Below are 56,874 nucleotides of genomic sequence, written 5' to 3'. Positions count from 1 at the left end.
CCTTCTTCTCCTCGGGCAGCTCCGACGGGATGGACCCGTACACCAAGATGCTGCTGCTGGCCACCTCGATGATCCTCATCCCGTACTTCTGGTCCGCGGCCTACGCCCTGCTGCTGGCAGTCAAAGGCGAGACCTACGACAAGGACCCGGGTGACCGCACCAAAGACCTGATCATCGCCGGTATCTCGGTCATCTACGCCGTCTGGCTGATCTACGCCGGTGGCCTGAAATACCTGCTGCTGTCGGCGCTGCTGTATGCGCCCGGCGTCATCCTCTTCGCTAAAGCGAAACATGAAGTGGGCCAACCCATCTTCACCAATGTCGAGAAGCTGATCTTCGCGGGTGTCGTCATCGGCGCCCTGATCGCGGCCTACGGCCTCTACGACGGCTTCCTCACTCTGTAACTCTTGGAGACATCTCATGAGCACGGAAAAAACCAAACTTGGCGTTCATTCTGAAGCTGGCAAACTACGCAAAGTGATGGTCTGCTCGCCTGGACTCGCCCACCAACGCCTGACCCCGAGCAACTGCGACGAGTTGCTGTTCGACGACGTAATCTGGGTAAACCAGGCCAAGCGCGACCACTTCGACTTCGTCACCAAGATGCGTGAACGCGGAATCGACGTCCTGGAAATGCACAACCTGCTGACCGAGACCGTCCAGAACCCCGAGGCCCTGAAGTGGATCCTCGACCGCAAGATCACCAACGACAGCGTTGGCCTGGGCCTGACCCAGGAACTGCGCGGCTGGCTGGAAAGCCTGGAGCCACGCAAGCTGGCCGAGTTCCTCATCGGCGGCGTGGCCGCTGACGACATCCCCGACAGCGAAGGCGCCAAGGCGCTGAAGATGTACCGCGACTACCTGGGTCACTCCAGCTTCCTGCTGCCGCCGCTGCCCAACACCCAGTTCACCCGCGACACCACCTGCTGGATCTACGGCGGCGTGACCCTGAACCCGATGTACTGGCCGGCGCGCCGTCAGGAAACCCTGCTGACCACCGCCATCTACAAGTTCCACCCGGAATTCGTTAACGCCGAATTCGAAGTCTGGTACGGCGATCCGGACAAGGACCATGGCATGTCCACCCTGGAAGGCGGCGACGTGATGCCGATCGGCAACGGCGTGGTCCTGATCGGCATGGGTGAGCGCAGCTCCCGCCAGGCCATCGGCCAGGTTGCACAGGCGCTGTTCGCCAAGGGCGCTGCCGAGAAAGTCATCGTTGCCGGGCTGCCGAAGTCCCGCGCCGCGATGCACCTGGACACCGTCTTCACCTTCTGCGACCGCGACCTGGTCACCGTCTTCCCGGAAGTGGTGAAGGAGATCGTTCCCTTCGTCCTGCGTCCGGACGAGAAGAGCCCCTACGGCATCAACGTCCAGCGCGAAGACAAGGACTTCCTCACCGTCGTCGCCGAATCGCTGGGCCTGAAGAAACTGCGCGTCGTGGAAACCGGCGGCAACAGCTTCGCCGCCGAGCGCGAGCAGTGGGACGACGGCAACAACGTAGTCTGCCTGGAGCCGGGCGTGGTGGTCGGCTATGACCGCAACACCTACACCAACACCCTGCTGCGCAAGGCCGGTGTGGAAGTGGTCACCATCAGCGCCGGCGAACTGGGCCGGGGCCGTGGCGGCGGTCACTGCATGACCTGCCCGATCATCCGTGATCCGATCGATTACTGATTCCAACAGAGCACACAAACCCTGCCAGGCGGCCCGAACAGGGCCGCCCGCCTCGCCAGCCACGAACCCACTGACGGGGCCGAGAATTCCATCCAAGGAGAAAGATCATGGCTTTCAACATGCACAACCGTAACCTGCTCAGCCTGATGCACCACAGCACCCGCGAGCTGCGCTATCTCCTCGACCTGTCCCGCGACCTTAAGCGCGCCAAGTACACCGGCACCGAGCAGCAACACCTCAAAGGCAACAACATCGCGCTGATCTTCGAGAAGACCTCGACCCGCACCCGTTGCGCCTTCGAAGTGGCCGCCTATGACCAGGGCGCCAACGTCACCTACATCGACCCGAACTCCTCGCAGATCGGCCACAAGGAGTCCATGAAGGACACCGCCCGCGTTCTCGGCCGCATGTACGACGCCATCGAATACCGTGGCTTCAAGCAGGAGATCGTCGAAGAACTGGCCAAGTACGCCGGCGTACCGGTGTTCAACGGCCTGACCGACGAATACCACCCGACCCAGATGCTGGCCGACGTGCTGACCATGCGTGAGCACAGCGACAAGCCGCTGCACGACATCGCCTACGCCTACCTGGGCGACGCCCGCAACAACATGGGTAACTCCCTGCTGCTGATCGGCGCCAAGCTGGGCATGGACGTGCGCATCGCCGCACCGAAGGAACTCTGGCCGACCGAGGAACACGTCGCCGCCTGCAAGAAGTTCGCTGAAGAAAGCGGTGCCCGCATCACCATCACCGAAGACCCGAAAGTCGCGGTCAAGGGCGTGGACTTCATCCACACCGACGTGTGGGTCTCCATGGGTGAGCCGGTCGAAGCCTGGGGCGAGCGCATCAAGGAACTGCTGCCCTACCAGGTCAACATGGACATGATGAAGGCCGCCGGCAACCCGCGCGTGAAGTTCATGCACTGCCTGCCCGCCTTCCACAACAGCGAAACCAAGGTCGGCAAGCAGATCGCCGAGCAGTACCCGAACCTGAAGAACGGCATCGAAGTGACCGAAGACGTCTTCGAATCCCCGTACAACATTGCCTTCGAGCAAGCGGAAAACCGCATGCACACCATCAAGGCAATCCTCGTTTCGACCCTCGCCGACATGTAATGCCGGGCCGTCCCCGGACCGCGACGCCGTCGCCGGTCCGGGGGCGTTTCCACTCTTTCGGAGGTAATGAATATGCGTATCGTCGTCGCATTGGGCGGCAATGCCCTGCTGCGTCGTGGCGAGCCCATGACTGCCGACAACCAGCGCGCCAACGTGAAGATCGCCGCCGAGCAGATCGCCAAGGTCGCTCCGGGCAACGAACTGGTGATCGCCCACGGCAATGGCCCGCAAGTCGGCCTGCTGGCCCTTCAGGGCGCAGCCTATGAAAAGGTTTCCCCGTACCCGCTGGACGTCCTGGGTGCCGAGACCGAAGGCATGATCGGCTACATGATCGAACAGGAAATGGGCAACCTGCTGCCGTTCGAAGTACCGTTCGCCACCATCCTCACCCAGGTCGAAGTCGACTCCAAGGACCCGGCCTTCCAGAACCCCACCAAACCGATCGGCCCGGTCTATTCCAAGGAAGAGGCAGAAGCCCTCGCCAAGGAAAAAGGCTGGAGCATCGCGCCCGATGGCGACAAGTTCCGCCGCGTGGTCGCCAGCCCTCGTCCGAAGCGCATCTTCGAGATTCGCCCGGTCAAGTGGCTGCTGGAGAAAGGCACCATCGTCATCTGCGCAGGCGGTGGCGGCATTCCGACCATGTATGACGAAGCCGGCAAGAAACTCTCCGGCGTCGAAGCGGTGATCGACAAGGACCTCTGCTCCTCGCTGCTGGCCCAGGAGTTGTCCGCCGACGTCCTGATCATCGCCACCGACGTGGACGCGGCCTACATCGACTGGGGCAAACCGACCCAGAAGGCCATCGCCCAGGCCCACCCGGACGAACTGGAACGCCTCGGCTTCGCCGCCGGCTCCATGGGTCCGAAGGTCATGGCGGCCATCGAGTTCGCCCGCAACACCGGCAAGGATGCGGTGATCGGCTCGCTGGAAAACATCGTGGCCATCACCGAAGGCAAGTCCGGTACCCGCGTCAGCACCAAAAAGGCTGGCATCGAATACCGCTGAGTAATACCCGCAACCCCCGGGAGCCCCTCGCGGCTCCCGGCTCCCCCCTCCTTCCATCGTCCTCGCTCGATCTGCACGGAAATTCGTCGTCTTCTTCCGTCAAATCCTGGCGTTAGCGTGACTCGACGGTCATCATCCTCGTCAGCTAAAGCATTCGAATCACTCTAGCCACCGCTGGCTTTGTGCCACTGGGCTGCCCCGCCTTGGGCAATCACCGCCCGAACGCACAAGATGGACTTGCTGAAGGAGTTTCCGAGAGATGTCTCGACTACCGGTCATCGTTGGTTTTGGTGGGTATAACGCTGCGGGCCGCAGCTCGTTCCACCATGGGTTCCGCCGCACCGTCCTCGAATCCATGGAGAGCGCCGCTCGCCAGGAAACCCTCGCCGGCCTTGCGGTGATGATGAAGCTGGTGAAGTTCGATGCCGGTCACTACCGCGATGCCGAAGGCCAGGCACTGACCCTGGCCCAGATCGAACAGCGCTTCGGCGATCAGGTCCGCCAGTCCACCCTGATCCGCCGCATCGAACTGCAATACCTCGACGTCGATGCCGCCCACTGCCACAAGAGCATCACCCTCGGCGCCGCCGGCAGCCCGGTTACCTTCAGCACCCAGCGCAAGCAACTGCCCGAGCCGCTGCCGGCCAACTGGTCGGTGGAAGAACTCGAAGGCGGCGAAGTGCGCGTCACCCTGCATGACAGCTGCGAATTCAAGGTCGACAGCTACCGCGCGCTGCCGGTGAAGTCCGCCGGCCAGCTGCCCACCGGCTTCGAGCCGGGCGAGCTGTATAACTCGCGCTTCCACCCGCGCGGCCTGCAGATGTCCGTGGTTGCCGCCACCGACGCGGTGCGCTCGGTCGGCATCGACTGGCAGACCATCTGCGACCACGTACAGCCCGACGAAATCGCCGTGTTTTCCAGCAGCATCATGAGCCAGCTGGACGAGAACGGTTACGGCGGCCTGCTGCAATCGCGCCTGCGCGGCCACCGCGTATCGGCCAAGCAGCTGCCGCTGGGCTTCAACAGCATGCCCACCGACTTCATCAACGCCTACGTGCTGGGCAGCGTCGGCATGACCGGCAGCATCACCGGCGCCTGCGCCACCTTCCTCTATAACCTGCAGAAAGGCATCGACGTCATCACCACCGGCCAGGCCCGCGTGGCCATCGTCGGCAATGCCGAGGCGCCGATCACCTCCGAGATCATCGAGGGCTACGCCGCCATGAGCGCGCTGGCCACCGAGGAAGGCCTGCGCAACATCGATGGCCGCGACGATGTCGACTTCCGCCGCGCCAGCCGCCCGTTCGGCGAGAACTGCGGCTTCACCCTGGCCGAGTCCGCCCAGTACGTGGTGCTGATGGACGACGCCCTGGCCCTGGAGCTGGGCGCCGAAATCCACGGTTCGGTGCCGGACGTGTTCATCAACGCCGACGGCTTCAAGAAGTCCATCTCCGCGCCCGGCCCAGGCAACTACCTGACCATGGCCAAGGCCGTGGCCGCCGCCGCGCAGATCGTCGGCCCGGACAGCGTGCGCAAGCACAGCTTCGTCCATGCCCACGGCTCCAGCACCCCAGCCAACCGCGTCACCGAATCGGAAATCCTCGACCGCGTCGCCACTGCGTTCGGCATCAGCGAGTGGCCGGTCACCGCGGTGAAGGCCTTCGTCGGCCACTCCCTGGCCACCGCCAGCGCCGACCAGCTGATCTCCGCCCTGGGCACCTTCCGCTACGGCGTGATCCCGGGCATCAAGACCGTGGAAAAGTTCGCCGACGACGTGTTCAAGGACCACATCGCCCTGTCCAACACCGATGTGCGCCGTGATGACCTGGAAGTCTGCTTCATCAACTCCAAGGGCTTCGGCGGCAACAACGCCACCGGCGTACTGCTGTCCCCGGCCATCACCGAGAAGATGCTGCGCAAGCGCCACGGCGATGCCGCCTTCGACGCCTACCAGACCCGCCGCGAAGCCACCCGCGCCGCCGCCCGCCAGTACGACGAGGCCGTGACCCAGGGCCGCTTCGACATCATCTACAACTTCGGTAACGACATGATCGACGAGCAGGCCATCGAGATCAGCGAAAAGGGTGTCCAGGTGCCGGGCTTCAACCAGGCCATCACCTACAAGAAGGACGAACGCTTCAGCGACATGCTCGACTGATCGCCGCCGCTCCATGAAAAAGCCGGGCAGATGCCCGGCTTTTTCATGTCTGCGGAGAGGCTAGCCGTAGGAGCGCGCCATGCGCGCGATCGCGGCCAGGGCCCGCCCCTACGGGGAAAACTCAACGGCTGCATAGGAGCGGATTTATCCGCGATGGCCAACCGCCGCGTCGGGGTTCCAGGTCAATATGTCCCCTGCCCCACTCCAAGCTCGAGAATGCTCGCCTTGAGGTTCTCGAAGTCGTACTCCGACAGCCCCACGTAATCCAGCACCTTGGCGCGGATGCTGTCCCACTCGTGGTCTTCCGGCTGGTTGCCCAGTACACGGTGCGAGCCGCAGATGTGCTCGGCCATCTTGAGGATCGCCAGCAGGTTCTTCAGCTGCGTATCGCGGGCGCTGTCGTCGCTGAAGATCGACAGCGCATTGTGATGGTTGGCGATGGCCTCGCAGACGTGCTCCGGCAGGCGCCAGGAGCGCGCGGTGAAATAGCCGACCACCGCATGGTTGGTGTTCAGCACGCGGTTCTCGGTGTCCACCACCCGGCGCTCATCGCTGGCGCTGGCATAGGCCTCCTCCAGCACCGCCATGTAGTGCGGGAAGCGCTTGAGCATCAGCGGAATGCCGCAGTTGTGGAACAGCCCCAGCGCATAGGCCTCGTCCACCGACTCATAGCCGATGCGCTTGGCCAGGTTCAGGCAGCTCATGGCCACGTCCTGCGCGGTGTCCCAGAAGCGGTTGAGGGTGACGATGGTGTCGTCGCTCATCTCGCCCTTGATCGACTGCGCATTGATCAGGTTGATCACCGAGCGGCTGCCCAGCAGGTTCACCGCGCGCTGGATCGAGGTGATGCGGTTGGCCAGCCCGAAGAACGGCGAGTTCACCAGCTTCAGCAAGGCACCGGACAGCCCTGGGTCCTGGCTGATCAGCCTGGCGATCGCCTTCAGGTCCGGGTTGGGCATGAACTGCTCCATCTGCAGGTCAACCATGATCTGCGGCTGTGGCGGCACACTGATGCCCTGAAGGGCCTGGCGGATCTGTTCGGCGGAAAGTTCCTGGGACATGGGTAGCCGTGCTGAAGGTTGACGGGGCGCACAGTTTACCCAGAGCGCGAGCTTCTGGAACCGGCGTTTTAGACTGAACTTTCATCGGCGGCAGTGTCGGAACCTTTACACCCAAAAGGACGAAACGGGAGATTCGCCATGAGCCAGACCCTGAACGGCAAGACTGTCGCCATCCTGGTAACCGACGGCTTCGAGCAGGTGGAGCTGACCGGCCCGCGCAATGCCCTGGAACAGGCCGGGGCCAAGGTTCGCATTCTTTCCGACAACAAAGACGAGGTCCGTGGCTGGAACCATGACAAGCCCGGCGACAACTTCAAGGTCGATGGCACCTTCGAGACGGCGCACATCGACGAATACGACGCCGTGCTGCTGCCCGGCGGCGTGATCAATTCCGACCAGATCCGCAGCCTGCCCAAGGCCCAGGAACTGGTACGGCGCGCCGATGACGCCGGCAAGCCCATCGCGGTGATCTGCCATGGCGCCTGGCTGCTGGTCTCCGCCGGCCTGGTCAAGGGCCGCACCCTGACCAGCTGGAACTCCCTCAAGGACGACATCAGCAACGCCGGCGGCCATTGGGTGGACCGCCCGGTGGTGAAGGACGGCCTCCTCATCAGCAGCCGTAAGCCCGACGACATCCCCGTCTTCAGCAAGCAGCTGATCGAAACCCTCGCCGCCTGACACTCCCAGTCGACCAAAAGCGCACGCGCCCCGCTCCGGCGGCGCGTGCCGCTGCGGTATAATCGCGCTCTTTTGCCGGAGCCTTTCCCCATGACCCTGCCCAGCCTGCGTCTGAAAGCCAACGCCGAGCGCCGCCTGCGCGCCGGCCACCTGTGGGTCTACAGCAACGAGGTGGACGTCGCCGCCACCCCGCTGAACGGTTTCGGCGCCGGCGAACAGGCCATCCTCGAAATGGCCAACGGCAAGCCGCTGGGCATCGTCGCGATGAGCCCGAACAACCTCATCTGCGCGCGCCTGATTTCCCGCGATACCAAGCACGTTCTCGACAAATCCCTGCTGGTTCACCGCCTGAACGTCGCACTCAGCCTGCGCGACCGTCTGTTCGACAAGCCCTTCTACCGCCTGGTCTACGGCGACTCCGACCTGCTGCCGGGCCTGGTAGTGGACCGTTTCGGCGACGTGCTGGTGGTCCAGCTCGCCTCGGCGACCATGGAAAAGCACCGCGACGACGTCCTCGCCGCCCTGCTGCAAGTGCTCAAGCCCAGCGCCGTGCTGTGGAAGAACGATTCCAGCGCCCGTGATGCCGAAGGCCTGGAGCGCTATGTCGCCAACGCCTACGGCGAAGTCCCGGAATGGGTCGCCCTGGAAGAGAACGGCGTGAAGTTCGAGGCCCCGGTGCTGGCCGGCCAGAAGACCGGCTGGTTCTACGACCACCGCATGAACCGTGCCCGCCTGCAGCCCTACGTGCAGGGCAAGCGCGTACTCGACCTGTTCAGCTACATCGGCGGCTGGGGCATCCAGGCCGCGGCCTTCGGCGCCAGCGACGTCATGTGCGTCGATGCCTCCGGCTTCGCCCTGGACGGCGTGGAGCGCAACGCCGCGCTGAACGGCGTGGCCGACAAGGTCGCCTGCGTCGAAGGTGACGTGTTCGAAGCCCTGCGCGAGCTGAAAGCCGCCGACGAGCGCTTCGACGTGATCGTTGCCGACCCGCCCGCCTTCATCAAGCGCAAGAAGGACCTGAAGAACGGCGAAGCCGCCTACCGCCGCCTCAACGAACAGGCCATGCGCCTGCTGTCCAAGGACGGCATCCTGGTCAGCGCCTCCTGCTCCATGCACCTGCCCGAGGACGACCTGCAGGACATCCTGCTCGGCAGCGCCCGCCATCTGGACCGCAACATCCAGCTGCTCGAGCGCGGCGGCCAGGGCCCGGACCACCCGGTGCACCCGGCGATCCACGAGACCCGCTACATCAAGAGCCTGACCGTGCGCCTGCTGCCCAACGGCTAAGGCATCACGGCACGTCGGAAGACGGGGCGTTTCCGCGAGGGAACGTCCCGTTTTCATTTCATTGGCGTAGGGCGGATAAAGCGGAACGCTTTATCCGCCGTTTCGACCGACATGGCGGATAACGCTTGAGGCGTTATCCGCCCTACAGGCGGCGCAGCGTCACTTCATCGGCATCAGCGAATCCGACTCGCTGATCACTGCCTCCCCCTGGGAAAAGTCGACAGGCCAAGCTCAAAGCACGCCATCGAGGCAAAAGTGCAGGCCGCTGCCGACCGTCAGCCTTTCCCTGGCGGCAAGGGCCGGCGTAGAATCCGGGCATTCCTGCCATTTATCCCCCGGCGGGCCTGTGAGCCCCGGCCGAGCAGGCGGTGACCCCGCCACGCCCCGCGCCGACCTCGCCCATGCAAGGCCATCTGCTGTTTGCATCCGGTGCGTACCGCGCTCACGATACGAAATCAGAGTCCGCTCAAGGTCTCGCCGGCCAGCCCTACCCGCTGTACGCCGCCGCACGAAAGACCCGGAACGGCTCCCACCGTGACCTGATGCGCAGGAACCCGTCATGCCCGATTACCGTTCTAAAACCTCCACCCACGGCCGCAACATGGCCGGCGCCCGCGCCCTCTGGCGCGCCACCGGGATGAAGGACGAAGACTTCAAGAAGCCGATCATCGCCATCGCCAACTCCTTCACCCAGTTCGTGCCCGGCCACGTGCATCTGAAGGACCTGGGCCAGCTGGTCGCCCGCGAGATCGAAAAACACGGCGGCGTGGCCAAGGAATTCAACACCATCGCCGTGGACGACGGCATCGCCATGGGCCATGACGGCATGCTCTATTCCCTGCCGTCGCGCGAGATCATCGCCGACTCCGTGGAATACATGGTCAATGCCCACTGCGCCGACGCCATCGTCTGCATCTCCAACTGCGACAAGATCACCCCCGGCATGCTGATGGCCGCCCTGCGCCTGAACATCCCGGTGGTCTTCGTCTCCGGCGGCCCGATGGAAGCCGGCAAGACCAAGCTGGCCAACCACGGCCTGGACCTGGTGGACGCCATGGTCGCCGCCGCCGACGACTCCTGCTCCGACGAGAAAGTCGCCGAGTACGAGCGCAGTGCCTGCCCGACCTGCGGCTCCTGCTCCGGCATGTTCACCGCCAACTCGATGAACTGCCTGACCGAAGCCCTGGGCCTGTCCCTGCCGGGCAACGGTTCGACCCTGGCCACCCACTCCGACCGTGAGCAGCTGTTCCTGCGCGCCGGCCGCCTGGCCGTCGAGCTCTGCCAGCGCTACTACGGCGAAGGCGACGAGTCCGTGCTGCCGCGCAACGTCGCCAGCTTCAAGGCGTTCGAGAACGCCATGACCCTCGACATCGCCATGGGCGGTTCGACCAACACCATCCTGCACCTGCTGGCCGCCGCCCAGGAAGCCGAGATCGCCTTCGACCTGCGCGACATCGATCGCCTGTCGCGCAAGGTGCCGCAGCTGTGCAAGGTCGCGCCGAACATCCAGAAGTACCACATGGAAGACGTGCACCGCGCCGGTGGCATCTTCTCCATCCTCGGTGAGCTTGCCCGTGGCGGCCTGCTGCACACCGACGTGCCGACCGTGCACAGCCCGAGCATGGCCGACGCCATCGCCCAGTGGGACATCACCCAGACCCAGGACGAGAAGGTCCACACCTTCTTCAAGGCCGGCCCCGCCGGCATCCCGACCCAGGTTGCGTTCAGCCAGAGCACCCGCTGGCCGACCCTGGACGATGACCGCGCCGAAGGCTGCATCCGCAGCGTCGAGCACGCCTACTCCAAGGAAGGCGGCCTGGCCGTGCTGTACGGCAACATCGCCCTGGACGGCTGCGTGGTGAAGACCGCCGGCGTGGACGAATCCATCCACGTCTTCGAAGGCCGCGCGAAGATCTTCGAGAGCCAGGACGGTGCCGTGAAGGGCATCCTTGCCGACGAAGTGAAGCCGGGCGACATCGTGATCATCCGCTACGAAGGTCCGAAAGGCGGCCCGGGCATGCAGGAAATGCTGTACCCGACCAGCTACCTGAAGTCCAAGGGCCTGGGCAAGGCCTGCGCCCTGCTCACCGACGGCCGCTTCTCCGGCGGTACCTCGGGCCTGTCCATCGGCCACGCCTCGCCGGAAGCCGCCGCTGGCGGCGCCATCGGCCTGGTGCAGGACGGCGACAAGGTGCTGATCGACATCCCCAACCGCAGCATCAACCTGCTGGTGAGCGATGAAGAACTGGCCGCCCGCCGCGTCGAGCAGGACAAGAAGGGCTGGAAGCCGGCCCAGCCGCGCGCTCGTAAAGTGAGCACCGCGCTGAAAGCCTACGCCCTGCTGGCCACCAGCGCCGACAAGGGTGCGGTGCGCGACAAGTCTCTGCTGGAAGGCTGAGCCTTGCAGCGGTAAGAAAAAGCCCGGCGAATGCCGGGCTTTTTTTGTTGCGACTCCGCTACCGGATGGCCGGTTGCGGAGTTCGCTGAACTTCACGAGCTGGTTTTCGGCGTCTTCGGGCAGTCGCCATACCCCGGCTTCATGCCACGCTCCGCGTTGCAGATCGAACCTTTTTCTTCCCAGGCAATGTTTCCGGTCGTTTTGTCCTTCGTGGGCGTCAGTTTGATAGTCAGGGCATTACCGTCAACGTCGGAAGCGCCAGTTTTCGCCTCGATGACGCCATCCGTCACCGAGTAGTCTTCGGTCACGTTTGATGTATAGGTGAAGCTCTCAGGGATACCGAATGCCCCGGCAACACACTCCGATGACTTCGCTTCCGACAGACAAAGGCTGACCGCTGTCTTCACCCCGGACAGCTCGCTCTTGGCCGCCGCAGCCCTCGAGCGCGACGAGTAATCTGAATACAAGGGAATCGAAACCGAAGCCAGAATGCCGATGATCGCCACGACGATCATCAGTTCGATCAGGGTGAATCCGCGCTGCACGTTGCTCATCATCAATTCCTTATGTTGGATGGTGTCCGGAACCACCGATGGCACCGGATGCAGTGCAGTGAAGTCGTGAAAACAGGGGCCAACATTCAGACGATTCCGCATAACCGACTGAATTTCAGCCCTTTTTTACGCAAACCAGGCCTACAGCCAGTCCTGTCCTACAGGACAGGTTCTTACTTCCTCTCCGCCCACTCGTCCTTCGTTGTCTCATGGCACTGTGCGATCCCGGCGCAGGCCAGTAAAATCGCGCTCTTTTTTTCCCGGACCGCCCCCATGAGCTCCTTCGAGAACCCGTCCGCCGCCAAGGATCAACCCGATCTGGTCTACGGCCTGGAAGACCGCCCCGCCCTGCCGATCGCCCTGCTCGCCGCGCTGCAGCACCTGCTGGCGATCATCGTGCCCATCGTCACCCCCGGCCTGCTGATCTGCCAGGCGCTGGGCGTGTCGCCGCGCGACACCAACCTGATCGTGTCGATGTCGCTGGTGATCTCCGGCATCGCCACCTTCGTCCAGTGCAAGCGCTTCGGGCCGTTCGGCGCGGGGCTGCTGATCGTCCAGGGCACCAGCTTCAACTTCGTCGGCCCGCTGATCGCCGGCGGTGCGCTGATGGTGAAGAACGGCACTCCGGTGGAAGCGGTGATGGCCGCCATCTTCGGCGTGGTCATGGCCGGCTCCTTCGTGGAGATGGGCGTGTCGCGCATCCTGCCCTTCGTGAAGCGCCTGATCACCCCGCTGGTCACCGGTATCGTGGTGCTGATGATCGGCCTCACCCTGATCAAGGTCGGTCTGATCAGCATGGGCGGCGGCTTCTCGGCCATGGGTAACGGCACCTTCGCCAACGGCGAGAACCTGATGCTGTCGGGCCTGGTGCTGGTGATCATCGTCATCCTCAACCGCATTCCGGTGGTGTGGATGCGCAGCGGCGCCATCGTCATCGCCCTGGCCGTGGGCTACGCGCTGGCCGGCTACCTGGGCCGCCTGGACTTCACCGGCATGCACGAGGCGCCGGCCTTCCAGGTCCCGGTGCCGCTGCACTTCGGCCTGGGCTTCTCCTGGAGCCTGTTCATCCCCATGCTGGTGATCTACCTGGTGACCTCGCTGGAAGCCATCGGTGACGTCACCGCCACCAGCAAGATTTCCAAGCAGCCGGTCGAAGGCCCGCTGTGGATGCAGCGCATCAAGGGCGGCGTGCTGGTGAACGGCGCCAACTCGCTGCTGGCCGGCCTGTTCAACACCTTCCCCAGCTCGGTATTCGCGCAGAACAACGGCGTGATCCAGCTGACCGGCGTGGCCAGCCGCCACGTCGGCCTGTGGATCGCCGCGATGCTCATCGTGCTCGGCCTGTTCCCCAGCGTCGCCGGGGTGATCCAGGCCGTTCCCGAACCGGTGCTCGGCGGCGCGGTGATGGTGATGTTCGGCGCGGTCGCCGCCTCCGGCATCAACATCCTCGCCGGCACCCACCTGGACCGCCGTGCGCTGCTGATCATCGCCGTCAGCCTGGCGCTGGGCCTGGGCATTTCCCAGGTGCCGGAGTTCCTCGCGCACATGCCCCACGCGATCCGCAACGTGCTGGAATCCGGCGTCGCCACCGGCGGCATCTGCGCACTGCTGCTCAACTGGTTCCTGCCCGAGTCCGACGCCGCCAAGGCCTCGCACAACGGCTGATCCCGCCACGACGCCACCTTCGGGTGGCGTCGTCGTTTATGCTCCCTGGCATGACCACTTCCCTGCGCATCGGCGTCATCGCCGACACCCACGGCCTGCTGCGCCCCGAAGCACTGGTGGCGCTGCAAGGCTGCGACCATATCCTGCATCTGGGCGATATCGGCCCCGAATCCCTCCTCGATCAGCTCCGCGAACTGGCGCCGCTGGATGTGGTGCGGGGCAACAATGACACCGACGACTGGGCCGCCGCGTTGCCGGAAACGCTGCTGCTGGAGCTGGGCGGGCTGCGGCTCTTCCTGATCCACGACCTCAAGCAGTTGGCCATTGATCCCCGCGCAGAGGGCATTGACGTAGTGCTGGCGGGGCATTCGCACAAGCCGCTGAACGAAGTGCGCGATGGGGTGCTGCACCTGAACCCGGGCAGTGCCGGGCCGAGGCGGTTCAAGTTGCCGATTGCGTTGGCGATCATCACCCTGACTGGCGACCATGCCGAAGTGGAAATGATCCAACTTGCCTGAAAGCATCGCGGACGGAGTCCGCTCCTACGCGGTCTTGGGTTTTCGTAGGAGCGGACTTCGTCCGCGATTGGCTTCGCGCCATGCTGACCTCACAGGAGCGCGCCATGCGCGCGATCGCGGGCATGGCCCGCTCCTACGGGTGTATTAGGGCTCCAGCAACTGCTTTGCCAACTGCGCCACCGCCTCCTGCCGCTCGCTCTTCTCGCTGCGCCAGCCGCCATTGAGGCTGGACCACTCCGGATGCGCCCTTGCCTTGCGCATCGCCTCGGGCAACTTGCCCTCGCGCCACTGCTTGTCTTCCGGCGACTGCAGATGAATCGCCTCCACTGCCGCATGCCCGCGCGCTTGCAAGGCCGCCAGCAATTGCCGCTGCCGCAGCGCCAGCAGGCGCAGCACGCTGTCGTCCACCGACAGCTCGCGGCTGCCCTTGAGCTTGCCCAGCAGGCGTTGGCCGTAGTGGCCGACGGTCTGCCAGGCGCCGCCGGCGATGGCGCCCAGCGCAGTGGCCGCGCCGAGCGTCAGGCCACCGACCAATAGATCGATCCCCGCCCCCGCCGCAGCGCCGGCCGCGACGCCGCCACCCAGGCGAATGCCCAGTTGGCGCAAGGTTTCCGGGTTGAACAGGTCGTCGCCCCAGCGCCCGTCCAGCAGCGGCAGGTCCGCCGCGCGGGCGTCGTCCTTGCGGAAGGCATAGAGGCTGAGCAGCGCTTTCACGCAAGTGTCTTCGCGCTTGCGTACCTGGTTGCGCAGCGTCTCGGTGGCGGCGCGCACAGCCGCATCGCCGGCGGGCACCAGTTGGCGGCAGGCGGCAACATCCACCAGCAATTCGGCGATCAATCGCGCACCGGCTTCGCGGCGAGCGATGGCCTGGGCTTCATGATCGGCCACCAGTCGGTCCAGCTGCGGGCGCGCGCGCTCCAGCAGCAGCGCCAGGCTTTCGTACAGGCGGCGCTCGCCATCCAGCGGCGGCGCCACGCTGTCGAAACGCACCAGCGCATGCAGACCGAGCCGGGACAGCGCCTCGCGCCACTGTTCCTCGCGGTGCTGCGGGCTGGCGACGAAATTCAGCACCGGCAGCAGTGGCCGCGCGCAGGCGGCGAGTACCGCCAGTTCGTCGCGATACTTGGCCAGCACCGGCTCGCGGGCGTCGATGACGTAGAGACCGGCATCGGAGGCCAGCAACTGGCGCAGCACCTTGGCCTCCTGTTCGAAGCGGCCACGGGCCTCGCTGCCGTCGAGGAAGCGGCGCAGCTTTTCCGGTCCGTCCAGGCGCTCGCCGGGCCGCTCCAGACCGTCGAGGAAGTCACGCAGGGCGATGGCGTCTTCCAGGCCGGGCGTGTCGTACAGCTCCAGCAGCGGCTCGCCGTCCACCGACAGCCGCGCGCCTTCCACGTGCCGCGTGGTACTGGGGCGGTGGGACACCTCGCCGAAGCCCACGTCGCGGGTCAGGGTGCGCAGCAGGGAGGTCTTGCCGACGTTGGTGTGGCCGACCACGGCCAGTTTCAGCGCATCAGTCATGCCCGGTCTCCAGCCAGCCCAGCGGCGATGCCGAGGTGTACGGCAGTTGCAGGCGCTCGATGGCGGCGTGCCAGTCGCCCAGGCGCTCGGCGTCCAGCGCTTCGCCCGTCGGCGCCTGAAGCAGCCAGATGCGCGTAGCGGCGGCACAGCGAGAAAGCTCGGCGATCAGCGCCAGGGTGCCGCGATCCGGCGAGCGGCGCGGGTCGCAGGCAATCACCAGGCGTGCCGGCGGGTAGCGGGTGAGTTGTTCCAGCAGGCGGCGGCGCTGGGCGCCGTCGTCGAGGTCGCCGGCATTGGCGATGCCTTCCGGCAGCCTCGGAGGCCAGTTGGGCCGGTCCAGCAGTTCGATGGACACCAGCACGGCGCCGTCGGCGGTGCTCGCGGGAGCCTGTGCCTGCGGCTCGACCAGTTCGTCCGGCGCGGCATCGCTGATACCCAGGCGTTCGCTGGCCGGCATCAGGCGCTCGCGCAGCAGGGCGTAGCCGGGCAGCGAGACATCCAGCGCCAGCTGCGCGCGCCCGCGCTTCCAGCGCCACAGGCAAAGCAGCCAGAGCGCGCCGCGTAGCAGCACGCCGTACACCAGCAGGATGCCCACCAGCCAGCCGGCCCAGGCGTGGCGCGCGTTCTCGCTGGCCACCAGGGCATCGCCACTGGCGCGCACCAGTTCCGAATCCGGCTGCGGGAAGCCGAGCAGCGACGGCAGCGCGCCAAGGCCGTGGGTCAGGGCGATGAAGGTATCGCCACCAAGGATGGTGGTCTCCCAGACGAAGCCGTAGCGCCGCGTTGCCAGCAGCGCCAGCATCACGCCCAGGGCGCTGCCCAGCGCCACCAACCAGAAGCCGTGGACCAGCAGGCCGAGCGCCCAGCGCGTGAGCTTCTGGCGATCCAGCAGCACCAGCAGGGCGGGCGCCAGTTGCGCGGCCTGGGCATCGCGGGCGAGCTTGCCGCTCAGCCACAGCCACAGGCGGCCAAGTGCGCCGGCCGCTTCGCCGCTGGCGAAGAAGGCCAGAATCCAGCCGGTCAGGGTGATCAGGTGCAGGCCCAGCAGGCTGGCCAGGGCCCAGAACACGTTGACCGGGCGCAGGCCGTCGCCGAGGGCGGCAAAGGCCAGGCCGCCGCCGGTGAAGAGAGCCAGCGCCAGCAGGACATACAGCGCCAGGCGCGAGCCTTGCACCCAGGTGCGCAGCGCGGCGCGCTGGCCGTCACGCCCGGCGAGCAGCAGCGCGCGGTGTTGCAGGCGCCGCGCAAGGTCGCCACCCGCGACGATGGCGCGGCGGTTGGCTTCGCTGTCTTCCAGGGGACCGACCTGCTCCTCGCGCAGGCGCACGGCCTCGCACAGCCACAGGGATTGGAGGGCGGACTCGCTCACGGGGTCTCCGACAATCGGTACTGAGCGCAAAGCATAACCGCTGCTCGCCCTCGCGTCCGCCCGGACCGCCGGTAACACCGTCTACGGTCAACCAAACCAAGGAAGGGCTCACGGCGCGCGTCTGCGGCCTCAGACTCGCCCGACAGCAACCTGCCTACAACAACAAGAACGAGGCCTCGCCATGCTGCGCTCGATGCTCAGTGCCTTGCCCCTGCTGCTGGCCGCCGCCACCGCGGTTGCCGTGGAAACACCGCCGGTGCGCCCCTCCGACTGGGGCCCGGACACCCCGTTGATGCAGGCGGTGCCGCCGCGCGTGCTGGACGCCAACGTCAGCGCCCGGCAGTCCGACAGCAACACCTCGCAACTGTGGATCAGCCACACCGATTTCCGCCTGCACGACGACATCGGCTTCTTCATCCGCAGGATGCTGATCCAGATGAGCCCGGTGGCGGGCGCCGGCACGCCGCTGATGCTGGATGATCCGAAGTCCATGGTCGCGCGCATCCAGGCCGGGGACATCTTCGTCGCCGACGCCACCCTCGCCACGCTGCTCAACGAGGAGCTGCGCAACGCCAACGCGCCGGTGCGTAACCTCAGGCTCAGCACCCGCGCCGACGGCCAGGAAGTCCACGGCGAACTCCTGCGCAAGGGCCGCTGGCGGCCGCTGCGGATGGTCACCGGGATCGAGCAGGCCGGGCCGCTGAAGGTGGCGCTGGTGCCGCAGCGCATCTTCGTCGACGGGGTGGACGTCACCCCCTCGCTGGCAGCCGCGTCCATCGAGATGTCCGAGGTGCTGCAACTGCACACCGCGCACATGCAGCTGATCGGCAACCGCATCCTGGTCGACCTCGACGGCCTGTTCCCGCCGCCGCGCCTGGACTTCACCGTGCGCCACCTGAAGCTCGCCGACGGCGGCATGGACCTGCTGCTGGGCGGCGACCTGGCCGAGCTGAAATGGCCGCAGCTGAAGGCCCCGCAGAGCTACATGTTCATCGAGGGCGGCGACATCAAGATGGCGCGGACCATCCTGGTGAAGGCCTACGCGCTGTTCACCAGCCTGAGCCCCGACGCGCCGCTGCTGTTCAACCTCTACGACTACCGCCGCCAGCTGCAGTACGGCGAAATCCGCCTGCGCGAGGACGGCATGGTGCACATCGCCGTCTCACCCGTAAAAGCGCCGGCCCCGGAGGAGAAAGCCCTATGAGAACCCTCCTTGCCCCCCTGCTCTGCCTCGCGCTGGCCGGCCAGGCCGCCGCCGAAAGCGCCATCGACAGGCAGCAGCGCGAACTGGGCGTGCTGCGCCAGGGCTGGTTCCAGCAGACGCCGCCAGCGCCGGATTTCAAGGCGACCCGCCCCGGCGGCCTGCGCGACTCCGGCCAGGACGGCGTCGGCATCCTGCTCAACAACGTGGACATGTACTTCCAGGGCGGCGTCGGCTTCCACAGCCCGCAGCTCAGGGGTTGGCTGGTGCCGCTCAAGGCCGGCGAGCCGGTGGACTTCGACCGCCCGCAGGACATGCGCATCGAGGTCTCCGAGGGCGAGGTGATTTTGAACCCCGAGCAGCTCGCCAACCTGTTCAACCAGCACATCCTTGCCTACCCGGAAACCATGCTGCGCAACTTCAGCCTGAGCGTGGAAGGCGACCGCCTGCTGGTCTCCGGCGAAGTACAGCCGCTGGGCGTCGGCCCCTGGCTGCCGCTGCGACTGTCCGGCACGGTGACACTCAAGGGCGACAACCTCGACTACCAGCCCGACAGCGTGAAGGTGCTCGGCGTGCCCAGCTACGGCGCCATGAGCCTGGTAGGCCTGCGCCTGGATTCACTGGTCAGCCTGGAGCGCCCCGGCGCCGCGCTGCGGGACAACGTGATGCACCTGAACTACCACCAGGTCTTCCCGCTGGTGGGCATCGGCGGACGGGTGGAATCCAGCTGGCTGGACGCCCAGGGCCTGCACCTGAAGTTCGCCCCCAAGCCGGGTGCCGCCACGCTGGCCTTCGAACCGCCGCGCCAGGCTGGGCCGTCCTACATCTGGCTGCAGTCGGGCGACCTGAAGATCTTCGAGATCCTCATCACTTATTCCCAGGTGCTGCTCAAGGCCGAGCGCCCGGACCAGACCCTGGCCTTCAACCTCAAGGACTATCGCAAGGTGCTGGCGACCGGCATCACCCAGGTCAACGAAGACGGCACCTTCTTCATGCGCGTACCACCGCCCGGTCCCACCGGGGAGGTGCGACTGGTATCCTCTGGCAACGGGAGTTCCCGCTGATGTTCACCACTGGAGTCACGATGTCCGAAGTCCTGCCCCTGGCGATGATCGCCGCCCTTGCCGAGAACCGCGTGATCGGCGTCGACAATCGCCTGCCCTGGCACCTGCCGCAGGATCTCAAGCACTTCAAGGCCATGACCCTGGGCAAGCCGGTGATCATGGGCCGCAAGACCTGGGACTCCCTCGGCCGCCCACTGCCGGGCCGGCTGAACATCGTGGTGACCCGCCAGCAGGGCCTGAAGCTCGAAGGTGCGGAAGTCTTCACCAGCCTCGATGCCGCGCTGGAGCGCGCCGCCGAGTGGGCGAAGGAAGAGGAAGCCGAGGAACTGATGCTGATCGGCGGCGCGCAGCTCTATAGCGAAGCGCTGGAACGCGCCGGGCGGCTGTACCTGACTCGCGTAGGGCTGAGCCCGGCGGGCGATGCGCATTTCCCGGCGGTGGATGAAAAGCGCTGGCGCCTGGCGTCGAGCATCGAGCATGAGGCGGATGGCGAGACACCCGCTTATGCGTTCGAGGTGTGGGAACGGGCCTGATAGCCCTGCGCATTCAAAGCCCCTCACCCCAACCCTCTCCCACGGGGAGAGGGGGCCGTACGTGCCGAGATAGATTCTGCTCTCCCTGACTCACCGGCTGATGCTGGACTCCCAGAGCGCTCGGGTCAGTCCCCTCTCCCTCAGGAGCGGGGCGCGCAGCCAGGGTTAGGGTGAGGGAACGACATGGGCACACCGGTGGGCAGCGCGCCACGCAAAAACAGAAACGCGCCCGAAGGCGCGTTTCATCTGGCTCAGAAGCGATCGCGAATGATCGTCTCTTCCAGCGGCAGGCGGCCGATGCGCGGCTTGGCTTCCACTGCCTGCTTGCCCACGGCGATCATCAGGCCAATCACGTGGTTGTCCGGCAGATTGATCAGCTTGCCCACCGCGTCGAAGTCGAAGCCGACCATCGGCACGCTGTCCAGGCCACGGCCTCGGGCGGCGAGCATCAGGGTCTGGGCCACCAGGCCGCAGCTGCGCATGGCTTCGTCGCGCTGGGTCTGCGGCTTGTCGCGGTAGTAGCCGTCGATGGCGCCGACCATGTAGTTCTTCACTTCGGCCGGGGCGCCGTCCCACACGCGCTGGGCATCCTGCTCCCAGCTGTCGACCCGGGCGCAGACCACCACCAGCATCGAGGCTTCGGTCATCTGCACCTGATTCCAGCCGGCTTCGCGAATCTGCGCGCGCAGCTGCGGGTCGCTGACTTCCACCAGACGCACGTGCTGCAGGTTGAAGGAGGTGGGTGCGAGCAGTGCCTGTTGCAGCAGCTCGTCCTTCTCCTCACGGCTCATTACGTAGGAGGTGTCGAAACCACGAATGGAACGGCGGCTGCGGATGGCGTCATCGATATGCATGGAAATTCCTCTGGCCTGCATGTTTGCGAATGGCGCGCATGGTAATCCGTGCGGGAGCCGAGTTGCAGGGCGGCGTATCGATAATGTCTATCCGATGTCTCGATGGGACAGCGCGGCCCCCGCCGTGATAGCGGGGCCAGGCCAGGGAATCAGCCCTCCAGCGCTTCCACCGGCGCCGCGCTGGCCTGGCGCTGTCTGGGCGAGGTGAAGGCCAGGTAACCGTCCTCGACCTTGCCGAAGCGCAGCAGGGCGAGGTCCAGCACGTAGTTCTGATAGAGCTTCCACGGCGTGCGGTCGCCCTGCTTGGGCATGCGGTCGGCAGCGCGCTGGATGTAGCCGGAGTTGAGGTTGAGGAAGGGTTCTTCCTTCACCTGCCCGGCAGTCTGGCGCGGCGTGCACTGGCGCATGCCGATGGCGTCGAGGTGGTTGATCAGGCGGCAGAAGTATTCGCTGGAAAGGTCCGCCTTGAGCGTCCAGCTGGCGTTGGTGTAGCCGACGATGGCGGCCAGGTTCGGCAAGTCGCGCAGCATGATGCCGCGGTAGCCCATGCTCTGGGTGACATCGAACGGCTTGCCGTCGATGGCCAGCTCGGCGCCGCCGAACATCACCAGGTCCAGCCCGGTGGCGGTGACGATGACGTCCGCTTCCAGCACCTGTCCGGATTTCAACAGGATGCCTTTCTCGGTGAAGCGCTCGATGTGGTCGGTGACCACCGAGGCGCGGCCCTGGCGCAGCGCCTTGAACAGGTCGCCGTCGGGCACGCAGCATACGCGCTCGTCCCACGGCTTGTAGCGCGGGCTGAAATGGCGCATGTCGAAATCCTTGCCCAGCTGCAGGTTCGCCAGCTTGAGCATCAGCTTGCGCACAGCGCCGGGGAACGTCTTGGAGGCCATGAAGAAGATCATCTGCATGGTCACGTTGCGCGCACGCGCCTGGCGGTACACCCACTTCTCCGGCAGGAAGTTGCGCAGGAAGTTGGAAATCGGGTCCTTCGCCGGCAGGGTGATCACGTAGGACGGCGAGCGCTGCAGCATGGTGACGTGGGCGGCCTTGTCGGTCAGCGAGGGAATCAGCGTGACCGCGGTGGCGCCGCTGCCGATCACCACGATGCGCTTGCCGCTGTAGTCGAAGTTCTCCGGCCACAGCTGCGGGTGGATGACCTGCCCGGCGAAGCTCTCGCGCCCGGCGAAGTCCGGGGTGTAGCCGGCGTCATAGCGGTAGTAGCCGGTGCACATGAAGAGGAACTGCGCACTCATGCGCACCGGCTCTTCCTCGTCGCCGCGCTGCACGGTGAGGTTCCAGCGCGCTGCGTTGCTGTCCCAGTCGGCCTTGAGCACCCGGTGACGGTAGCGGACCTTGTCCTCGACGCGGTACTCGCGGGCGGTTTCGCGGATGTAGTTGAGGATCGACGGACCATCGGCGATGGCCTTGGGATCGGTCCAGGGCTTGAAGTTGTAGCCCAGGGTGTACATGTCCGAGTCGGAGCGGATGCCCGGGTAGCGGAACAGGTCCCAGGTGCCGCCCATGGCCTCGCGGCCTTCGAGGATGGCGTAGGTCTTGCCGGGACACTGCTTCTGCAGGTGGCAGGCGGCGCCGATGCCGGACAGGCCGGCGCCGATGATCAGTACATCCAAGTGCTCGACGGACATGCGGGGGATCCTCTTGCGACGCCCTGGTGAGTCTAGGCAGGAATGCCTCCCCACACCCTACAAGGGAGCCCGGCGGCACCACGCCGACCTTTAGTCGTGCGCGGCGCCTGCACGGTTACAGCTGCGCTTGCACCCAGTCGCGCACCCTGGCGTAGGGGTAGTCCTCCAGCGTCGCGTAGCCGGGCAGCGTGCGCGCCCGCATGCGGGTGAAGGCCGGCACGCTGATGCCGCAGAGAAAGCGCGTGATGCAGTCGGCGCTTGGCGTTGCACCACGGGCGCTGCGGTATTTCTCCAGGAAAGCGGCGCAACGGTTGTGCAGCGACTGGCCGTCCAGCGGCGGCAGCGCGGGCGGCTCCGGCAGATGGGCGACATTGCCGGCGCACACCGAGCAGTGTCCGCAATGCCGGGGAGCCTGTTGGTCGCCAAAGTAATGCGCCAGGCACCAGCTCAGGCAATCCTCGCTGGCCAGCAGCTCGAGCATGGCGCCGATGCGCGCGATCTCGCTCTCCTCGTGGCGCTTGAAGTAGCGGTGCAACTCGTCGCTCAACTTATCCACAGCGAAGGACGCATCGCGCACCGAGTAGACCTCGGTCATCTGCTTGCTTTCCAGCTCCACCCAGCCGCGTTCCTGGAAGTAGTCCAGCGCCTTCACCACCCGTGCGCGCTCGGCGCCGTGGCGGCTGTAGAGGGTGTCGAAATCCAGGGTCGCCCAGGTCCGCGCGCGGGCCGAGGTGGTGAGGATGGCCTCGACGAACTGCCGCCGCTCGCCCTCGAAATGACCGAGCAGCGCAGCGGAATCGATGAGCAGTTTGTAGCGATATTCGGCGAAATAGGCGAAACGCGGGGCGATGATGCCGCGCAGCTCCAGCTGCACCAGCAGCGTCTTGAGCGGCAGCTGGCGGATATTGGATTGGTCCGACAGCGGCACCAGCATGGTTTCCCACTGGCCATTCGGCGCCTGGCGGATTTCTTCCAGCACGGTGCGGATACCTTCGCGCTCGGGCGTGTCACCGTAGACGAAGTTCTCCAGCACGTTGAGGCTGTCGCGGTTGGCCAGCACAAGGCATTCCGAACGCTGGCCGTCGCGCCCGGCGCGGCCGATCTCCTGGCTGTAGTTCTCCAGCGACTTGGGCAGGTCGTAGTGCACCACCTGGCGGATATCGCTCTTGTCGATGCCCATGCCGAAGGCAATGGTGGCGACGATGCAGTTCAGCGCCCCCTCCATGAAGCGGCGCTGGATGCCTTCGCGTTCCGGGTGCTCCATCCCGGCGTGATAGGCGCAGGCGGGAATGCCACGTTCGGCCAGGTACGCGGCGACCTCCTCGGCGGTCTTCTGCTGGGTGACGTAGACGATGGCCGGCTGCCCGGCGCGCTCGCGCAGCCATTGCACCAGGCGTGCGCGGCGGGCGGCGCTGGAAATCGGTTCCACCTGCAGATCGAGGTTGGCACGGTAGAAGCCGGTAGTGACCACATCGGATTCGGCGATGGCGAACTTGGTGCGCATGTCGGCGATCACCGCCGGCGTCGCCGTCGCGGTCAGCAGCAGCACCTGGGGGATGCGGAACTGCTTCTGGTAGTCCGGCAACTTCAGGTAGTCAGGGCGGAAGTTGTGGCCCCATTCGGAGATGCAGTGCGCTTCGTCCACCACCAGCAGGGAAATCGGCACCTCGCTGATGAAGTTACGGAAGCGCTCGTTCTTCAGGCGCTCCACCGAGATCATCAGTACCTTCAGCTCGCCGCTGCGCGCCCGAGCCATGGTCTGCGCGGTCTGCTCGCGGCTCTGGGCCGAATCAATGCTGGCGGCGGCGATGCCATGGCGGGTGAGGAAGGCGAGTTGGTCCTGCATCAGCGCCAGCAGCGGCGACACCACCAGGGTCAGGTGCGGCAGCAGCAGCGCCGGCAATTGGTAGCACAGCGACTTGCCCGAGCCGGTAGGGAAGATCGCCGCCGCCGAGCGCCCGGCCAGCACGGCGCTGACCGCCGCCTCCTGGCCGGGGCGGAACTGGCGGAAGCCGAAGACGCGTTCGAGGGTGTCGTGCATGGGGGTAACTCCTTTCATGGGCATCCACCCAGCCTAGGAAGCGTCATTGTAGGAGCGAGCTTGTTCGCAAACCGATTCGGACCATTCGCCAAGGGTACGGATTCTGCCACCGTGTAGGAGCGGGCCATGCCCGCGATCGCGCGCATGGCGCGCTCCTACAAGGGACTCCCGGCGCAAATGAAAAAGCCGCCCGAAGGCGGCTCTTTCCAGAACGGGCTCGCTTACAGCTGCGGGCCGGCGTTCTTGATGGCGTCGCTCACGTCGAACTTCTTGAAGTTCTCGATGAACTTGCTGGCCAGGCCCTTGGCGGCTTCGTCGTAGGCGGCCTTGTCTGCCCAGGTGTTGCGCGGATTGAGCAGGACGGTCTCGACGCCCGGAACGGCCTTGGGCACGTCCAGGTTGATGATGTCCAGGTGCTCGGTCTCGGCGCCGATCAGAGCACCGCTCTGGATGGCGGCGATCACGCCACGGGTGGTCGGGATGTTGAAGCGCTTGCCAACGCCGTAGCCACCGCCGGTCCAGCCGGTGTTGACCAGGTAGACCTTGGAGCCGAAGGCCTTGATACGCTTGATCAGCAGCTCGGCGTAGACGCCGGCCGGACGCGGGAAGAACGGCGCGCCGAAGCAGGTGGAGAAGGTCGACTTGATGCCGCCGCCCGAACCCATTTCGGTGGAACCGACCAGCGCGGTGTAGCCGGACAGGAAGTGGTAGGCCGCCTGCTCGTTGTTCAGGATCGACACCGGCGGCAGAACGCCGGTCAGGTCGCAGGTCAGGAAGATCACAGCATTCGGTTCGCCACCGAGGTTCTTCTCGGAACGCTTCTCGACGTGCTCCAGCGGGTAGGCCGCGCGGGAGTTCTGGGTCAGGCTGTCATCGGCGTAATCCGGGGTGCGGTTCTCGTCGAGGACGACGTTTTCCAGCACGGAGCCGAACTTGATGGCTTTCCAGATGACCGGCTCGTTCTTCTCGGACAGGTCGATGCACTTGGCGTAGCAGCCGCCTTCGATGTTGAAGACAACGCCTTCGCCCCAGCCGTGCTCGTCGTCGCCGATCAGGTAGCGGCTTTCGTCGGCGGACAGGGTGGTCTTGCCGGTGCCCGACAGGCCGAAGAACAGGGTGACGTCGCCGGCTTCGCCGATGTTGGCGGCGCAGTGCATCGGCAGTACGTCTTTTTCCGGCAGCAGGTAGTTCTGCACGCCGAACATGGCCTTCTTCATTTCACCGGCGTAGCGCATGCCGGCGATCAGCACTTTCTTCTGGGCGAAGTTGAGGATCACGCAGCCATCGGAGTTGGTGCCGTCACGCTCGGGCACGCACTCGAAGTTGGCGACGTTGAGGACCTGCCATTCTTCGCGGCCGGCCGGGTTGTACTGCTCGGGCTCGATGAACAGCGCACGGCCGAACAGGTTCTGCCAGGCAGTGGCGGTGGTCATCTTGACGGCCAGGTAGTGGTCGTGGGCCGAACCTACATGGACGTGGGAAACGAAGTGGTCCTGGGCGTTGTTGAAGGCCTGGACACGGTCCCACAGGGCATCGAACTTGTCGGCCGGGAACGGACGGTTGATGGCGCCCCAAGCGATGAAGTCCTTGCTGCCCGGCTCTTCGACGATGAAACGGTCGGCAGGCGAGCGGCCGGTGCGGTGGCCGGTACGTACGACCAGCGAGCCGTTGTCGGCGAGTTCGCCTTCGCCGCGGCGAATGGCTTCCTCGACCAGTTGGGCAACGCTGATGTCGGTGTAAACGGCTTTATTGGCTTGCGTCATGTGGGTCCCCGTCGGCCGAAGCCGAGTCCTCCAAACATTGCGTAGTGACTTCTAATTCCCACTACCGCGGAAAAAAGTCGCGGGATTATGCCAGAAAAGAACTGTTTTCGTGCAGCCTCTGATCTGGCAAGAGCGCCATTGGTGCGGCTATCGGACGGATAGAAGCGCTCAATGGCGGGTTTCTGACGGCGTTTTGCTCCCACCGCCGGAGAACAGCTGGGCAACGTCCGAACCGTCGAAACGGTAGCGCTGGTTGCAGAACTGGCAGTCGATGACGATCTCGCCATCCTCCTCGGCCAGCAGACGCTCGGCGTCTTCCTGCCCAAGACTGACCAGCGCGTTGGCCGAGCGTTCCCGCGAGCAACTGCAGCGGAAGACCAGCGGCTGCGGGTCGGACAGGCGCACGTCGTCCTCGTGGTACAGGCGGTGCAGCACGGTGGCGTTGTCCAGGCCCAGCAGCTCCTCGGCGGTGAGGGTGTCGGCCAGGGTGATGACGTGCTGCCAGCTGGCTTCGCGGGACTCGGCGTCGCGCTGACGGTCGGCCGGCAGTTGCTGCAGCAGCAGGCCACGGGCGCGGCGACTGTCGGCATTGAGCCAGAAGCGGGTCGGCAGTTGCTCGGACGTGGCGAAATAGGTCGACAGGCACTCGGCCAGGGTCGCGCCTTCCAGCGGCACGATGCCCTGGTAGCGCTTGCCCTTCTTCGGATCGACGGTGAGGGTCAGCACGCCATGGGGCATCAAATCGGCGAGCCCGGCGGCATCGCCAATGGCCTCCGCGTCATAGCGGGCCAGGCCGCGCACTTCGCGGTCGCTGGAGCATTCCACCATCAGCAGCGGAACCGCGCCGTTGGAGCGCGCCTGCAGCACCAGCAGGCCATCGAACTTCAGGGTGCCGCACAGCAGCGCGGCGGCGGCTAGCATTTCCCCCAGCAGCTGGGCGACCGGCTGCGGGTAGGGGTGCTTGGCCAGCACTTCGGCGTAGCTGCGTTCGAGCTCCACCAGTTCACCGCGGACATCGGTGTTGTCGAACAGGAAACGCTGACTTTGATCGATCTGAGACATGCTGGGCACAACGCTGGGAGAGGCACAAATAAATGACAAGTTGATGGCAAAGGCCTATAAAGCGCGCTTTGCAGCACCCACCCGTACTGGGGTGGTTCCGTAAGGGGGAATCGATTTTATGGATAAAGCCAATCCGTTCCAAGCCACCTGGTCCTGGAAGCCCTTTATCGCCTGTCATCTTTTCGCGCTCGCACTGCTCCTGCTGTGGCTCTGGGAGCCCGCCCGCGCCGCGATGAACCTGTTCGACTTCAGCCTGTTCAGCCTGCTCAACCAGCCGTTGGCGACCAATGAAATCTGGCGCCTGACCTGGGCCGTGGCCAGCACCCGGGCGTTCGACCTGCTGGTCGGGGTGATCCTGCTGCTCCTGCTGATCCGCGGCGACTGGATCTTCAAGGCGGTCCAGGCCCGCGCCGCCACCTTCGGCTTCCTCTGCACAGCCCTGCTGCTGGTCGTGGTGCGCGTTCTCTACGCCAAGCTCGCCCACAAGCTGGGCTGGCAGCATCCGAGCATCTCGACCGTCGCGCCGGACGCAGTGCGCCTGGAGCATTACTTCCCGCAGTGGGACGACACACTCCTCGAAGTGAAGGACGACTCCGCCCGCAGCTTCCCCGGCGACCACGCCTCGGTGCTGCTGATCTGGGCGCTGTTCCTCACCCTGTTCGCCCGCACTGCCCTGCAGTGGGTGGTGATCTGGGGCCTGGCGCTGCTGTTCATGCTGCCGCGCCTGGTGGCCGGCGCCCATTGGGGCCAGGACGACTACATCGGCGGCGTGCAGATGGCGCTGCTGGCCCTGGCCTGGAGCTGCTTCACCCCGTTCGCCGCCACGGCCAGCGCCGCCCTGGTGCGCTGGACCGACCCGCTGTTCCGCCTGGCCGCCAGGATTCCGCTGCTCAATCGCCTGAGCGTCGTCGCGGCCTGACGCACTGCCCGATCCCGGCGAGGCGCGCCTGCCGCCTTCGCCGGCCGATCATTCCTGATCGCGGAAACTGAACAACTGGCGGCGCTGCTTCTTGGTCGGCCGCCCGTCGGTCTGCACACCCAGCGCGCCGGCCTTGCGCATGGCCGAGGCATCCTCGCGACGCTTCACGCTGTCGGCGGTCTCCTCGTACAGCAACTGGGCCTCGGGCGCGCCGCGACGCACCATGGACAGCGCCTTGACCACCACCGTGCGCTCGTCGAAGCCGGTGCGAATCACGTATTCCTCGCCGATCTTCGGCTCCTTGCCTGGCTTGCAGCGCTCGCCCCGGCAATGCACCTTGCCACCGTCGATGGCCTCCTTGGCCAGCGAACGGGTCTTGTAGAAGCGCGCCGCCCACAGCCACTTGTCCAGGCGGACCTTGTCGTCGTCTTTCTCGCTCACTTCACAACCTCGTCACGTGGGTCTGAGAGTGTACCGCGCGCCCCGCTGGCGGGGCACAACCGGCCTGACTAGAATGCCGGCAAACGCCGGGGACGCCTGCCTTGAAGACATTCGACCAGCTGTCGGTAATAGGTTTGCGCGAGTGGATCGCCCTGCCCGAACTGGGCATGGTCGGCCTGCGCGCGAAGATCGACACCGGCGCCAGCACTTCCAGCCTGCATGCCAGCGACATCGTGCCGTTCAAACGCAACGGCCAGAGCTGGGTGCGTTTCGTCGCCCACCTTGGCACCCAGGTGCAACGCCGCCACCGCTGCGAGGCGCCGGTGGTGACGATGAAGACCATCAAGAGCTCCAACGGCCAGGCCCAGACCCGCTACGTGATCCGCACCCTGCTGGCCCTGGGCGACCGCGCCTGGCCGGTGGAATTCACCCTGGCCTGCCGCAAGACCATGCGCTACCGGGTGCTGCTAGGCTCCAAGGCTTTGGTCCACGGCCAGTTGGTAGTCAACCCGGGCCTGACCTACGTCCAGGAAAAACCTCTCATCATGGTTCCCACCACCCCTTCAGGTGATCAATGAAAATTGCTGTGCTGTCGCGCAATCCGCGTCTGTATTCCACCCGTCGACTGGTGGAGGCCGGGCAGCAACGCGGCCATGAGATGGTGGTGATCGACACCCTCCGCGCCTACATGAACATCGCCAGTCACAAGCCGCAGATCCATTATCGCGGCCAGCCGCTGGAAGGTTTCGACGCGGTGATCCCGCGCATTGGCGCCTCGGTGACCTTCTACGGCTGCGCCGTGCTGCGGCAGTTCGAGATGATGGGCGTGTTCCCCCTCAACGAATCGGTGGCCATCGCCCGCTCCCGCGACAAGCTGCGCTCGCTGCAACTGCTGTCGCGCAAGGGCATCGGCCTGCCGATCACCGGCTTCGCCCACTCCCCCGACGACGTGCCGGACCTGATCGAGATGGTCGGCGGCGCGCCGCTGGTGATCAAGCTGCTCGAAGGCACCCAGGGCATCGGCGTGGTGCTCTGCGAGACCGAGAAGGCCGCCGAATCCGTGCTGGAAGCCTTCATGGGGCTCAAGCACAACATCATGGTGCAGGAGTACATCAAGGAAGCCGGCGGCGCCGACATCCGCTGCTTCGTGGTGGGCGACAAGGTGATCGCCTCGATGAAGCGCCAGGCCGCGCCCGGCGAGTTCCGCTCCAACCTGCACCGCGGCGGCAGCGCCAGCCTGATCAAGATCACCCCGGAAGAACGCATGACCGCCATCCGCGCCGCGCGGATCATGGGGCTGAAGGTCGCTGGCGTGGACATCCTGCGCTCCCATCACGGCCCGCTGGTGATGGAAGTGAACTCCTCGCCGGGGCTGGAAGGTATCGAGACCACCACTGGCAAGGATGTCGCCGGGGTGATCATCGAATACCTTGAGAAGAATGGCGGGCCGCATCTGGCCAGGACCAAAGGCAAGGGGTGAGCCAGGCTCTTGCTTTTTGTAGGAGCGAGCTTGCTCGCGAACCGCCCTCACTCCACGCGCCATATGGCGAATAAAGCGTTCCGCTTTATTCGCCCTACGGGTGCGAGCCTTCCGCTTTCGTTGCCACGCTGAACTCTTCGCGAGCAAGCTCGCTCCTACAGGCACTCCCCGCCAATACTGGATGTACCCATGCCGTCTTCCCGCTCCAACGCCGAACTCACCTGGTCGCCCATCGAAGGCCGCGTCGCCCTGGTGGCGCCGGCCTCGGCCATCGCCGAGGAGGTACTGGAAGCTACCCTGCGCCAACTTGAGGTGCTGGGTGTGGACTATCACCTGAGCGAGCACGCCGACGCGCGCTATCGCTACCTGGCCGGCACACCGCAGCAGCGTCTGGAAGATTTTCACACCGCCTTCGAACTGGACGACATCAGCGCCGTCTGGTGCCTGCGCGGCGGCTATGGCTGTGGACAACTCATCCCGCAACTCGACTGGCAGCGCCTCAAGGCCGCCTCGCCGCGCCCGCTGATCGGCTTCTCGGACATCTCCATCCTCCTCAGCGCCTTCCACCGCCAGGGCCTGCCGGCGATTCACGGCATGGTCGCCACCGGGCTCGGCCTGCAACCGCTGAGCGCACCCAGCGAACAGCGCGAGCGACTGGCCTCGCTGGCCTCGGTCAGCCATGTGCTGGCCGGCGGACCGGGCAAGCTGCCCGTGCAGCACCTGGCAGGGCCGAAGCACGCGGTGGAAGGCGAACTGATTGGCGGCAACCTCACCGCGCTGGCCTGCATGGCCGGCACCGAGGGCGCGCTGTACGTGCCGGACGGCGCGATCCTGATCCTCGAAGACGTAGGCGAGCCCTACTACCGCCTCGAACGCAGCCTCTGGCAACTGCTGAACAGTCTGGGTGGCGCGCGCCTGGGCGCGATCTGCCTCGGTACCTTCACCGACTGCCCGCGCAAGGGCGTGGCCCACAGCCTGGAAGAAATCTTCGTCGAGTACGCTACGCAGCTGGGCGTTCCGCTCTACCACGGCCTGCCCAGCGGCCACGGCGCGCACAACCGCGCCTGGCCCTACGGGCGCCGGGCAGTGCTGGAAGGCAAAGCCCTGCGCTGGGCTTAATGGGCGTTGCGCGGTAGCAGCAACCCCAACGGCAGGCAGACCCGCGCTTCCACGCCACCGCCCTCGCGGTTGCGCAGCTCGATGCTGCCGCCGTGCTGTTCGGCGATGCGCTTGACGATGGCCAGCCCCAAGCCGGTGCCCTTGCCGCCGCGCGCTTTGTCGCCACGGAAGAAGGGGTTGAAGATATTCGCCAGCTCCTGCGGATCGACGCCCGCGCCGCGGTCGAGCACGCTGAGCACCACGTAGGGCGCACCACCGCCGCCGGCCACATGGGCCGCCACTTCCACCTTGCCACCACCGTGGTTCAGGCCGTTCTCGATCAGGTTGCCCAGCAGGCGCTTGATCGACACCCGGCGGAAGCGGAACAGCGGCAAGGTATCCAGGCACAGGCGCACCCGGTTGCCGTTCTGGTTGAACGCATCGGCCACCTCGCGGATCAGGTCGGCCAGGTCGCCCTCTTCCACCGATTCGTCGCGGCCGTCGCGGATGAAGGCGAGGAACTGGTCGAGGATGGCGTCCATGTCCTCGATATCGCGGACCATGTCCTCGACCATCTCGCGGTCGCTGTCGGGCATCAGCTCCAGCGACAGGCGCAGGCGCGTCAGCGGCGTACGCAGGTCGTGGGACACGCCGGCCAGCATCAGCTCGCGCTCACGCCCGGCCTGCTCGACGTCGTCGGCCATCTGGTTGAAGGCACGGTACACCTCGGCCATCTCGCTGGGCGTTTCCGGCCCCAGCGGCAGGCGCACGCTGCGGCCCTTGCCGAACTCGCGGGAGGCGAATACCAGGCGCTTGAGCGGCTGGCTGAGCAGGCGCACGAAGATCCACGCGGCGGCGGTGGACAGCAGGCCGATGCCGAGGAACCAGCCGAGCACGCTCCAGATCTGCTGGCCGCGCAGCGGGTGCGGGTAGAGCGGGACGCCGATCCAGCCGTCGCCCAGGGTCGGCGCGCGCACCCAGAGCATCGACGGATGATGGATGCGCAGGCGGGTTTCGGTGTCGATACCCAGTTCCATGCGCATCTGCCGCTGGAAAATGTCCGTGTACGGCCAGTGCACCTCCTCCGGCTGCCCCTGTTCGTGGGGCGCCCACTTCAGCCCCGCGGACTGGGCGATGGCTTCGCGCGACTTCTCGTCCGCCGCCCAGTAGGCGCGCACGGTCAGCGCCGCGCCGTGGCTGTACTGACGGTCGACCAGCATGTCCTCATTCATCAGCAGGTAGACCAGGGTCAGCGCCTTGGAGAACAGCACGACGATGAGCACCAGCCAGAGGGTGCGGGCGAAGAAGCTTTGCGGGAACCAGAGGGGTGTTTTCAAGGGGGCATTACCAGGGGAGCACGAACGACCGGGGCGAAGGGCTTCGCCCCGGCGGGGTCAATCACTTGCGGGCGGCACCATCGGGTACGAACACATAGCCCACGCCCCAGACCGTCTGGATATAGCGCGGCTTGGACGGGTCGGGCTCGATCAGCCGGCGCAGGCGGGAAATCTGCACGTCGATGGAGCGCTCCAGGGCGTCCCATTCGCGGCCGCGGGCCAGGTTCATCAGCTTGTCGCGGGTCAGCGGCTCGCGGGCGTGCTGCACCAGGGCCTTGAGCACGGCGAACTCACCGGTGGTGAGCATGTGCACTTCCTCGCCCTTCTTCAGCTCGCGGGTGGCCAGGTGCAGTTCGTAGTCGCCGAAGGTGACGATCTCGTCCTCGCCCGCCGGCGCGCCCGGCACCAGCGGCGCCTGGCGGCGCAGCACGGCCTTGATCCGCGCCAGCAGTTCGCGCGGGTTGAACGGCTTGGCCAGGTAGTCGTCGGCGCCCTGCTCCAGGCCCGAGATGCGGCTGGCCTCGTCGCCCTTGGCGGTGAGCATGATGATCGGGATCTGGTTGTTCGAGTCGCGCAGGCGCTTGCACGCAGAAAGGCCGTCCTCGCCAGGCATCATCAGGTCCAGCACCACCAGCTGGAACAGCTCGCGGGCCAGCAGACGGTCCATCTGCTCGGTGTTCTCGACGGCGCGGACGCGGTAACCCTGCTCGTCGAGGAAGCGTTCCAGCAGACGGCGCAGGCGTGCGTCGTCATCGACCACGAGGATCTTTTCGCCTTCCGGCAGGGTGGCAGCGTTGCTCATGGAAACTCCCAGAATCTGATTCGGCGGGCATTATCGCCCAGCAGCCGCGCGTCACGGCCTGTCCATTGTTAGCAGATTTTTCCCCGACCAGCCGCCCACCCGGTGAAATTGTCGTGGGTATAATGCGGCGCTTTTGCGGCGGGACGTTGTCACAGGGCCTGTCGAATGACCGGGAAGCCCGGTCCAGATGCTCTGTGATGAGCCAGTTCATGATCTTGCGAGCTAGAGCAGAACAAGGCGAGGAGAGCTGAGAAAGCGGAGTTGACTGCAGTCAATGAGCATTTCTCAGTTCTCCTCAACGCAGTTATGCCGACGCGCAGCAGATCATGCGCCCCGTATTTCGTTGGTTTCACCAGGTGGATTTATGGACAGCATCAACACCCGTATCGCCGAAGAGCTTTCCGCACTGCCCTCCGGCCGCGTTCAACCGCAGCAAGTCGCCGCTGCCGTCGCCCTGCTCGATGAAGGCTCCACCGTCCCCTTCATCGCCCGTTACCGGAAAGAAGTCACCGGCAGCCTGGACGACACCCAGCTGCGCATGCTCGAAGAGCGCCTGCGTTACCTGCGCGAGCTGGAAGACCGCCGTGGCGCGATCCTCGCCAGCATCGAGGAGCAGGGCAAGCTGACCCCGGAACTGGCCCGCGAGATCAAGCTCGCCGATACCAAGACCCGCCTCGAAGACCTCTACCTGCCCTATAAGCAGAAGCGCCGCACCAAGGGCCAGATCGCCCTGGAAGCCGGCCTGGGCGAACTGGCCGACGCGCTGTTCGCCGACCCGACCCTGACCCCGGAAACCGAAGCTGCGCGCTTCGTCGATGCCGAAAAGGGCTTCGCCGACACCCGCGCCGTGCTCGAAGGCGCCAAGTACATCCTGATGGAGCGCTTCGCCGAGGACGCCACCCTGCTGGACCGCCTGCGCGGCTTCCTCAAGGACAACGCCACCCTCACCGCGCGCGTGGTGCCGGGCAAGGAAACCGAAGGCGCCAAGTTCAGCGACTACTTCGAGCACGACGAGCCGCTGAAGAACGCCCCGTCGCACCGCGCCCTGGCGATCTTCCGTGGCCGCAACGAAGGCGTGCTGAGCGTCGCCCTGAAGGTCGGCGAAGAGCTGCCGGGCACCGCCCACCCGTGCGAAACCATGATCGGCGAGCGCTTCGGCGTGTCCAACCAGGGCCGCGCCGCCGACAAGTGGCTGTCCGAGGTGGTGCGCTGGACCTGGAAGGTCAAGCTCTACACCCACCTGGAAACCGACCTGCTGGGCGAGCTGCGCGACGGCGCCGACGCCGAGGCGATCAACGTCTTCGCCCGCAACCTGCACGACCTGCTGCTGGCCGCACCGGCCGGCCCGCGCGCCACCCTGGGCCTGGACCCGGGCCTGCGCACCGGCGTGAAGGTCGCCGTGGTCGATGCCACCGGCAAGCTGCTGGACACCGCCACCGTGTACCCGCACGCGCCGAAGAATCAGTGGGACCAGACCATCGCCGTGCTCGCCGCGCTGTGCGCCAAGCATCAGGTGGAGCTGATCGCCATCGGTAACGGCACCGCCAGCCGCGAGACCGACAAGCTGGCCGCCGAGCTGATCAAGAAATACCCGGCGCTCAAGTGCACCAAGATCATGGTCAGCGAGGCCGGCGCCTCGGTGTACTCGGCGTCCGAGCTGGCCGCCAAGGAATTCCCGGACCTGGACGTATCGCTGCGCGGCGCCGTGTCCATCGCCCGCCGCCTGCAGGACCCGCTGGCCGAGCTGGTGAAGATCGAGCCGAAATCCATCGGCGTCGGCCAGTACCAGCACGACGTATCCCAGCTGCAGCTGGCGCGCAGCCTGGACGCGGTGGTGGAAGACTGCGTGAACGCCGTGGGCGTGGACGTCAACACCGCCTCCGCCGCCCTGCTGGCGCGCATCTCCGGCCTCAACAGCACCCTGGCGCAGAACATCGTCGCGCACCGTGACGCCAACGGCGCCTTCCGCACCCGCGACGACCTGCGCAAGGTCAGCCGCCTGGGCGACAAGACCTTCGAGCAGGCCGCCGGCTTCCTCCGCGTGATGAATGGCGACAACCCGCTGGACGCCTCCGCGGTGCACCCGGAAACCTACCCGCTGGTGCAGCGCATCGCCGCCGACACCGGCCGCGACGTACGCTCGCTGATCGGCGACTCGGCCTTCCTCAAGCGCCTGGACCCGAAGAAATTCACCGACGAGCAGTTCGGCCTGCCCACCGTCACCGACATCCTCAAGGAACTGGACAAGCCCGGCCGCGACCCGCGCCCGGAGTTCAAGACTGCCGAGTTCCAGGAAGGCGTCGAAAGCCTGAAGGACCTGAAGCCCGGCATGGTGCTCGAAGGCGTGGTGACCAACGTCACCAACTTCGGCGCCTTCGTCGACATCGGCGTCCACCAGGACGGCCTGGTGCACATCTCCGCGCTGTCGGAGAAGTTCGTCAAGGACCCGTACGAAGTGGTCAAGGCCGGTGACATCGTCAAGGTGAAGGTCATGGAAGTGGACATCCCGCGCAACCGTGTCGGCCTGTCCATGCGCATGAGCGACACCCCCGGCGAGAAGGTCGACGGCCCGCGCGGCGGCGGTCGTCCCGGCAACGGTGCGCCGCGTGGCGAACGCAGCGCCGCCCCGCGCCAGCAGGAGAAGGCCCCGGCGAACAACGCCATGGCCTCGCTGTTCGCCAACGCCAAGCAACTGAAGAAGAAGTAAGGAAGGTCCATGAGCGAGATGCCCGCCCGCGAGCTGATGATCAGCCGCTTCAGCGAAACCATCGGCGTGCAGCCGATCCGTGTCGCTGACGGCGAAGCCGAGGTGCTGCTGCCGATGGCCGAGCACCTGCGTAATCGCGGCAACGTCATGCACGGCGGCGCGCTCTTCACGCTGATGGACATGACTATGGGCCTGGCCTGCTCCAGCGCCCATGGCTTCGACCGGCAGAGCGTCACCCTGGAATGCAAGATCAACTACATCCGCGCGGTCGCCGAGGGCGAGGTGCGCTGTGTGGCCAGGGTCCTGCACGCCGGGCGCCGCTCGCTGGTCGTCGAGGCCGACATCCACCAGGGCGACAAGCTCGTCGCCAAGGGACAAGGCACCTTCGCCCAGCTGTAAATAGCGTCAGCGCAACTGACCTATGCTGTAGCCCGGAGCCCGCGGATGGCGGGCGCCGGCGCAGCGCTTAAGAAAGCCAGGCGACCACGCCGGTTGTGTTCTCCCCTTGTAGACCGCCCAGTCCACCCCCATAGTGGGGCGACTGCCGTGTGAAGGACTTCCAACTTGAGCGACCAACTCACCCGCCGCCTGGCTCTGCTCGGCGATGCTGCCAACCTGTCCCTGCTCACCCAGTGCCTGCACGGTATCGAGCGCGAATGCCTGCGCGTCGACGAGCATGGCAAGCTGGCGCTGACCCCGCACCCGCGCGCCCTGGGCTCGGCCCTGACCAACCCGCAGATCACCACCGACTACTCCGAGTCGCTGCTGGAATTCATCACCCCGACCGCCAGCAGTGTCGAGAAGACCCTGGAAGACCTGGGTGAAATCCACCGCTTCGCCTACGAAAAGCTCGACGGCGAATACCTGTGGAGCCCGTCCATGCCCTGCGAGCTGCCGGACGAAGAGACCATCCCGATCGCCCGCTACGGCAGTTCCCACATCGGCCGCCTGAAGTACGTCTACCGCAAGGGCCTGGCCCTGCGTTACGGCAAGACCATGCAGTGCATCGCCGGCATCCACTACAACTTCTCCCTGCCCGAAGGGCTGTGGGAACTGCTGCGCCGGGAAGAAGGCAGCGAGAAGAGCGCGCGGGACTACCAGTCGCACCGCTACATCGCGATGATCCGCAACTTCCGCCGCTACAGCTGGCTGCTGATGTACCTGTTCGGCGCCTCCCCGGCCCTGGACGCCGGCTTCCTGCGCGGCCGCCCGCACGGCCTGGAAGCCTTCGACGAGCACACCCTCTACCTGCCCTACGCCACCAGCCTGCGCATGAGCGACCTGGGCTACCAGAACAACGCCCAGGCCGGCCTGACGCCCTGCTACAACGACCTCGACAGCTACATCGATAGCCTGCGCCGCGCGGTGAGCACGCCGTACGCCCCGTACGAGAAGGTCGGCACCAAGGTCGATGGCGAGTGGGTGCAGCTCAACACCAACATCCTGCAGATCGAGAACGAGTACTACTCGAGCATCCGCCCGAAACGCGTCACCTACACCGGCGAGCGCCCGATCCAGGCGCTGATGGCCCGTGGCGTGCAGTACGTCGAAGCACGCTGCCTGGACATCAACCCCTTCCTGCCACTGGGCATCGACCTCACCGAAGCGCGCTTCCTCGACGCCTTCCTGCTCTTCTGCGCGCTCTCCGACAGCCCGCCGCTGGGCGGTTGCGAGTGCGGCTCGGCCACCAGCAACTTCCTCAAGGTGGTCAAGGAGGGTCGCCGCCCCGGCCTGAAACTGGAACGCGGCGGCCAGCAGGTGGAGATGAAGGACTGGGCCAACGGCCTGCTCGATGCCATCGCGCCGATCATCGAACTGCTCGACCGCGCCCGTGGCGGCAGCCTGCACGCCCAGAGCCTGGCCGAGCAACGCGCCAAGATCGCCGACGCCAGCCTGACGCCTTCGGCCAAGGTACTGGCGGAAATGCGCGAGCGCGGCGAGAGCTTCGAAGCCTTCGCCCTGCGCTACAGCCGCCAGCACGCCGCGACCCTGCGCGCGCAGCCGCTGTCCGCCGAGGAGCAGGCACGTTTCGAAGACATGGTCAGCCAGTCACTGCAGGAGCAGGCGGATCTGGAAGCGCAGCCCGAAGGCGACTTCGACACCTTCGTCGCCGCCTACCAGGCGAGCATTCTGGGGCTGCTCAGCGTCTGAGTGCGCCACCAAGCAGAACGAAAAAGAGGCCCGCGGGCCTCTTTTTCATGCTCCTACGAAAAGCGCCTTACAGGCTCTTCTCGAACACCTGCGAGTTGCGCTGGTAGTTGTACAGCGAGGCGCGTGCCGCCGGCAGGCGCTCCACGCTGCTGGGCTGGAAGCCGCGCTCGCGGAACCAGTGGGCGGTCCGCGTGGTGAGGACGTAAAGAGTCTTCAGCCCGAGATTGCGCGCGCGCTGTTCGATGCGCTCCAGCAGATCGTCGCCGCGACCGCCATGGCGGTACTCCGGGTTCACTGCCAGACAGGCCAGCTCGCCGGCGTCGGAATCGGCGATGGGATAGAGCGCCGCGCAGGCGATGATCAGCCCTTCGCGCTCGACGATGCTGAACTGCTCGATCTCGCGCTCCAGCACCTCGCGGGAGCGGCGCACCAGGATGCCCTGCTCTTCCAGCGGACGGATCAGCTCCAGCAGGCCGCCGACGTCCTCGATGCCGGCCTCGCGCAGTTGCTCGAACTGCTCCTGGGCCACCAGGGTGCCGTTGCCGGTGCGGGTGAAGAGTTCGCTGAGCAGCGAGCCGTCTTCGGTGTAGCTGACGATATGGCTGCGGCGCACGCCGGCACGGCAGGCCTGGGCAGCAGCGTCGAGCAGCTCGCCCTGATAGCTCGCGCCAAGGCGCTCCAGGTGCGCAGGCACCTGCTGCGGACGCAGCTCGCGAACCAGCTTGCCATTGACGTCCAGCAGGCCGCGCTCGGCTCCGTAGAGGATCAGCTTGTCGGCATCCAGCTCGATGGCGGCCTGCATGGCCACGTCCTCGCAGGCGAGGTTGAAGATTTCACCCGTGGGCGAATACCCCAGCGGCGAGAGCAGCACGATGCTGCGCTCGTCGAGCTGACGGTTGATGCCCTTGCGGTCGATCCGGCGGACTTCGCCGGTGTGGTGGTAGTCGATGCCCTCGACCACGCCGATGGGGCGCGCGGTGACGAAGTTGCCGGCGGTTACCCGCAGGCGCGAGCCCTGCATGGGCGAGGCGGCCATGTCCATGGACAGGCGCGCCTCGATGGCGATGCGCAGGTTGCCCACCGCGTCGATCACGCATTCCAGGGTCGGCACGTCGGTTACCCGCAGGCCGCGATGGAAGCGCGGCGCCAGCCCGCGGGAGGCCAGGCGCGCCTCGATCTGCGGGCGCGAGCCGTGCACCAGCACCAGGCGCACGCCGAGGCTGTGCAGCAGCACCAGGTCGTGGACGATATTGCCGAAATTGGGGTCTTCGACGCCCTCGCCGGGGAGCATCACCACGAAGGTGCAGTCCCGGTGCGAGTTGATGTAGGGCGAGGCGTGGCGCAGCCAGTTGACGTAGTCGTGCATTGCTTGAAAAGCCTGTCGTTCGAGTGGGCGGAAATCTGTCGGATGCGGCCGGAGTTCGGCCAGGGGCGGCGCGGTTATCGTCGTCGCATGTACATCGACAGGTTTCTCCTCTTGGATAGGTCGGGCCCGTCAGCCGGGCTTCATTCAGGCAAGTCTTACAGACAATAGTGACGGATCAGGCCACGCAGCAGTTCCACGGTCGGCTCGATGCGGTCGAGGTCGAGATACTCGTCCGGCTGGTGCGCACAGGCGATGTCGCCGGGGCCGAGCACCAGGGTCTGGCAACCGAGCTGCTGAAGATACGGTGCTTCGGTGCCGAAGGCTACCGCTTCCGCGCAATGGCCGGTCAGACTTTCGGCGATACGCACCAGCTCGCTGTCGGCAGCCTGCTCGAAGGGTGGCACGGCGGGGAACAAGGGGCGGTAGTCGAGTTGTACCGCATGGCGCTCGGCAACCGGCCGCAGGCGCTCGCGGATGGCCTGGCGCAGCATCTCCGGCTGCATGCCGGGCAGCGGGCGCAGGTCGAACTCCAGAGCGCACTGGCCGCAGATGCGGTTGGGGTTGTCGCCGCCGTGGATGCAGCCGAGGTTCAGCGTCGGCTGCGGCACGCTGAACTGCGGATTGGAAAACTCGCGCTGCCACTCGCCGCGCAGCGCCAGCAGTTCGCCAATGGCGGCGTGCATCGCCTCCAGCGCGCTGTGGCCCAGGCTCGGGTCGGAGGAATGGCCGCTCTGCCCAACGATGTCGATGCGCTCCATCATCACGCCCTTGTGCAGGCGGATCGGCTTAAGCCCCGTCGGCTCGCCAATCACCGCCGCGCGCCCCAGCGAACGCCCCTCGGCGGCCAGCGCGCGGGCACCGGCCATGGAGCTTTCCTCGTCGCAGGTGGCGAGCAGGATCAGCGGTTGCTTCAGCGGCTGATCCAGTAAAGGCAGCAGCGCCTCGATGGCCAGGGCGAAGAAACCTTTCATGTCGCAGGAGCCCAGGCCGAACCAGCGGCCGTCGCGCTCGTCCAGGCGCAGAGGGTCGCTAAGCCACAGCGCCTCGTCATAGGGCACGGTGTCGGTATGCCCGGCCAGCACCAGGCCACCGGGGCCACTGCCCAGCACGGCGATCAGGTTGAGCTTGCCCGGCGAAACTTCCTGCAGCTCGCAGGTGAAACCCAAGTCGTCCAGCCAGCCGGCCAGCCGCTCGATCACCGGTCGGTTCGACTGGTCCAGCGCGGCCTGGGTGCAACTCACCGACGGCAGGGCGATCAATTCGGCGAAGCGTTGTTTCAGGGGCGGCAACGACATGCTGTTCTCCAAAGGCTTTGTTCCCACTATGGACCATGCCGGCCTGCGGTAAAACCTCGCGCCGCCCGGCAGGCATGCCGAACTCCCTGTAGACTGCACACCTTTGACGTCTTTTTTCGCGCCCGCCCCCAGGCTTTCGCCAGACGGGCGCAGCCGCCCCAACCCGGACACCGCCATGCAGAAAGAAACCGAAATCAAACTGCGCGCCAGCCGCGAGACCCTCGAAGCCCTGCGCGATCACCCGGCGCTGAAGAAGCGCAACAAGTCCGGCTGGGAACCCCGCGAGCTGTTCAACCAGTACTACGACACCCCGACCCGCGAGCTGGCCCGCGCCCGCGTCGCCCTGCGCATGCGCCGCGACGGCGAGCAGTTCATCCAGACCCTGAAGACCCGTGGCCAGAGCGTGGCCGGCCTCTCCGAGCGCAACGAGTGGGACTGGTACCTGGAGAAGAACAAGCTCGACCTGAAGAAGCTCGACGACCAGTGCTGGCCCGCCGCCCTGGCCGACCTGGACAAGAAGACCCTCAAGCCGATCTTCAGCACCGATTTCACCCGCCAGCGCGCCGAGATCGCCTGGGGCCGCGGCAAGACCAAGGTGGTGATCGAAGCCGCGCTGGACCTGGGCAAGGTGATCGCCGGCAAGCAGGAAGAGGAAATCTGCGAGCTGGAACTGGAACTGCGCCAGGGCGAACCCGCCGCGCTGCTGGAGCTGGCCCTGGAACTGGCCGCCGACCTGCCGCTGATGCCCTGCGACATCAGCAAGGCCGAGCGCGGCTACCGGCTGTTCGATCCGGCCAGCTACAGCATCCAGCCCGACACCCAGAAACTGCTGGCGGAAACCCCGCTCGACGGTGCCTTCGCCGCACTGGCCTGGACCCTGCTGGGCAGCAGCCAGCGCCTGGCCGAGCAATACCGCTTCAACGGCCACTGGCGCCTGCTGGAAGACTGGCTGCGCCAGTTGATGGACCTGCGCGCCCTGCTCGGCAGCCTCGGCCAGGCCGTACCCCGCGCCACCACCCGTGAGCTGCGCGCCGCCCTCGATGCGCTGATCGCCGACTGGCAGCCGCGCATCGAACAGGGCCGCGACGACGAAGCCGTGCGCCAGCAGATGCCCGACGCCTTCCGCGAGGAGCTGGCCAACACCCGCTGGGGCCAGTTCTCCCTGAGCGCCTCCAGCTGGCTGCTGGCCAAGGCCTGGACCGCCGGGCGCAACGAGCGCGCCAACCGCCTGGGCGGCGCCGCGGTCGGCAAGTGGCTGCAGCGCACCCTGGCCGAAGAGGCCCAGGCCATGCCCCTGCAACGCGCCCTGCAACAACCCGAGGTGCTCGCCGACCAACTGCCGCGCCTGCAGCGCATGCTGGTCTGGCTGCGCCCGGCGCGCGGTGTGCTGGAGCTGCCGGAAACCGACCGTTTGTACGGCGAGCTGGCCAAGCTGGAAGAACTGCTGGCCGCGCCGGACGCCGAGGGTCGCCTGGATGCCCTGGCGGCCCAGGCCCATACTGTGCTGACCCTCAAGCCGTTCAAGGCACTGTTGAAATAAGCTTCGGGCGAGCTGCGTACCCTGGCTCTTCGTAGGAGCGAGCTTGCTCGCGAACCAGACCTGGCACCGTGGCGAAGCGGTTCGCGAGCAAGCTCGCTCCTACATAAGCCCGTCACGACCAACAGGAGTTCCGATGTCCGCCTATGCCCCATCCGCCCAGGACCGTTTGCTCGATCTGGGCGACATCCTGCGCGAACTGGTGAGCCAGGGCCGCGTGGCCCAGGATGACGCCGAGCAGTGCATGGCCATCCGCCGCAGCGCGGTGAACAACCAGCAGCATCCGCTGGAATTCCTCGCCGCCCAGCAGATCGAGGACCGCCAGCGCAACGGCCGCAAGCTCGACCTCGACGCCCTGGTGCACTGGCTGGCGGACTACTCCGGTCAACCCTACCTGCGCATCGACCCGCTGAAGATCGACGTCGCCGCGGTCACCCCGCTGATGTCCTACGCCTTCGCCCAGCGTCACCAGATCCTCGCGGTGGCCGTGGCGCCGGACGAAGTCACCATCGCCAGCGCCCAGCCCTTCGTGCAGGCCTGGGAAAGCAACCTCATCCACGTGCTCAAGCGCCCGATCAAGCGCGTGGTCGCCAGCCCCACCGACATCCAGCGCTTCACCGTGGAGTTCTACCGACTGGCCAAATCGGTCAGCGGCGCCACCGCCAAGGATCAGAAGATCAGCGGCGTGGGCAACTTCGAGCAACTGCTCAACCTGGGCGCGGCGGACCAGGAGCCCGATGCCAACGACGCGCACATCGTCACCATCGTCGACTGGCTGTTCCAGTACGCCTTCCAGCAGCGCGCCAGCGATATCCACATCGAACCGCGCCGCGATCAGGGCACGGTGCGCTTCCGCATCGACGGCGTGCTGCACAACGTCTACCAGTTCCCGCCGCAGGTCAGCATGGCGGTGGTCAGCCGCCTCAAGTCCCTGGGCCGGATGAACGTCGCCGAGAAGCGCAAGCCGCAGGACGGCCGGGTGAAGACCAAGACCCCGGACGGCGCCGAGGTGGAACTGCGCCTGTCGACGCTGCCCACGGCGTTCGGCGAAAAGATGGTGATGCGTATCTTCGACCCCGAGGTGCTGCTCAAGACCTTCGACCAGCTCGGCTTTTCGCCGGACGACATGCGCCGCTGGCAGAGCATGACCAGCCAGCCCAACGGCATCATCCTGGTCACCGGTCCCACCGGCTCGGGCAAGACCACCACGCTCTACACCACGCTCAAGCAGCTTGCGACGGATGAAGTGAACGTCTGCACCATCGAGGACCCGATCGAGATGATCGAACCCTCGTTCAACCAGATGCAGGTACAGCACAACATCGAGCTGACCTTCGCCAGCGGCGTACGCGCCCTGCTGCGCCAGGACCCGGACATCATCATGGTCGGCGAGATCCGCGACCTGGAGACCGCCGAGATGGCGATCCAGGCGGCGCTCACCGGTCACCTGGTGCTCTCCACCCTGCACACCAACGACTCGCCCACCGCGATCACCCGTCTGCTGGAACTGGGCGTGCCCTACTACCTGATCCGCGCCACCGTGCTCGGCGTCATGGCCCAGCGCCTGGTGCGCACCCTCTGCCCACACTGCAAGGCACCGATGGAACTGGACGAGGCGGACTGGCAGGAGCTGACCCGGCCGTGGAACGCCCCGTTGCCGACCAACGCCCACCGCGCCGTCGGTTGCCTGGAATGCCGCGACACCGGCTACCGCGGCCGCGCCGGGGTCTACGAGATCATGCTGCTGAGCGAAACCGTGAAGGAGCAGATCAGCGCCGATACCGACCTGATCCCGCTGCGCCGGCAGGCCTTCAAGGAAGGCATGCGCAGCCTGCGCCTGTCCGGCGCGCAGAAGGTCGCCGCCGGGCTGACCACCATCGAGGAAGTGCTGCGGGTCACTCCGCTGAGTGAGCAGAAGTAGCGCCGAGGCGGGCCGGCGAGTCCGACGGGCTCAGGCCGGTCCAACCCTTGAAGGCGCGGCGGAACGCACGGTCATCGGAAAAGCCCAGGCGCTGCGCCACCGAAGCGATGGACGCACCACTGTCTTTCATCAGCCGCTCCGCGGCTTCCCGCAGGGACGACGCACGCAACTGCAGGTAGCTGGTGCCCTGCGCGCGCAGCTGGCGGCGCAGCGTGGCCTCGCTCATGTGCAGGATGTCCGCCAGGGTCGCCGCCGACGGCAGGCGCCTGCCCTGGCGCAGGGCATGTTCCAGCAGCAGCTTCACCTGCGACGGCAAGCCGTGCTCGTCCAGCGTCTCGATGATGAAGTTGTAGGGAAAACAATCGAGGATCGCCGCCAGCTCCGCGGGCGTCCGCACCACCGGCCGGGCAAGCATGGCCGCGTCGAACAGCAGCGTGTTGCGCGGCTGGTCGAACTGCACGGGCGCGTCGAACAGTTCGAGCAGCCGGTTCGGGCGCTGCGGGCGGCCGTAGACCAGCTCCACGCCGCGCAGGTCGAGGCGCTGGCCGCTTAGCCAGGCCAGCAGCGACAGGTAGTAGTGGAGGCCGATCAGGTCGCTGAGCAGCGCGGCATCGTCGCGCGTCGCATAGCGCGAAGCCATGCTGAAGCGCACCAGCGGGCCCAGCCGCTCCAGCCGACTGGAACGCTCGGCGCCGACGAACATGATGCTGAAGCGGTGACTGCGTTCGAGTACCGACCCGATATCCGGGCAACTGATGACCGCGTGGCAGAGCATCTCGCCCGCCAGGTTGGCGAAGATGGGGGCGTTGTCACGGGCGCAGCACAGGCGTTCGAGCGCATCCATCCGGTCGCTGAACAGGCGCGCAAAGGCTGAAGGGTCGTGCCTTGCGGGTCCGTCCAACTCCTCCGTCGTCAGCGCCGGAGAATCGAAGCAGGCCAGGGCGTTGGCCAGTTGGGCCAACAGCCCTTCGGTGAGATCGGAGCCGTCCATCTGTCCCGCCGCAGCATGGTGGTGGCCGCGTCATCGGCACGCGGGTGATCGAAACTGTCCTACGATATTGCACGCTTGCGTCCTGTGCAATGAAGGTGGCGCGCTCGATAGTGCCCGCTACTCACACCTTCATACACAACGAGGATGGACGGGATGGCGGCTAAGCGATTGCTGGGCAAGACGGCGCTGGTAACGGGATCGAGCCGGGGAATCGGGCGCGCAATCGCCCAGCGGCTGGCTGCGGAAGGCGCCACCGTGGTGGTGACCGCGCGCAGCGTGGAGGCATCCGCCGGCAACCCCGGCACGCTGCGGGAAACCGTCGAACTGATCGAGGCGCAAGGCGGCCGTGCCATTCCGATCGCCTGCGACCTGGAGCGGCAGGAGGACTGCGAACGACTGATCGAACGGGTGACCCAGGTGGCCGGACCGATCGACATTCTCGTGAACAACGCAGGCCTTGCTGAATACGTGCCGCTGGAAAGCATGCCGCTCGACCTGTTCGACCGCACGCTGACGCACTACCTGCGTGCGCCCTTCATCCTCACCCAGGCGGTCATTCCGCAGATGAAAGCCCGTGGCGCCGGCTGGATCGTCAATATCGGCTCCGTCACCGCGCAGCCGCCGATCAAGCCCTACAGTGTGTTCGACACCGAGGTCGGCTCGACCGTCTACGCCACCGCCAAGGCGGCGATGAACCGCTTCACCCAGGGTGCGGCGGCCGAGCTGCTGGCGTCGAACATCGCGGTCAACATGGTCGCGCCCTCCACCGCCATCCTCACCCCCGGTGCGTCTCGCTACATCCCGGACGACTACCACGGCGAGAACGTCGCCTATCTCGCGCATACCGTGGTCGAGATGTGCCATCTGCCGGCCGCCGAGCGTTCCGGCCTGCTCACCCATTCGATGCACTTCCCCGCGGCGCACAAGCTGGCGGTGCTCGACCTGGACGGCGCCACGCCGCTGCCGCCGGCACAGATTCCGGCGTGGTCGCACCCGGCGGTGAATCCGCTGGGCGAATAACGCACCCCGTATCGGCTCCGGAGCGCTGCGGATTACCCGTGGCGCCAACCCGCAATCCCGGCGACCGGGCACGCTGCCGGGACACAAGAAGAAGAGGACTGCATGAACGAGAACATCATGGCCGGCGGCGTGGCCGTCATCACCGGCGCGGGCAGCGGCATTGGCGAAGGCATCGCGCGAACCGCCGCGTCGCGCGGCATGAAGGTTGTGCTGGCCGATATCGCCGGCGATCGCGCCGAAGCAGTAGCCGCCGACATCCGCGCGCAGGGCGGCGAGGCGCTGGCCGTGGCGACCGACGTCTCCGACGCCGCACAGCTCGATCGCCTGGCCCAGCGCGCCTACGACGCCTTCGGCGAAGTGACCCTGCTGGTCAACAACGCCGGCATCGAGATGCTCGGCTACGCCTGGGAAATCCCCGCCGCCACCTGGGAGAAGACCCTGGCGATCAACGTCCTTGGGGTCATCCAGTCGGTACGCGCCTTCGCCCCGCGCATGATCGCGGCCGGCAAGCGCGCCTGGATCGCCAACGTCGGTTCGGTCGGCTCGCTGGGCATGATGCCGATCCAGACCTCCTACATGGTCAGCAAGCACGCCGTGCTGTCGTTCAGCGAGTGCCTGGCGCTGGAGATGGAACTGGTCGGCGCGCCGATCAGCGTGTCCTGCGTGCTCCCCGGCCCCGTCGCCAGCCGCATCTTCACCGACGCCGTGCTGGGCGAGGCAGGCGGGCATTCGGACAAGCACCGCTCGATCATGGCCGACATGCTGCGCACCCACGGCCTGACGCCGCTGCAGGCCGGCGAGATCATCCTCGACGGTATCGCCGCCGGGGATTTCTGGGTACCGACCCATCCCGAAATGGCCGACGCCATGGCCCGCTCGCGTGCCGACTACCTGGTGAACGAGCGCCGCCCCCGGCTGCGCGACGAAGTGCGCGGGTTGCTGTAACCGCGTCTTTTCGTAGGAGCGAGCTTGCTCGCGAACAAACCCCGCAGCGGACCCGATTCGCGAGCAAGCTCGCTCCTACAGAATGAAAAAGCCCGCCAATTGGCGGGCTCTTTCATTCAGGCGATGCTCAGTTCGCCGTCGGCTGCGCCGGTGCGCGGCGGTAGGCCCAGACCATCAGCCCAATGCCGCCCAGCACCATCGGCACGCACAGTACCTGGCCCATGGTCAGCCAGCCCCAGGCCAGGTAGCCCAGCTGGGCGTCCGGCACGCGGACGAACTCGACGATGAAGCGGAAGATGCCGTAGCACAGCACGAACAGGCCGGACACCGAAGCGGTCGGGCGCGGCTTGCGGGTGAACAGCCAGAGGATGACGAACAGCGCCACGCCTTCCAGGGCGAACTGGTACAGCTGAGACGGGTGGCGCGGCTCCGGGCCGCCGGTGGGGAAGACCATCGCCCAGGGCACGTCGGTCACCTTGCCCCACAGCTCGCCATTGATGAAGTTGCCGATGCGCCCGGCGCCCAGACCGATCGGCACCAGCGGCGCGATCAGGTCCATCAGCTGGAAGAAGCTCTTGTTGTTGCGCTTGCCGAACCACCAGGTCGCCAGCATCACGCCGATCAGGCCGCCGTGGAACGACATGCCGCCCTTCCACACCTCGAAGATCAGCGTCGGATTGGCGATGTACTCCTCCAGGTTGTAGAACAGCACGTAGCCCAGGCGACCGCCCAGGACCACGCCGCACGCCACCCAGAACACCAGGTCGGAGAGTTTCTCCTTGGTCCAGGTCGGGTCGAACTCGTGGAGCTTGCGCGAGGCCAGCAGCCAGGCGCCGCCGATGCCGATCAGGTACATCAGACCGTACCAGTGGATTTTCAGCGGCCCGAGCGCGACGGCAACCGGGTCGATCTGTGGATAAGGCAGCATCCGCTACTCCTTCAAACTGGAACTCAGATCAGGAAACTCAAGCCCACGCAGAACAGCAGCAGGGCGAACAGGCGCTTCAGGACTTTTGCCGGCAGGCGGTGCGCCAGCCGCGCCCCGATGCGCGCGAAAAACATGCTGGTCAGGGCAATGCCCACCAGCGCCGGCAGGTAGACGAAGCCCAGGCTCATCCCCGGCAGCTTGGCGTTGTGCCAGCCGACGGCGATGAACGATATCGCACCGGCGATGGCAATCGGCAGTCCGCAGGCGGACGAAGTCGCAACCGCCTGTTGCATGGGAACGCCGCGCCAGGACAGGAAAGGCACCGTCAGCGAGCCGCCGCCGATGCCGAAGATCGCCGAGGCCCAGCCGATCACGCCACCGGCAACGCCCAGGCCGACGCGGCCGGGCACCTCGCCGCTGCCCTTGGGCTGCAGGCCCAGGGCCATCTGGATCGACACCAGGATGGCGAAGACACCAATGATCTTCTGCAGCACAGGCCCCTGGATCTTCGAGGCGGTGACCGCGCCCAGCGCACTGCCGACCAGGATGCCGACGGTCATCCACAGGAACAGCCGCCAGCGCACCGCACCACGGCGGTGATGTTCGAGAATCGAATTGGTCGAGGTGAAGATGATGGTCGCCAGCGAAGTACCGACTGCCATCTGCGTCAGCACCTCGGCGGAAAAGCCGTGGGCGCTGAAGCTGTACACCAGGACGGGCACGATGATCAGCCCGCCGCCGACGCCGAACAGGCCGGCCAGCACGCCGGCGCAGGCGCCAAGCACCAGGTAGAGGACGAACTCCATGGGGCAACCTTCGTCAACAAAGCGGGCATGGTAGCCGATGCCTCCCGGGCGCTCCAGCCACACCGGGACATCGGCGGAGTTGATAGACTGCCGACACACTACGGAGTTCGACCCATGTGCCTGATCGTCTTCGCCTGGCGCCCCGACCACGCCACGCCGCTGATCGTCGCGGCCAACCGCGACGAGTTCTACGCCCGCCCGACCCTGCCGCTGGCAGCCTGGGAGGACTTCCCTGGTCTGTACGCGGGCCGCGACCAGGAAGCCGGCGGTACCTGGATGGGCATCGCGCCCGGCGGTCGCTTCGCCGCCCTGACCAACGTCCGTGACCCGGGCCAGCCGCTGGGGCCGCGCTCCCGCGGCGAGCTGGTCGCCGCCTTCCTGCAAGGCCGGCAGGCGCCGCTGGAGTACCTGCAGCAGGTCGCGCGCCGCGCCAGCGACTACAGCGGCTTCAACCTGCTGGTGGGCGACGCCGGGCAGCTCTGTTATTTCAATCCGCGCGTAGGCCCGCCAACGGCGGTGGCGCCCGGCGTGCACGGGCTGTCCAATGCCGCGCTGGATACACCCTGGCCGAAGCTGGTGCGCGCGCGCTCGGCCCTGGAGACGCGGCTCGCACAACCGGACACGGAGTCGCTCGTCGCCCTGCTGGCCGACGACCGCCAGGCCAGCGAGGCGGAACTGCCCGAAACCGGCGTGGGCCTGGCCACCGAGAAGCTGCTGTCGAGCGTGTTCATCGCCAGCGCAAACTATGGCACCCGCGCCAGCACGGCGCTGATCGTCCACGCCGACGGCCGCCGCGAGCTGCTGGAGCGCAGCTTCGGCCCCAGCGGCGCGCGCCTGGGCGATGTCCGGGTGAGCATCCTCCAGCCGGGCGCGATCTAGCAGGTGACGATGCTGTCGCGCTGCCGCTTGGCGCGGTAGAGGCCGTCGTCCAGCCGGCGCATCAGCGCCATCAGGTCCTCGCCGGGGTGCATCGCGGTGACCGCGAAGCTGGCGGTCAGCTCGACCGGCAGCGACGTCTCCGCGCCGCGCACGCACACGCGCAGCCGCTCGGCCAGCTCCCGCGCCGCATCGCAATCGGTCTCCGGCAGCAACACGATGAACTCCTCGCCGCCCCAGCGGGCGAAGCAGTCCTCCTCGCGCAACTGCCGCCGCACCACGTCCGCCACCGCCACCAGCACGCGGTCACCGGCCGGGTGGCCCAGGCTGTCGTTGACGCGCTTGAAGTGGTCGAGGTCGAACATCATCAGTGCACAGGCATGGCCGTGGCGCTGCAGGCGCTGCCATTCGGCGTGCATCTGCTGCTCGAAGCGACGGCGGTTGGCGATCTGCGTCAGCGGGTCGATTTCGGCGAGCCGCAGGGCCACCGCCGCCTGCTCCACCAGCGCCTCGTTGGCCCGGCGCAGCGCTTCGGTGCGCGCTTCCACCAGCGCTTCGAGCTGCTGGTTGAGCTGCTGCAGTTCGAGGTTCTTCTGCTGCAGGGCCAGTTCGGCCAGCTTGCGCTCGTGGATATTGCGGTGGGCGCCGATCATCCTTGTGGCCTTCCCCGTCTCGTCGAACTCGACGAAGCGGCCGTGATCGCTGACCCACAGGTAGCTGCCGTCGCGGCAACGGCAGCGGTATTCCTCGGCGTAGATTTCGCTGCGCCCCTCGATGTAGGCGTTGAAGCCGTTCATCACCTGCTCGAAGTCGTCCGGGTGGATCACGTCATGCCAGGTCGCGACATTCTCCGGCAGGCTGTCGGTGCCGTAGCCGAGCATGCTGTACCAACCGGGGCTGCGGCTCACATGATTGGTGCGGATGTTCCAGTCCCAGATGCCATCGCTGACGATCCCCAGCGCCAGGCGCAGGGTCAGGGCACTCTCACGGGAGTCCGTGCCGGGGCTGACGTCGAGCTCGTCCATAAGCTTCGCCTTGGCCGGCAACCGGCCTTGCCTTCTTGATGCCTCCCGGGGCCTGTGCGCATCCGGGAGGGTATGAGAGCCGGCGTCAGGCCTGGATGGTCGCCGCCGGGTTGATCACACGGCCGAGGCCGAGGTTGCGCAACGCCAGGTGCAGCGAGCTGTGGATGACCTGGGGGTTGTCGAAGGTCATCAACTGGCCGAGCAGCTCGCGGGCCTTGGACAGGGTCATCTGCCGCAGCAACCATTTCACCTTAGGCAGGTTGGTGGCGTTCATCGACAGGGAATCGAAGCCCATGGCCATCAGCAGTACGGCAGCCGCCGGATCACCGGCCATCTCGCCGCAGATACTCACCGGCTTGCCTTCGGCGTGGGAGTCGTCGACCACCTTCTTCAGCGCCTGCAGCACGGCCGGGTGCAGGTAGTCGTAGAGGTCGGCGACGCGCGGGTTGTTGCGGTCCACCGCCAGCAGGTATTGGGTCAGGTCGTTGGAGCCGACCGAGAGGAAGTCCACCTGGCGGGCCAGTTCGCGGGTCTGGTACACCGCCGCGGGGATCTCCACCATCATGCCGATCGGCGGCATGGGGATGTCCACGCCCTCGTCGCGCACTTCGCCCCAGGCCCGGTGAATCAGGTGCAGCGCCTCTTCCAGCTCGTGGGTACCGGAGATCATCGGCAGCAGGATACGCAGGTTGTCCAGGCCTTCACTGGCCTTGAGCATGGCGCGGGTCTGCACCAGGAAGATTTCCGGGTGGTCGAGGGTTACGCGGATGCCGCGCCAGCCGAGGAAGGGGTTCTCTTCCTTGATCGGGAAATAGGACAGCGCCTTGTCGCCGCCGATATCCAGCGTGCGCATGGTCACCGGCAGCGGGTGGAAGGCGGAGAGTTGCTCGCGATAGATGGCGAGCTGTTCCTTCTCGCTGGGGAAGCGGTCGTTGATCATGAACGGCACTTCGGTGCGGTACAGGCCGACACCCTCGGCGCCGCGCTCCTGGGCGCGCGCCACGTCCGCCAACAGGCCGGTGTTGACCCACAGCGGCATGCGATGGCCGTCCAGCGTTTCACAGGGCAGCTCGCGCAGCGCGGCCAGGCCCTTGCTCAGTTCCTTTTCTTCGGCGACCACTTCGCCGTATTGCTTGACCAGCTGCGGCGAGGGGTTGGTGTAGATCTCGCCGTGGTAGCCGTCGACGATCAGGTCGATGCCGTCGACCTTGGAATACGGCAGGTCGACCGCGCCCATGACCGTGGGGATGCCCATGGCGCGGGCGAGGATGGCGACGTGGGAGTTGCCCGAGCCGAGCACCGAGATCAGGCCCACCAGCTTGCCCTCGGGCACTTCGCCGAGCATGGCCGGCGACAGCTCCTCGCTGACGATGATGGTCTGGTCCGGGTAGGTCAGGGTCTGCTTACGCTCTTCCTGCAGGTAGGCGAGGATGCGGCGGCCGATGTCCTTCACATCCGAGGCGCGCTCGCGCAGGTAGGCGTCGTCCATCAGTTCGAAGCGCTGCACATGCTCCATGACCACCTGGCGCAGGGCACCCTGGGCCCACTGGCCGGTGCGGATGATGCGCTTGACCTCCTGGCCGATGGAGGCGTCGTCGAGCATCATCAGGTAGACGTCGAACAGCGCCCGCTCTTCCTTGCGCAGCTGGGTGGCCAGCTTGCTGGAGAGGTTGCGCATGTCTTCGCGGACGGATTCCAGGGCCTGCTTGAACAGCTCGACCTCGGCCTCGACGTCGTCGATGGGTTTGTCCGGGACCACTTCCAGGTCGGCCGGCGGCAGCACCACCACGGCCTTGCCCACGGCGACGCCGGGGGCGCCGGGGACGCCGACGAACTTGGCCTCGCTGATGCCCTTGCCGAGCTTGCCCAGACCACGGATCGAGCCGGTCGCCTCGGCGTGGGCGATTACGCCGGCGAGCTGTGCGCTCATGGTCACGAGGAAGGCTTCCTCGCCTTCGTCGAACTGGCGCTTTTCCTTCTGCTGCACGACCAGGACGCCCATCACCCGGCGATGGTGGATGATCGGTGCGCCGAGGAAGGAGGCGTAGCGTTCCTCGCCGGTCTCGGCGAAGTAGCGGTAGCGGGGGTGTTCGGAGGCGTTCTCGAGGTTCAGCGGCTCCTCGCGGGTGCCGACCAGGCCGACCAGACCCTCGTTGGGCGCCATGCTCACCTTGCCGATGGAGCGCTTGTTCAGGCCCTCGGTGGCCATCAGCACGAAGCGGTTGCTCTCGGCGTCCAGCAGGTAGACCGAGCACACCTGGGTGCCCATGGCCTCCTTCACGCGCTGCACAATGATGCCCAGCGCCGCCTTGAGGTCCTTGGCGGAGTTCACTTCCTGGACGATCTTACGCAGCGTGTTGAGCATGGCTTCCGGGTCTAACTCCTTGAACTTGCGTATCAGTCGCGCGCGAGCAGGCGCGGTGCCAATTCCTTCAGTGCCCGGCGGTAGACCTCGCGCTTGAAGGTCACGACCTGGCCGAGCGGGTACCAGTAGCTGACCCAGCGCCAGCCGTCGAACTCCGGTTTGCCGGTGACATCCATGCGCACCCGGCTTTCCTCGCCGGTCAGGCGCAGGAGGAACCATTTCTGTTTCTGCCCGATGCACAGCGGTTGGCTGTTGGTCCGCACCAGGCGTTGCGGCAGGCGGTAACGCAGCCAGCCACGGGTACAGGCAAGAATCCGTACGTCCTGTTCTTCCAGGCCGACTTCTTCATTCAATTCGCGGAACAGCGCTTCCTCAGGGGTTTCGCGGGCGTTGATGCCGCCCTGGGGAAATTGCCAGGCTTCCTGGTTGATACGCCGTGCCCACAATACTTGTCCGACATCGTTGGAAAGGATGATGCCGACATTAGGGCGAAAACCATCGGGATCGATCACGGCGGTACATCCTCGAAATCGCGTGTGCCCGCATTGTTCCACAAAGCTTGTGAAAGCGGCAACGCGAGGCGCGGCGTCATGTGCAGGGCCGGCAAAAGCCGTTACTCTAGGCGACTTTTCAGCATAGGCAACCATTGGTAATCCGACGTGCGATTGGCTCTCTTCGATCTCGACAACACCCTCCTGGCCGGTGACAGCGACCATAGCTGGGGCGAATGGCTGTGCCAGCGCGGGCTGGTCGACGCCGGCGAGTACCAGGCGCGCAACGACGCCTTCTATGCCGACTACATGGCCGGCACCCTGGACGTGTTCGCCTACCAGGCCTTCACCCAGGCCATCCTGGGCCGCAACAGCCTGGAGCAGCTGGCAACCTGGCATCGCCAGTTCATGGAAGAGGTCATCGAGCCGATCATCCTGGCCAAGGGCGAAGCCCTGCTGGCCGAACACCGCGCCGCCGGCGACAAGCTGGTGATCATCACCGCCACCAACCGCTTCGTCACCGGCCCGATCGCCGAGCGCCTGGGCGTGGAAACGCTGATCGCCACCGAGTGCGAGATGCAGGGTGGCCTCTATACCGGCCGTACCTTCGACGTGCCCTGCTTCCAGGGCGGCAAGGTGACCCGCCTGAACCGCTGGCTCGACGAGACCGGCCTGAAGCTGGACGACGCCTACTTCTACAGCGACTCGCGCAACGACCTGCCGCTGCTGGAGCTGGTGGCCAACCCGGTCGCCGTCGACCCGGACGACACCCTGCGCGCCACCGCCATCGAACGCGGCTGGCCGGTGATCAGCCTGCGCGGCTGAGAACCTCAGAAGGTCTTGTTCACCATCAGGTGAAAAATCGCCAGGAAGGCCAGGAACGCCGGCCAGCCCAAGGCGAACCACCAGCGCATATAGAGGAAGGCTTGCGGCGGTAGCGCCACGCCTTCCCGGTGCGCCGCCTCGGCCATGTCCCGCACGCGGATCTGCAGCCACACCACCGGCAGCCAGCAGGCGCCGGCGAATACATAGAGCGACAGGCTCCACAGCAGCCAGCCCGAATCCAGCGGCCAGCCGGCGATATGCGCCATGGCCAGCCCGCTCAACGGCTGGAACACCGCCGTGGTGGCGATGAACAGCCAGTCGGCGGTCACCAGATGGCGGAAGGTGACCCGGATCGCCTCCAGGCTGCCGCTGCGCCACGCGCGCCAGGCGTAATAGGCCGAACCCAGGCCGGTACCGAACAGCAGCGTGGACGAGAGGATGTGCAGGGTCTTGAGCAGCAGGAAGGCGCTCACGAGGCGAGCATCAGACCGGCTTGCTGATCATCAGCACCAGGATGGCGACCACGCAGAGCAGCGAGAGAACGAAAAAGGCCAGGCCGAACTTCCATTCGCGCACCGCGCGCACGGCTATCGGCTCGCCACTGCTCTGCGCCACCAGCGCCAGGCCGCGGATGCGCCACAGGCGGCTGGTGAACAGCAGCCAGAACAGCGTGGCGACGATCAGCAGGCAGGCGCTGCCCAGCAGCCAGGTCTGCCCCAGCGGCAGGCCCGCGCCGTGCACCATCTGCCAGCCGGTGACCGGCAGGCTGGCGATGCTGCCGGCCACCAGTACCCAGCCGGCCAGACCGATGCGTTGCAGCGCCGTGGCGATCTTCCCGGCATCCCCCCCGCGCCAGCTGCGCCAGCCATACCAGGCCAGGCCGATGATCGAGAGGAACGGCAGCACCGCCGCGATACCGTGGAGGATTCGGAGGGTCTGGTAACTTTCCATGGTCATGCGTTCCTGTGAACAATCCGGTGTTCAGCGAAGACTAGCACCCGCCGTAGCGGCCCGGCTCCCCGGCGTCAGCCGAGGAACAGGCGATAGGCGGGGTTGTCGCTTTCGTCCCAGTAGGGGTAGCCGATCTCTTCCAGCGCCGCGGCCACCAGGTGCTTCTCCTCGTCCGGCACCTGCAGGCCGGCGACCACGCGGCCATCGGCGGCACCGTGGTTGCGGTAGTGGAACATGGTGATGTTCCAGCGCCCGCCCAGACGGTTGAGGAAGTTGAACAGCGCGCCGGGCCGCTCGGGGAACTCGAAGCGGAACACCTGCTCGCCGCTGACCCGCGGCGAGTGGCCGCCGACCATGTGGCGGATGTGCAGCTTGGCCAGCTCGTTGTCGGTCAGGTCCAGCACCGGGAAGCCCTGGTCGCGCAGATGCTCCACCAGCGCCTCGCGCGGGTCGTTGTCCGGGTGGGTCTGCACACCGACGAAGATGTGCGCTTCCTCGTTGGTGTTGTAGCGGTAGTTGAACTCGGTGATCTGGCGCTTGCCGATGGCCTCGCAGAAGGCCTTGAAGCTGCCCGGACGCTCGGGGATGGTCACCGCGATGATCGCTTCGCGCTTCTCGCCCAGCTCGGCGCGCTCGGCCACATGGCGCAGGCGGTCGAAGTTGATGTTGGCGCCCGAGTCGATGGCCACCAGGGTCTGGCCGCTGGCGCTCTCGCGCTGCACGTACTTCTTGATGCCCGCCACCGCCAGCGCGCCGGCCGGTTCGGTGATCGAACGGGTATCGTCGTAGATGTCCTTGATCGCCGCGCAGATCTCGTCGGTGCTGACGGTGATCACTTCATCCACGTACTGCTTGCAGACATCGAAGGTGTGCTGGCCGATCTGCGCCACGGCCACGCCGTCGGCGAACAGCCCGACCTGCCCCAGTACCACGCGCTCGCCGGCGGCCATGGCGGCCTGCAGGCAATTGGAATCATCCGGCTCGACACCGATCACCTTGACGTCCGGACGCAGGTACTTGACGTAGGCGGCGATGCCGGCGATCAGGCCGCCGCCGCCGACCGGGACGAAGATCGCGTCCAGGCGGCCCGGATGCTGACGGAGGATTTCCATCGCCACGGTGCCTTGGCCGGCGATCACTTCCGGATCGTCGTAGGGGTGGATGTAGACGTAGCCCTTCTCTTCCACCAGCTTCAGCGAGTACGCCAGCGCCTCGGGGAAGGCATCGCCGTGCAGCACGGCCTTGCCGCCGCGGGCGCGCACGCCCTGCACTTTCAGCTCCGGCGTGGTACGCGGCATCACGATGGTCGCCTTGATCCCCAGCTCACGGGCCGCCAGCGCCACGCCCTGGGCATGGTTGCCGGCCGAGGCGGTGACCACGCCGCGCGCCAGTTCTTCCGGGCTCAGCTGCGCCAGCTTGTTGTA

The 56,874-nt window shown here is 66.3% G+C and carries 49 protein-coding genes (2 of these 49 cut by a window edge); 26 read left to right on the top strand and 23 right to left on the bottom strand.

All coding sequences use genetic code 11. The features are described from left to right. From arcD to ACQ5BL_RS13025, 5 genes are all read left to right on the top strand, one after another. Nucleotides 1–404: the 3' portion of an arginine-ornithine antiporter gene (arcD, locus tag ACQ5BL_RS13045; protein ID WP_243804071.1), read on the top strand. 1,045 nt of this gene lie to the left of the window's left edge; only the last 404 of its 1,449 coding nucleotides appear in the window; its start codon lies off the left edge, out of view; the stop codon is at nucleotides 402–404. A gap of 16 nt (nucleotides 405–420) precedes the next feature. Further along, nucleotides 421–1,677, top strand: coding sequence for an arginine deiminase (gene arcA, locus ACQ5BL_RS13040; RefSeq protein ID WP_243804069.1), 1,257 nt, complete (start codon nucleotides 421–423; stop codon nucleotides 1,675–1,677). Between the two features lie 107 nt (nucleotides 1,678–1,784). After that, nucleotides 1,785–2,795 (top strand): ornithine carbamoyltransferase, encoded by a 1,011-nt coding sequence (locus ACQ5BL_RS13035; protein WP_207886338.1) that lies wholly within the window; start codon nucleotides 1,785–1,787, stop codon nucleotides 2,793–2,795. A gap of 72 nt (nucleotides 2,796–2,867) precedes the next feature. Beyond that, nucleotides 2,868–3,800 carry a carbamate kinase gene (arcC, locus tag ACQ5BL_RS13030; protein ID WP_243804068.1) on the top strand — a complete coding sequence of 311 codons (933 nt, stop codon included), beginning with the start codon at nucleotides 2,868–2,870 and terminating at the stop codon, nucleotides 3,798–3,800. Nucleotides 3,801–4,059: 259 nt separating this feature from the next. Next, nucleotides 4,060–5,958: a beta-ketoacyl synthase gene (locus tag ACQ5BL_RS13025; protein ID WP_243804066.1), complete on the top strand. Its 1,899-nt coding sequence runs from the start codon at nucleotides 4,060–4,062 to the stop codon at nucleotides 5,956–5,958. A gap of 182 nt (nucleotides 5,959–6,140) precedes the next feature. On the opposite strand, the gene ACQ5BL_RS13020 is transcribed toward ACQ5BL_RS13025, so the two are convergent. Further along, a complete protein-coding gene (locus tag ACQ5BL_RS13020; RefSeq protein WP_243804664.1) occupies nucleotides 6,141–6,965 on the bottom strand; it encodes an HDOD domain-containing protein in 825 nt (274 codons plus the stop codon). 192 nt (nucleotides 6,966–7,157) lie between these two features. Here ACQ5BL_RS13020 and ACQ5BL_RS13015 point away from each other — a divergent pair, with 192 nt between their 5' ends. From ACQ5BL_RS13015 to ilvD, 3 genes are all read left to right on the top strand, one after another. Continuing rightward, nucleotides 7,158–7,697 carry a type 1 glutamine amidotransferase domain-containing protein gene (locus tag ACQ5BL_RS13015; RefSeq protein ID WP_243804064.1) on the top strand — a complete coding sequence of 180 codons (540 nt, stop codon included), beginning with the start codon at nucleotides 7,158–7,160 and terminating at the stop codon, nucleotides 7,695–7,697. 90 nt (nucleotides 7,698–7,787) lie between these two features. Then, nucleotides 7,788–8,984: a class I SAM-dependent rRNA methyltransferase gene (locus ACQ5BL_RS13010; RefSeq protein ID WP_207886342.1), complete on the top strand. Its 1,197-nt coding sequence runs from the start codon at nucleotides 7,788–7,790 to the stop codon at nucleotides 8,982–8,984. 559 nt (nucleotides 8,985–9,543) lie between these two features. After that, nucleotides 9,544–11,382, top strand: a complete 1,839-nt coding sequence (gene ilvD, locus ACQ5BL_RS13005; RefSeq protein ID WP_207886343.1) for a dihydroxy-acid dehydratase — start codon at nucleotides 9,544–9,546, stop codon at nucleotides 11,380–11,382. Between the two features lie 92 nt (nucleotides 11,383–11,474). On the opposite strand, the gene ACQ5BL_RS13000 is transcribed toward ilvD, so the two are convergent. Beyond that, the gene (locus ACQ5BL_RS13000; RefSeq protein WP_279577141.1) at nucleotides 11,475–11,936 is read right to left on the bottom strand and encodes a pilin; all 462 of its coding nucleotides are present in this window, start codon (nucleotides 11,934–11,936) and stop codon (nucleotides 11,475–11,477) included. Between the two features lie 273 nt (nucleotides 11,937–12,209). Between ACQ5BL_RS13000 and ACQ5BL_RS12995 the strand changes: the two genes are divergently transcribed. Beyond that, nucleotides 12,210–13,601 (top strand): nucleobase:cation symporter-2 family protein, encoded by a 1,392-nt coding sequence (locus tag ACQ5BL_RS12995; RefSeq protein WP_243804062.1) that lies wholly within the window; start codon nucleotides 12,210–12,212, stop codon nucleotides 13,599–13,601. Nucleotides 13,602–13,651: 50 nt separating this feature from the next. Then, a complete protein-coding gene (locus ACQ5BL_RS12990; RefSeq protein ID WP_243804060.1) occupies nucleotides 13,652–14,119 on the top strand; it encodes a metallophosphoesterase family protein in 468 nt (155 codons plus the stop codon). A 144-nt stretch (nucleotides 14,120–14,263) separates the two neighbouring features. On the opposite strand, the gene ACQ5BL_RS12985 is transcribed toward ACQ5BL_RS12990, so the two are convergent. Both ACQ5BL_RS12985 and ACQ5BL_RS12980 read right to left on the bottom strand, forming a co-directional pair. Then, nucleotides 14,264–15,637: a GTPase/DUF3482 domain-containing protein gene (locus ACQ5BL_RS12985; protein WP_430293165.1), complete on the bottom strand. Its 1,374-nt coding sequence runs from the start codon at nucleotides 15,635–15,637 to the stop codon at nucleotides 14,264–14,266. Next, nucleotides 15,630–17,006 (bottom strand): DUF2868 domain-containing protein, encoded by a 1,377-nt coding sequence (locus tag ACQ5BL_RS12980; RefSeq protein ID WP_430293164.1) that lies wholly within the window; start codon nucleotides 17,004–17,006, stop codon nucleotides 15,630–15,632. Before ACQ5BL_RS12980 ends, ACQ5BL_RS12985 begins: the two co-directional genes overlap by 8 nt. A gap of 181 nt (nucleotides 17,007–17,187) precedes the next feature. On the opposite strand from ACQ5BL_RS12980, the gene ACQ5BL_RS12975 reads away from it, so the two are divergent. From ACQ5BL_RS12975 to ACQ5BL_RS12965, 3 genes are read left to right on the top strand one after another with little or no spacing between them, the layout of a single operon-like run. Then, nucleotides 17,188–18,210, top strand: coding sequence for a hypothetical protein (locus ACQ5BL_RS12975; RefSeq protein WP_430293163.1), 1,023 nt, complete (start codon nucleotides 17,188–17,190; stop codon nucleotides 18,208–18,210). Continuing rightward, nucleotides 18,207–19,271 carry a hypothetical protein gene (locus ACQ5BL_RS12970; protein ID WP_243804054.1) on the top strand — a complete coding sequence of 355 codons (1,065 nt, stop codon included), beginning with the start codon at nucleotides 18,207–18,209 and terminating at the stop codon, nucleotides 19,269–19,271. The genes ACQ5BL_RS12975 and ACQ5BL_RS12970 overlap by 4 nt, the downstream gene beginning before the upstream one ends. Before the next feature lie 20 nt (nucleotides 19,272–19,291). Next, on the top strand, nucleotides 19,292–19,804 hold the full coding sequence (locus ACQ5BL_RS12965) for a dihydrofolate reductase (RefSeq protein ID WP_243804053.1): 513 nt from the start codon (nucleotides 19,292–19,294) through the stop codon (nucleotides 19,802–19,804). Nucleotides 19,805–20,055: 251 nt separating this feature from the next. Here the strand turns inward: ACQ5BL_RS12965 and ACQ5BL_RS12960 are convergent, their stop codons facing one another. From ACQ5BL_RS12960 to hslO, 5 genes are all read right to left on the bottom strand, one after another. Further along, nucleotides 20,056–20,658 (bottom strand): nitroreductase family protein, encoded by a 603-nt coding sequence (locus ACQ5BL_RS12960; protein ID WP_207886352.1) that lies wholly within the window; start codon nucleotides 20,656–20,658, stop codon nucleotides 20,056–20,058. A gap of 149 nt (nucleotides 20,659–20,807) precedes the next feature. Next, nucleotides 20,808–22,307 (bottom strand): flavin-containing monooxygenase, encoded by a 1,500-nt coding sequence (locus ACQ5BL_RS12955; protein WP_243804051.1) that lies wholly within the window; start codon nucleotides 22,305–22,307, stop codon nucleotides 20,808–20,810. 115 nt (nucleotides 22,308–22,422) lie between these two features. Continuing rightward, on the bottom strand, nucleotides 22,423–24,348 hold the full coding sequence (locus tag ACQ5BL_RS12950) for a RecQ family ATP-dependent DNA helicase (RefSeq protein WP_243804049.1): 1,926 nt from the start codon (nucleotides 24,346–24,348) through the stop codon (nucleotides 22,423–22,425). A gap of 221 nt (nucleotides 24,349–24,569) precedes the next feature. Further along, on the bottom strand, nucleotides 24,570–26,111 hold the full coding sequence (locus tag ACQ5BL_RS12945) for a phosphoenolpyruvate carboxykinase (RefSeq protein WP_207886355.1): 1,542 nt from the start codon (nucleotides 26,109–26,111) through the stop codon (nucleotides 24,570–24,572). Nucleotides 26,112–26,279: 168 nt separating this feature from the next. Beyond that, complete coding sequence (hslO, locus tag ACQ5BL_RS12940; RefSeq protein ID WP_243804047.1) at nucleotides 26,280–27,173, bottom strand: Hsp33 family molecular chaperone HslO; 894 nt, start codon at nucleotides 27,171–27,173, stop codon at nucleotides 26,280–26,282. A 118-nt stretch (nucleotides 27,174–27,291) separates the two neighbouring features. Here hslO and ACQ5BL_RS12935 point away from each other — a divergent pair, with 118 nt between their 5' ends. Further along, a complete protein-coding gene (locus ACQ5BL_RS12935; protein WP_207886357.1) occupies nucleotides 27,292–28,092 on the top strand; it encodes a phosphatase PAP2 family protein in 801 nt (266 codons plus the stop codon). A 48-nt stretch (nucleotides 28,093–28,140) separates the two neighbouring features. Here ACQ5BL_RS12935 and ACQ5BL_RS12930 read toward each other — a convergent pair whose 3' ends face one another. Beyond that, the gene (locus tag ACQ5BL_RS12930; RefSeq protein WP_243804046.1) at nucleotides 28,141–28,533 is read right to left on the bottom strand and encodes an RNA-binding S4 domain-containing protein; all 393 of its coding nucleotides are present in this window, start codon (nucleotides 28,531–28,533) and stop codon (nucleotides 28,141–28,143) included. Between the two features lie 134 nt (nucleotides 28,534–28,667). On the opposite strand from ACQ5BL_RS12930, the gene ACQ5BL_RS12925 reads away from it, so the two are divergent. From ACQ5BL_RS12925 to ACQ5BL_RS12915, 3 genes are all read left to right on the top strand, one after another. Next, complete coding sequence (locus tag ACQ5BL_RS12925; RefSeq protein ID WP_279381575.1) at nucleotides 28,668–29,111, top strand: ATP-dependent zinc protease family protein; 444 nt, start codon at nucleotides 28,668–28,670, stop codon at nucleotides 29,109–29,111. After that, the gene (gene rimK / locus ACQ5BL_RS12920; protein ID WP_207886360.1) at nucleotides 29,108–30,013 is read left to right on the top strand and encodes a 30S ribosomal protein S6--L-glutamate ligase; all 906 of its coding nucleotides are present in this window, start codon (nucleotides 29,108–29,110) and stop codon (nucleotides 30,011–30,013) included. Before ACQ5BL_RS12925 ends, rimK begins: the two co-directional genes overlap by 4 nt. A gap of 189 nt (nucleotides 30,014–30,202) precedes the next feature. Then, nucleotides 30,203–31,132, top strand: a complete 930-nt coding sequence (locus tag ACQ5BL_RS12915) for a S66 peptidase family protein (protein WP_243804044.1) — start codon at nucleotides 30,203–30,205, stop codon at nucleotides 31,130–31,132. On the opposite strand, the gene ACQ5BL_RS12910 is transcribed toward ACQ5BL_RS12915, so the two are convergent. Next, nucleotides 31,129–32,448: an ATP-binding protein gene (locus ACQ5BL_RS12910; protein WP_207886362.1), complete on the bottom strand. Its 1,320-nt coding sequence runs from the start codon at nucleotides 32,446–32,448 to the stop codon at nucleotides 31,129–31,131. The genes ACQ5BL_RS12915 and ACQ5BL_RS12910 overlap by 4 nt on opposite strands. Nucleotides 32,449–32,509: 61 nt before the next feature. Further along, nucleotides 32,510–33,250, bottom strand: coding sequence for a two-component system response regulator OmpR (gene ompR / locus ACQ5BL_RS12905; protein ID WP_207886363.1), 741 nt, complete (start codon nucleotides 33,248–33,250; stop codon nucleotides 32,510–32,512). Nucleotides 33,251–33,614: 364 nt separating this feature from the next. Between ompR and ACQ5BL_RS12900 the strand changes: the two genes are divergently transcribed. From ACQ5BL_RS12900 to gshA, 3 genes are all read left to right on the top strand, one after another. Then, on the top strand, nucleotides 33,615–35,957 hold the full coding sequence (locus ACQ5BL_RS12900) for a Tex family protein (protein WP_243804042.1): 2,343 nt from the start codon (nucleotides 33,615–33,617) through the stop codon (nucleotides 35,955–35,957). Nucleotides 35,958–35,993: 36 nt separating this feature from the next. Then, nucleotides 35,994–36,356 (top strand): PaaI family thioesterase, encoded by a 363-nt coding sequence (locus ACQ5BL_RS12895; protein ID WP_430293180.1) that lies wholly within the window; start codon nucleotides 35,994–35,996, stop codon nucleotides 36,354–36,356. 165 nt (nucleotides 36,357–36,521) lie between these two features. Next, nucleotides 36,522–38,108 (top strand): glutamate--cysteine ligase, encoded by a 1,587-nt coding sequence (gene gshA / locus ACQ5BL_RS12890; RefSeq protein ID WP_243804039.1) that lies wholly within the window; start codon nucleotides 36,522–36,524, stop codon nucleotides 38,106–38,108. A gap of 67 nt (nucleotides 38,109–38,175) precedes the next feature. On the opposite strand, the gene argA is transcribed toward gshA, so the two are convergent. Together argA and argE are read right to left on the bottom strand one after the other, a co-directional pair. Continuing rightward, nucleotides 38,176–39,474: an amino-acid N-acetyltransferase gene (argA, locus tag ACQ5BL_RS12885; RefSeq protein WP_207886366.1), complete on the bottom strand. Its 1,299-nt coding sequence runs from the start codon at nucleotides 39,472–39,474 to the stop codon at nucleotides 38,176–38,178. 155 nt (nucleotides 39,475–39,629) lie between these two features. Further along, entirely contained in the window at nucleotides 39,630–40,769 is a 1,140-nt protein-coding gene (gene argE, locus ACQ5BL_RS12880; RefSeq protein WP_243804037.1) for an acetylornithine deacetylase, read from the bottom strand. A gap of 175 nt (nucleotides 40,770–40,944) precedes the next feature. Between argE and ACQ5BL_RS12875 the strand changes: the two genes are divergently transcribed. Together ACQ5BL_RS12875 and ACQ5BL_RS12870 are read left to right on the top strand one after the other, a co-directional pair. Continuing rightward, nucleotides 40,945–42,309, top strand: coding sequence for an inorganic triphosphatase (locus ACQ5BL_RS12875; protein WP_207886368.1), 1,365 nt, complete (start codon nucleotides 40,945–40,947; stop codon nucleotides 42,307–42,309). 133 nt (nucleotides 42,310–42,442) lie between these two features. Then, a complete protein-coding gene (locus ACQ5BL_RS12870; protein ID WP_243804035.1) occupies nucleotides 42,443–44,227 on the top strand; it encodes a GspE/PulE family protein in 1,785 nt (594 codons plus the stop codon). Here the strand turns inward: ACQ5BL_RS12870 and ACQ5BL_RS12865 are convergent. After that, nucleotides 44,202–45,218, bottom strand: coding sequence for an AraC family transcriptional regulator (locus tag ACQ5BL_RS12865; RefSeq protein WP_243804034.1), 1,017 nt, complete (start codon nucleotides 45,216–45,218; stop codon nucleotides 44,202–44,204). The two genes, ACQ5BL_RS12870 and ACQ5BL_RS12865, sit on opposite strands and share 26 nt — an antisense overlap. A gap of 153 nt (nucleotides 45,219–45,371) precedes the next feature. On the opposite strand from ACQ5BL_RS12865, the gene ACQ5BL_RS12860 reads away from it, so the two are divergent. Beyond that, nucleotides 45,372–46,238 (top strand): SDR family NAD(P)-dependent oxidoreductase, encoded by an 867-nt coding sequence (locus ACQ5BL_RS12860; RefSeq protein WP_243804032.1) that lies wholly within the window; start codon nucleotides 45,372–45,374, stop codon nucleotides 46,236–46,238. Nucleotides 46,239–46,340: 102 nt separating this feature from the next. Next, entirely contained in the window at nucleotides 46,341–47,183 is an 843-nt protein-coding gene (locus ACQ5BL_RS12855) for an SDR family NAD(P)-dependent oxidoreductase (protein WP_243804030.1), read from the top strand. A gap of 127 nt (nucleotides 47,184–47,310) precedes the next feature. On the opposite strand, the gene lgt is transcribed toward ACQ5BL_RS12855, so the two are convergent. Continuing rightward, nucleotides 47,311–48,111: a prolipoprotein diacylglyceryl transferase gene (lgt, locus tag ACQ5BL_RS12850; protein WP_243804029.1), complete on the bottom strand. Its 801-nt coding sequence runs from the start codon at nucleotides 48,109–48,111 to the stop codon at nucleotides 47,311–47,313. A gap of 23 nt (nucleotides 48,112–48,134) precedes the next feature. Further along, entirely contained in the window at nucleotides 48,135–48,917 is a 783-nt protein-coding gene (locus tag ACQ5BL_RS12845) for a sulfite exporter TauE/SafE family protein (protein WP_243804027.1), read from the bottom strand. 114 nt (nucleotides 48,918–49,031) lie between these two features. Here ACQ5BL_RS12845 and ACQ5BL_RS12840 point away from each other — a divergent pair, with 114 nt between their 5' ends. Further along, nucleotides 49,032–49,796: an NRDE family protein gene (locus ACQ5BL_RS12840; RefSeq protein WP_243804026.1), complete on the top strand. Its 765-nt coding sequence runs from the start codon at nucleotides 49,032–49,034 to the stop codon at nucleotides 49,794–49,796. Here ACQ5BL_RS12840 and ACQ5BL_RS12835 read toward each other — a convergent pair. The 3 genes from ACQ5BL_RS12835 to ACQ5BL_RS12825 form a co-directional block, all read right to left on the bottom strand. Next, nucleotides 49,793–50,818, bottom strand: a complete 1,026-nt coding sequence (locus tag ACQ5BL_RS12835; RefSeq protein WP_243804024.1) for a sensor domain-containing diguanylate cyclase — start codon at nucleotides 50,816–50,818, stop codon at nucleotides 49,793–49,795. The two genes, ACQ5BL_RS12840 and ACQ5BL_RS12835, sit on opposite strands and share 4 nt — an antisense overlap. Before the next feature lie 85 nt (nucleotides 50,819–50,903). Further along, nucleotides 50,904–53,183, bottom strand: a complete 2,280-nt coding sequence (gene ptsP, locus ACQ5BL_RS12830) for a phosphoenolpyruvate--protein phosphotransferase (protein WP_207886377.1) — start codon at nucleotides 53,181–53,183, stop codon at nucleotides 50,904–50,906. Nucleotides 53,184–53,215: 32 nt separating this feature from the next. Beyond that, nucleotides 53,216–53,695, bottom strand: coding sequence for an RNA pyrophosphohydrolase (locus ACQ5BL_RS12825; protein ID WP_152227102.1), 480 nt, complete (start codon nucleotides 53,693–53,695; stop codon nucleotides 53,216–53,218). Nucleotides 53,696–53,842: 147 nt separating this feature from the next. On the opposite strand from ACQ5BL_RS12825, the gene ACQ5BL_RS12820 reads away from it, so the two are divergent. Continuing rightward, complete coding sequence (locus ACQ5BL_RS12820) at nucleotides 53,843–54,499, top strand: HAD family hydrolase (protein WP_207886378.1); 657 nt, start codon at nucleotides 53,843–53,845, stop codon at nucleotides 54,497–54,499. Between the two features lie 5 nt (nucleotides 54,500–54,504). On the opposite strand, the gene ACQ5BL_RS12815 is transcribed toward ACQ5BL_RS12820, so the two are convergent. From ACQ5BL_RS12815 to ilvA, 3 genes are all read right to left on the bottom strand, one after another. Beyond that, entirely contained in the window at nucleotides 54,505–54,972 is a 468-nt protein-coding gene (locus ACQ5BL_RS12815; RefSeq protein WP_243804022.1) for a DUF2269 family protein, read from the bottom strand. 10 nt (nucleotides 54,973–54,982) lie between these two features. Beyond that, on the bottom strand, nucleotides 54,983–55,450 hold the full coding sequence (locus tag ACQ5BL_RS12810) for a DUF2269 domain-containing protein (protein ID WP_243804020.1): 468 nt from the start codon (nucleotides 55,448–55,450) through the stop codon (nucleotides 54,983–54,985). Between the two features lie 74 nt (nucleotides 55,451–55,524). Beyond that, nucleotides 55,525–56,874, bottom strand: partial view of a threonine ammonia-lyase, biosynthetic gene (ilvA, locus tag ACQ5BL_RS12805; RefSeq protein WP_243804018.1) — the 3' portion only. It continues 165 nt past the right edge of the window; 1,350 of the gene's 1,515 nt are visible here — the last part of the coding sequence; the start codon falls outside the window, past its right edge — the gene reads right to left on this strand; the stop codon is at nucleotides 55,525–55,527.

Source organism: Pseudomonas sp. B1-22 (genome assembly GCF_050474425.1).
GTDB lineage: Bacteria > Pseudomonadota > Gammaproteobacteria > Pseudomonadales > Pseudomonadaceae > Pseudomonas.
Note: the sequence above shows the minus strand (reverse complement) of the source record. Positions and strands in the feature narration are given on the sequence as shown.

Bases quoted from the DNA above. Each gene is read 5' to 3' on its own strand.
- ACQ5BL_RS12995 (WP_243804062.1), top strand. From the start codon at position 12,210: ATGAGCTCCTTCGAGAACCCGTCCGCCGCCAAGGATCAACCCGATCTG.
- ACQ5BL_RS12840 (WP_243804026.1), top strand. From the start codon at position 49,032: ATGTGCCTGATCGTCTTCGCCTGGCGCCCCGACCACGCCACGCCGCTG.
- rimK (WP_207886360.1), top strand. From the start codon at position 29,108: ATGAAAATTGCTGTGCTGTCGCGCAATCCGCGTCTGTATTCCACCCGT.
- ACQ5BL_RS12810 (WP_243804020.1), bottom strand. From the start codon at position 55,450: ATGGAAAGTTACCAGACCCTCCGAATCCTCCACGGTATCGCGGCGGTG.
- ACQ5BL_RS12870 (WP_243804035.1), top strand. From the start codon at position 42,443: ATGTCCGCCTATGCCCCATCCGCCCAGGACCGTTTGCTCGATCTGGGC.
- argE (WP_243804037.1), bottom strand. From the start codon at position 40,769: ATGTCGTTGCCGCCCCTGAAACAACGCTTCGCCGAATTGATCGCCCTG.
- ACQ5BL_RS12855 (WP_243804030.1), top strand. From the start codon at position 46,341: ATGAACGAGAACATCATGGCCGGCGGCGTGGCCGTCATCACCGGCGCG.
- ACQ5BL_RS12935 (WP_207886357.1), top strand. From the start codon at position 27,292: ATGGATAAAGCCAATCCGTTCCAAGCCACCTGGTCCTGGAAGCCCTTT.
- arcC (WP_243804068.1), top strand. From the start codon at position 2,868: ATGCGTATCGTCGTCGCATTGGGCGGCAATGCCCTGCTGCGTCGTGGC.
- ACQ5BL_RS12950 (WP_243804049.1), bottom strand. From the start codon at position 24,348: ATGCACGACACCCTCGAACGCGTCTTCGGCTTCCGCCAGTTCCGCCCC.
- ACQ5BL_RS13000 (WP_279577141.1), bottom strand. From the start codon at position 11,936: ATGAGCAACGTGCAGCGCGGATTCACCCTGATCGAACTGATGATCGTC.
- ACQ5BL_RS12845 (WP_243804027.1), bottom strand. From the start codon at position 48,917: ATGGAGTTCGTCCTCTACCTGGTGCTTGGCGCCTGCGCCGGCGTGCTG.
- ACQ5BL_RS13015 (WP_243804064.1), top strand. From the start codon at position 7,158: ATGAGCCAGACCCTGAACGGCAAGACTGTCGCCATCCTGGTAACCGAC.
- lgt (WP_243804029.1), bottom strand. From the start codon at position 48,111: ATGCTGCCTTATCCACAGATCGACCCGGTTGCCGTCGCGCTCGGGCCG.
- ACQ5BL_RS12955 (WP_243804051.1), bottom strand. From the start codon at position 22,307: ATGTCCGTCGAGCACTTGGATGTACTGATCATCGGCGCCGGCCTGTCC.
- ACQ5BL_RS12985 (WP_430293165.1), bottom strand. From the start codon at position 15,637: ATGACTGATGCGCTGAAACTGGCCGTGGTCGGCCACACCAACGTCGGC.
- ompR (WP_207886363.1), bottom strand. From the start codon at position 33,250: ATGAGCAACGCTGCCACCCTGCCGGAAGGCGAAAAGATCCTCGTGGTC.
- ACQ5BL_RS12965 (WP_243804053.1), top strand. From the start codon at position 19,292: ATGTCCGAAGTCCTGCCCCTGGCGATGATCGCCGCCCTTGCCGAGAAC.
- ACQ5BL_RS12900 (WP_243804042.1), top strand. From the start codon at position 33,615: ATGGACAGCATCAACACCCGTATCGCCGAAGAGCTTTCCGCACTGCCC.
- ACQ5BL_RS12960 (WP_207886352.1), bottom strand. From the start codon at position 20,658: ATGCATATCGATGACGCCATCCGCAGCCGCCGTTCCATTCGTGGTTTC.
- ACQ5BL_RS12945 (WP_207886355.1), bottom strand. From the start codon at position 26,111: ATGACGCAAGCCAATAAAGCCGTTTACACCGACATCAGCGTTGCCCAA.
- ilvD (WP_207886343.1), top strand. From the start codon at position 9,544: ATGCCCGATTACCGTTCTAAAACCTCCACCCACGGCCGCAACATGGCC.
- ACQ5BL_RS12860 (WP_243804032.1), top strand. From the start codon at position 45,372: ATGGCGGCTAAGCGATTGCTGGGCAAGACGGCGCTGGTAACGGGATCG.
- ACQ5BL_RS12975 (WP_430293163.1), top strand. From the start codon at position 17,188: ATGCTGCGCTCGATGCTCAGTGCCTTGCCCCTGCTGCTGGCCGCCGCC.
- ACQ5BL_RS12990 (WP_243804060.1), top strand. From the start codon at position 13,652: ATGACCACTTCCCTGCGCATCGGCGTCATCGCCGACACCCACGGCCTG.
- ACQ5BL_RS13025 (WP_243804066.1), top strand. From the start codon at position 4,060: ATGTCTCGACTACCGGTCATCGTTGGTTTTGGTGGGTATAACGCTGCG.
- arcA (WP_243804069.1), top strand. From the start codon at position 421: ATGAGCACGGAAAAAACCAAACTTGGCGTTCATTCTGAAGCTGGCAAA.
- ACQ5BL_RS12875 (WP_207886368.1), top strand. From the start codon at position 40,945: ATGCAGAAAGAAACCGAAATCAAACTGCGCGCCAGCCGCGAGACCCTC.
- ACQ5BL_RS12915 (WP_243804044.1), top strand. From the start codon at position 30,203: ATGCCGTCTTCCCGCTCCAACGCCGAACTCACCTGGTCGCCCATCGAA.
- hslO (WP_243804047.1), bottom strand. From the start codon at position 27,173: ATGTCTCAGATCGATCAAAGTCAGCGTTTCCTGTTCGACAACACCGAT.
- ACQ5BL_RS12970 (WP_243804054.1), top strand. From the start codon at position 18,207: ATGAGAACCCTCCTTGCCCCCCTGCTCTGCCTCGCGCTGGCCGGCCAG.
- ACQ5BL_RS12895 (WP_430293180.1), top strand. From the start codon at position 35,994: ATGATCAGCCGCTTCAGCGAAACCATCGGCGTGCAGCCGATCCGTGTC.
- argA (WP_207886366.1), bottom strand. From the start codon at position 39,474: ATGCACGACTACGTCAACTGGCTGCGCCACGCCTCGCCCTACATCAAC.
- ptsP (WP_207886377.1), bottom strand. From the start codon at position 53,183: ATGCTCAACACGCTGCGTAAGATCGTCCAGGAAGTGAACTCCGCCAAG.
- ACQ5BL_RS13010 (WP_207886342.1), top strand. From the start codon at position 7,788: ATGACCCTGCCCAGCCTGCGTCTGAAAGCCAACGCCGAGCGCCGCCTG.
- ACQ5BL_RS12835 (WP_243804024.1), bottom strand. From the start codon at position 50,818: ATGGACGAGCTCGACGTCAGCCCCGGCACGGACTCCCGTGAGAGTGCC.
- ACQ5BL_RS13035 (WP_207886338.1), top strand. From the start codon at position 1,785: ATGGCTTTCAACATGCACAACCGTAACCTGCTCAGCCTGATGCACCAC.
- ACQ5BL_RS12865 (WP_243804034.1), bottom strand. From the start codon at position 45,218: ATGGACGGCTCCGATCTCACCGAAGGGCTGTTGGCCCAACTGGCCAAC.